The sequence below is a fragment of the Brevibacterium sp. FME37 genome, assembly GCF_014897485.1.
Lineage (GTDB): Bacteria > Actinomycetota > Actinomycetes > Actinomycetales > Brevibacteriaceae > Brevibacterium.
On sequence record NZ_JABUYE010000003.1, the window covers coordinates 1 to 56667 of the forward strand.

Annotated in this window: 57 protein-coding genes (1 of these 57 only partly in view); 22 read left to right on the forward strand and 35 right to left on the reverse strand. The window is 61.9% G+C overall.

The features are described from left to right. Both INT29_RS04115 and INT29_RS04120 read left to right on the forward strand, forming a co-directional pair. Nucleotides 1-304 (forward strand): integrase core domain-containing protein (locus INT29_RS04115; protein ID WP_193070804.1); only part of this gene is annotated, 304 nt, incomplete at its 5' end. Nucleotides 305-482: 178 nt separating this feature from the next. Beyond that, nucleotides 483-929 carry a hypothetical protein gene (locus tag INT29_RS04120; protein WP_193070805.1) on the forward strand — a complete coding sequence of 149 codons (447 nt, stop codon included), beginning with the start codon at nucleotides 483-485 and terminating at the stop codon, nucleotides 927-929. Between the two features lie 113 nt (nucleotides 930-1042). Here INT29_RS04120 and INT29_RS04125 read toward each other — a convergent pair whose 3' ends face one another. Both INT29_RS04125 and INT29_RS04130 read right to left on the reverse strand, forming a co-directional pair. Then, nucleotides 1043-1447 carry a hypothetical protein gene (locus INT29_RS04125; RefSeq protein WP_193070806.1) on the reverse strand — a complete coding sequence of 135 codons (405 nt, stop codon included), beginning with the start codon at nucleotides 1445-1447 and terminating at the stop codon, nucleotides 1043-1045. Next, nucleotides 1444-1914: a hypothetical protein gene (locus INT29_RS04130; RefSeq protein WP_193070807.1), complete on the reverse strand. Its 471-nt coding sequence runs from the start codon at nucleotides 1912-1914 to the stop codon at nucleotides 1444-1446. The genes INT29_RS04125 and INT29_RS04130 overlap by 4 nt, the downstream gene beginning before the upstream one ends. An 86-nt stretch (nucleotides 1915-2000) precedes the next feature. Here INT29_RS04130 and INT29_RS04135 point away from each other — a divergent pair, with 86 nt between their 5' ends. Next, nucleotides 2001-2273, forward strand: a complete 273-nt coding sequence (locus INT29_RS04135) for a DUF3263 domain-containing protein (protein ID WP_193070808.1) — start codon at nucleotides 2001-2003, stop codon at nucleotides 2271-2273. A gap of 429 nt (nucleotides 2274-2702) precedes the next feature. Here the strand turns inward: INT29_RS04135 and INT29_RS04140 are convergent, their stop codons facing one another. Then, the gene (locus INT29_RS04140) at nucleotides 2703-3266 is read right to left on the reverse strand and encodes a dihydrofolate reductase family protein (protein WP_193070809.1); all 564 of its coding nucleotides are present in this window, start codon (nucleotides 3264-3266) and stop codon (nucleotides 2703-2705) included. 136 nt (nucleotides 3267-3402) lie between these two features. Between INT29_RS04140 and INT29_RS04145 the strand changes: the two genes are divergently transcribed. Both INT29_RS04145 and INT29_RS04150 read left to right on the forward strand, forming a co-directional pair. Further along, a complete protein-coding gene (locus INT29_RS04145; RefSeq protein WP_180958906.1) occupies nucleotides 3403-3888 on the forward strand; it encodes a MerR family transcriptional regulator in 486 nt (161 codons plus the stop codon). Further along, entirely contained in the window at nucleotides 3885-4907 is a 1023-nt protein-coding gene (locus tag INT29_RS04150; protein WP_193070810.1) for an aldo/keto reductase, read from the forward strand. The genes INT29_RS04145 and INT29_RS04150 overlap by 4 nt, the downstream gene beginning before the upstream one ends. Before the next feature lie 61 nt (nucleotides 4908-4968). On the opposite strand, the gene INT29_RS04155 is transcribed toward INT29_RS04150, so the two are convergent. Next, entirely contained in the window at nucleotides 4969-5508 is a 540-nt protein-coding gene (locus INT29_RS04155; RefSeq protein ID WP_193070811.1) for an HXXEE domain-containing protein, read from the reverse strand. 54 nt (nucleotides 5509-5562) lie between these two features. Between INT29_RS04155 and INT29_RS04160 the strand changes: the two genes are divergently transcribed. Next, a complete protein-coding gene (locus INT29_RS04160; RefSeq protein WP_193070812.1) occupies nucleotides 5563-6189 on the forward strand; it encodes a TetR/AcrR family transcriptional regulator in 627 nt (208 codons plus the stop codon). 53 nt (nucleotides 6190-6242) lie between these two features. Here INT29_RS04160 and INT29_RS04165 read toward each other — a convergent pair whose 3' ends face one another. Beyond that, entirely contained in the window at nucleotides 6243-7553 is a 1311-nt protein-coding gene (locus INT29_RS04165) for an Nramp family divalent metal transporter (RefSeq protein WP_193070813.1), read from the reverse strand. A gap of 258 nt (nucleotides 7554-7811) precedes the next feature. On the opposite strand from INT29_RS04165, the gene arr reads away from it, so the two are divergent. Together arr and INT29_RS04175 are read left to right on the forward strand one after the other, a co-directional pair. Then, nucleotides 7812-8222 carry an NAD(+)--rifampin ADP-ribosyltransferase gene (arr, locus tag INT29_RS04170; RefSeq protein WP_193070814.1) on the forward strand — a complete coding sequence of 137 codons (411 nt, stop codon included), beginning with the start codon at nucleotides 7812-7814 and terminating at the stop codon, nucleotides 8220-8222. 68 nt (nucleotides 8223-8290) lie between these two features. Then, on the forward strand, nucleotides 8291-9466 hold the full coding sequence (locus INT29_RS04175) for an MFS transporter (protein WP_319020833.1): 1176 nt from the start codon (nucleotides 8291-8293) through the stop codon (nucleotides 9464-9466). Nucleotides 9467-9506: 40 nt separating this feature from the next. Here the strand turns inward: INT29_RS04175 and ltaE are convergent, their stop codons facing one another. From ltaE to INT29_RS04225, 10 genes are all read right to left on the reverse strand, one after another. After that, the gene (gene ltaE / locus INT29_RS04180) at nucleotides 9507-10535 is read right to left on the reverse strand and encodes a low-specificity L-threonine aldolase (RefSeq protein WP_193070815.1); all 1029 of its coding nucleotides are present in this window, start codon (nucleotides 10533-10535) and stop codon (nucleotides 9507-9509) included. Nucleotides 10536-10539: 4 nt separating this feature from the next. Further along, nucleotides 10540-11022, reverse strand: a complete 483-nt coding sequence (locus tag INT29_RS04185; RefSeq protein WP_101570174.1) for a carboxymuconolactone decarboxylase family protein — start codon at nucleotides 11020-11022, stop codon at nucleotides 10540-10542. Nucleotides 11023-11025: 3 nt separating this feature from the next. Then, nucleotides 11026-11394, reverse strand: coding sequence for a GNAT family N-acetyltransferase (locus tag INT29_RS04190; RefSeq protein WP_193070816.1), 369 nt, complete (start codon nucleotides 11392-11394; stop codon nucleotides 11026-11028). Further along, on the reverse strand, nucleotides 11391-12461 hold the full coding sequence (locus tag INT29_RS04195) for a pirin family protein (RefSeq protein ID WP_193070817.1): 1071 nt from the start codon (nucleotides 12459-12461) through the stop codon (nucleotides 11391-11393). Before INT29_RS04195 ends, INT29_RS04190 begins: the two co-directional genes overlap by 4 nt. Before the next feature lie 139 nt (nucleotides 12462-12600). After that, complete coding sequence (locus INT29_RS04200; RefSeq protein ID WP_226841617.1) at nucleotides 12601-12810, reverse strand: MMPL family transporter; 210 nt, start codon at nucleotides 12808-12810, stop codon at nucleotides 12601-12603. Continuing rightward, nucleotides 12807-13874: an IS110 family transposase gene (locus INT29_RS04205; protein WP_193070818.1), complete on the reverse strand. Its 1068-nt coding sequence runs from the start codon at nucleotides 13872-13874 to the stop codon at nucleotides 12807-12809. Before INT29_RS04205 ends, INT29_RS04200 begins: the two co-directional genes overlap by 4 nt. Nucleotides 13875-14188: 314 nt before the next feature. Further along, nucleotides 14189-15101, reverse strand: a protein-coding gene (locus INT29_RS04210; RefSeq protein ID WP_413463154.1) for an IS5 family transposase whose coding sequence is annotated in 2 segments (ribosomal slippage) — nucleotides 14189-14728 and nucleotides 14730-15101 — 912 coding nt in all. Because the reading frame shifts where the segments join, the coding sequence is not laid out codon by codon here. 535 nt (nucleotides 15102-15636) lie between these two features. Further along, nucleotides 15637-16236, reverse strand: coding sequence for a hypothetical protein (locus tag INT29_RS04215; protein WP_193070819.1), 600 nt, complete (start codon nucleotides 16234-16236; stop codon nucleotides 15637-15639). A 262-nt stretch (nucleotides 16237-16498) separates the two neighbouring features. Continuing rightward, nucleotides 16499-18832 (reverse strand): MMPL family transporter, encoded by a 2334-nt coding sequence (locus INT29_RS04220; RefSeq protein ID WP_193070820.1) that lies wholly within the window; start codon nucleotides 18830-18832, stop codon nucleotides 16499-16501. A 58-nt stretch (nucleotides 18833-18890) separates the two neighbouring features. Beyond that, entirely contained in the window at nucleotides 18891-20090 is a 1200-nt protein-coding gene (locus INT29_RS04225; protein ID WP_193070821.1) for a helix-turn-helix domain-containing protein, read from the reverse strand. A gap of 187 nt (nucleotides 20091-20277) precedes the next feature. On the opposite strand from INT29_RS04225, the gene INT29_RS04230 reads away from it, so the two are divergent. Next, on the forward strand, nucleotides 20278-22365 hold the full coding sequence (locus tag INT29_RS04230) for a hydantoinase/oxoprolinase family protein (RefSeq protein ID WP_193070822.1): 2088 nt from the start codon (nucleotides 20278-20280) through the stop codon (nucleotides 22363-22365). A 10-nt stretch (nucleotides 22366-22375) separates the two neighbouring features. Next, nucleotides 22376-24355 (forward strand): hydantoinase B/oxoprolinase family protein, encoded by a 1980-nt coding sequence (locus INT29_RS04235; protein WP_193070823.1) that lies wholly within the window; start codon nucleotides 22376-22378, stop codon nucleotides 24353-24355. A 121-nt stretch (nucleotides 24356-24476) separates the two neighbouring features. On the opposite strand, the gene INT29_RS04240 is transcribed toward INT29_RS04235, so the two are convergent. The 4 genes from INT29_RS04240 to INT29_RS04255 all read right to left on the reverse strand — a co-directional run bounded on the left by INT29_RS04240 (nucleotide 24477) and on the right by INT29_RS04255 (nucleotide 29458). Then, nucleotides 24477-25517 carry a phosphotransferase gene (locus tag INT29_RS04240; protein WP_193070824.1) on the reverse strand — a complete coding sequence of 347 codons (1041 nt, stop codon included), beginning with the start codon at nucleotides 25515-25517 and terminating at the stop codon, nucleotides 24477-24479. Then, nucleotides 25507-26823 carry an aspartate aminotransferase family protein gene (locus INT29_RS04245; protein WP_193070825.1) on the reverse strand — a complete coding sequence of 439 codons (1317 nt, stop codon included), beginning with the start codon at nucleotides 26821-26823 and terminating at the stop codon, nucleotides 25507-25509. The genes INT29_RS04240 and INT29_RS04245 overlap by 11 nt, the downstream gene beginning before the upstream one ends. A 317-nt stretch (nucleotides 26824-27140) precedes the next feature. Next, complete coding sequence (locus INT29_RS04250; RefSeq protein ID WP_193070826.1) at nucleotides 27141-28748, reverse strand: PepSY-associated TM helix domain-containing protein; 1608 nt, start codon at nucleotides 28746-28748, stop codon at nucleotides 27141-27143. Nucleotides 28749-28822: 74 nt separating this feature from the next. Beyond that, nucleotides 28823-29458, reverse strand: coding sequence for a hypothetical protein (locus INT29_RS04255; RefSeq protein WP_193071086.1), 636 nt, complete (start codon nucleotides 29456-29458; stop codon nucleotides 28823-28825). A gap of 80 nt (nucleotides 29459-29538) precedes the next feature. Here INT29_RS04255 and INT29_RS04260 point away from each other — a divergent pair, with 80 nt between their 5' ends. Both INT29_RS04260 and INT29_RS04265 read left to right on the forward strand, forming a co-directional pair. Next, the gene (locus INT29_RS04260; protein ID WP_193070827.1) at nucleotides 29539-29793 is read left to right on the forward strand and encodes a hypothetical protein; all 255 of its coding nucleotides are present in this window, start codon (nucleotides 29539-29541) and stop codon (nucleotides 29791-29793) included. 51 nt (nucleotides 29794-29844) lie between these two features. Beyond that, nucleotides 29845-31143: an Nramp family divalent metal transporter gene (locus INT29_RS04265; protein WP_101570164.1), complete on the forward strand. Its 1299-nt coding sequence runs from the start codon at nucleotides 29845-29847 to the stop codon at nucleotides 31141-31143. Between the two features lie 57 nt (nucleotides 31144-31200). Here INT29_RS04265 and INT29_RS04270 read toward each other — a convergent pair whose 3' ends face one another. Both INT29_RS04270 and INT29_RS04275 read right to left on the reverse strand, forming a co-directional pair. After that, nucleotides 31201-32643, reverse strand: coding sequence for an APC family permease (locus INT29_RS04270; RefSeq protein WP_193070828.1), 1443 nt, complete (start codon nucleotides 32641-32643; stop codon nucleotides 31201-31203). 45 nt (nucleotides 32644-32688) lie between these two features. Further along, entirely contained in the window at nucleotides 32689-33789 is a 1101-nt protein-coding gene (locus INT29_RS04275) for a P1 family peptidase (RefSeq protein WP_193070829.1), read from the reverse strand. 137 nt (nucleotides 33790-33926) lie between these two features. On the opposite strand from INT29_RS04275, the gene INT29_RS04280 reads away from it, so the two are divergent. Further along, nucleotides 33927-34571 carry a TetR/AcrR family transcriptional regulator gene (locus INT29_RS04280; RefSeq protein ID WP_193070830.1) on the forward strand — a complete coding sequence of 215 codons (645 nt, stop codon included), beginning with the start codon at nucleotides 33927-33929 and terminating at the stop codon, nucleotides 34569-34571. Here INT29_RS04280 and INT29_RS04285 read toward each other — a convergent pair. Continuing rightward, entirely contained in the window at nucleotides 34521-35468 is a 948-nt protein-coding gene (locus tag INT29_RS04285; RefSeq protein ID WP_193070831.1) for a ketopantoate reductase family protein, read from the reverse strand. The genes INT29_RS04280 and INT29_RS04285 overlap by 51 nt on opposite strands. A 129-nt stretch (nucleotides 35469-35597) precedes the next feature. Between INT29_RS04285 and INT29_RS04290 the strand changes: the two genes are divergently transcribed. Beyond that, nucleotides 35598-36248, forward strand: coding sequence for a TetR/AcrR family transcriptional regulator (locus INT29_RS04290; RefSeq protein ID WP_101570160.1), 651 nt, complete (start codon nucleotides 35598-35600; stop codon nucleotides 36246-36248). Between the two features lie 92 nt (nucleotides 36249-36340). On the opposite strand, the gene INT29_RS04295 is transcribed toward INT29_RS04290, so the two are convergent. Further along, nucleotides 36341-37192: an aldo/keto reductase gene (locus tag INT29_RS04295; protein ID WP_193070832.1), complete on the reverse strand. Its 852-nt coding sequence runs from the start codon at nucleotides 37190-37192 to the stop codon at nucleotides 36341-36343. Between the two features lie 44 nt (nucleotides 37193-37236). After that, complete coding sequence (locus INT29_RS04300) at nucleotides 37237-38181, reverse strand: phosphoglycerate dehydrogenase (protein WP_193070833.1); 945 nt, start codon at nucleotides 38179-38181, stop codon at nucleotides 37237-37239. A 32-nt stretch (nucleotides 38182-38213) separates the two neighbouring features. Between INT29_RS04300 and INT29_RS04305 the strand changes: the two genes are divergently transcribed. Then, nucleotides 38214-39422, forward strand: a complete 1209-nt coding sequence (locus tag INT29_RS04305) for an SLC13 family permease (RefSeq protein ID WP_319020835.1) — start codon at nucleotides 38214-38216, stop codon at nucleotides 39420-39422. A gap of 65 nt (nucleotides 39423-39487) precedes the next feature. On the opposite strand, the gene INT29_RS04310 is transcribed toward INT29_RS04305, so the two are convergent. Continuing rightward, entirely contained in the window at nucleotides 39488-40879 is a 1392-nt protein-coding gene (locus INT29_RS04310) for an FAD-dependent oxidoreductase (protein ID WP_193070834.1), read from the reverse strand. Nucleotides 40880-40937: 58 nt separating this feature from the next. After that, nucleotides 40938-41705: a GntR family transcriptional regulator gene (locus INT29_RS04315; RefSeq protein ID WP_101570148.1), complete on the reverse strand. Its 768-nt coding sequence runs from the start codon at nucleotides 41703-41705 to the stop codon at nucleotides 40938-40940. A gap of 224 nt (nucleotides 41706-41929) precedes the next feature. On the opposite strand from INT29_RS04315, the gene INT29_RS04320 reads away from it, so the two are divergent. From INT29_RS04320 to INT29_RS04345, 6 genes are all read left to right on the forward strand, one after another. Then, nucleotides 41930-43150 (forward strand): TIGR03364 family FAD-dependent oxidoreductase, encoded by a 1221-nt coding sequence (locus tag INT29_RS04320; protein ID WP_193070835.1) that lies wholly within the window; start codon nucleotides 41930-41932, stop codon nucleotides 43148-43150. Between the two features lie 44 nt (nucleotides 43151-43194). Further along, nucleotides 43195-44211, forward strand: a complete 1017-nt coding sequence (locus tag INT29_RS04325; RefSeq protein WP_226841620.1) for a phosphate/phosphite/phosphonate ABC transporter substrate-binding protein — start codon at nucleotides 43195-43197, stop codon at nucleotides 44209-44211. An 11-nt stretch (nucleotides 44212-44222) separates the two neighbouring features. After that, nucleotides 44223-45119: a phosphonate ABC transporter ATP-binding protein gene (gene phnC / locus INT29_RS04330; protein ID WP_193070836.1), complete on the forward strand. Its 897-nt coding sequence runs from the start codon at nucleotides 44223-44225 to the stop codon at nucleotides 45117-45119. Next, nucleotides 45119-46798 (forward strand): phosphonate ABC transporter, permease protein PhnE, encoded by a 1680-nt coding sequence (phnE, locus tag INT29_RS04335; RefSeq protein WP_193070837.1) that lies wholly within the window; start codon nucleotides 45119-45121, stop codon nucleotides 46796-46798. The genes phnC and phnE overlap by 1 nt, the downstream gene beginning before the upstream one ends. A 113-nt stretch (nucleotides 46799-46911) precedes the next feature. Continuing rightward, nucleotides 46912-47613, forward strand: a complete 702-nt coding sequence (locus INT29_RS04340) for a phosphonatase-like hydrolase (RefSeq protein ID WP_193070838.1) — start codon at nucleotides 46912-46914, stop codon at nucleotides 47611-47613. Next, nucleotides 47610-48728 (forward strand): alcohol dehydrogenase catalytic domain-containing protein, encoded by a 1119-nt coding sequence (locus tag INT29_RS04345; protein ID WP_193070839.1) that lies wholly within the window; start codon nucleotides 47610-47612, stop codon nucleotides 48726-48728. Before INT29_RS04340 ends, INT29_RS04345 begins: the two co-directional genes overlap by 4 nt. A 90-nt stretch (nucleotides 48729-48818) precedes the next feature. Here INT29_RS04345 and INT29_RS04350 read toward each other — a convergent pair whose 3' ends face one another. The 5 genes from INT29_RS04350 to pxpA form a co-directional block, all read right to left on the reverse strand. After that, the gene (locus INT29_RS04350) at nucleotides 48819-49787 is read right to left on the reverse strand and encodes a biotin-dependent carboxyltransferase family protein (RefSeq protein WP_193070840.1); all 969 of its coding nucleotides are present in this window, start codon (nucleotides 49785-49787) and stop codon (nucleotides 48819-48821) included. Continuing rightward, on the reverse strand, nucleotides 49777-50685 hold the full coding sequence (locus INT29_RS04355) for a 5-oxoprolinase subunit B family protein (protein WP_193070841.1): 909 nt from the start codon (nucleotides 50683-50685) through the stop codon (nucleotides 49777-49779). The genes INT29_RS04350 and INT29_RS04355 overlap by 11 nt, the downstream gene beginning before the upstream one ends. Beyond that, complete coding sequence (locus INT29_RS04360; protein WP_193070842.1) at nucleotides 50682-52034, reverse strand: acetyl/propionyl/methylcrotonyl-CoA carboxylase subunit alpha; 1353 nt, start codon at nucleotides 52032-52034, stop codon at nucleotides 50682-50684. Before INT29_RS04360 ends, INT29_RS04355 begins: the two co-directional genes overlap by 4 nt. Nucleotides 52035-52051: 17 nt before the next feature. Beyond that, nucleotides 52052-52291, reverse strand: coding sequence for an acetyl-CoA carboxylase (locus INT29_RS04365; protein WP_101570140.1), 240 nt, complete (start codon nucleotides 52289-52291; stop codon nucleotides 52052-52054). 105 nt (nucleotides 52292-52396) lie between these two features. Then, the gene (pxpA, locus tag INT29_RS04370) at nucleotides 52397-53128 is read right to left on the reverse strand and encodes a 5-oxoprolinase subunit PxpA (protein ID WP_193070843.1); all 732 of its coding nucleotides are present in this window, start codon (nucleotides 53126-53128) and stop codon (nucleotides 52397-52399) included. Nucleotides 53129-53241: 113 nt separating this feature from the next. Here pxpA and INT29_RS04375 point away from each other — a divergent pair, with 113 nt between their 5' ends. Beyond that, on the forward strand, nucleotides 53242-54795 hold the full coding sequence (locus tag INT29_RS04375) for a PucR family transcriptional regulator (RefSeq protein WP_193070844.1): 1554 nt from the start codon (nucleotides 53242-53244) through the stop codon (nucleotides 54793-54795). On the opposite strand, the gene INT29_RS04380 is transcribed toward INT29_RS04375, so the two are convergent. The 4 genes from INT29_RS04380 to INT29_RS04390 all read right to left on the reverse strand — a co-directional run. Further along, nucleotides 54792-55550 carry an HpcH/HpaI aldolase family protein gene (locus INT29_RS04380; protein ID WP_193070845.1) on the reverse strand — a complete coding sequence of 253 codons (759 nt, stop codon included), beginning with the start codon at nucleotides 55548-55550 and terminating at the stop codon, nucleotides 54792-54794. The genes INT29_RS04375 and INT29_RS04380 overlap by 4 nt on opposite strands. A 74-nt stretch (nucleotides 55551-55624) precedes the next feature. Continuing rightward, on the reverse strand, nucleotides 55625-55858 hold the full coding sequence (locus INT29_RS20565; protein ID WP_319020836.1) for a dihydrofolate reductase family protein: 234 nt from the start codon (nucleotides 55856-55858) through the stop codon (nucleotides 55625-55627). After that, nucleotides 55839-56186 carry a hypothetical protein gene (locus tag INT29_RS20570; RefSeq protein WP_319020837.1) on the reverse strand — a complete coding sequence of 116 codons (348 nt, stop codon included), beginning with the start codon at nucleotides 56184-56186 and terminating at the stop codon, nucleotides 55839-55841. Before INT29_RS20570 ends, INT29_RS20565 begins: the two co-directional genes overlap by 20 nt. Before the next feature lie 76 nt (nucleotides 56187-56262). After that, nucleotides 56263-56667, reverse strand: the end of a protein-coding gene (locus tag INT29_RS04390; protein ID WP_193070846.1) for an amidohydrolase. 1248 nt of this gene lie beyond the right edge of the window; the window shows 405 of its 1653 coding nt (coding positions 1249-1653); the start codon falls outside the window, past its right edge; its stop codon occupies nucleotides 56263-56265.

Here is a 56667-nt window from a genome sequence, read left to right on the forward strand (position 1 = left end):
GAAGTACGGGCCAACCTTCCCCGATCGCTTCGCGTCCCTGGGCGACGCGCGGGCCTTCATCAGTGAATTCGTGGATTGGTACAATCACGCTCATCAGCATTCTGGCATCGGGTTCCATACTCCAGCCAACGTCCACTATGGCTTCGCCGATAGCGTCGCCGTGAAACGCTCACAGACCTTGGCTGCCGCGCGGGCCAAACACCCCCAAAGGTTCAGCAAGGCCACCGATCCCAAGATCCTGGCCCTACCCGGACCGGCATGGATCAACCAACCAAAGGAGGGCACCGAAACAGAGGCAGCCTAACCACTGCCTCACTCACCCTGGTACCGCTTGACTTGAAAAATTCCGGAATCCCGAGGATGTAGATCTAGACCGCCATTTCCCGCTTGGGACGTTCTTTGATGTTACTGCGTATCGTAAAGCAACCTCCGGCCTCACTACTGAGCAGGCAGAGCTAATTGATGGAGTGCAGGCGAGCCGAGTGAGTGCCGAACGCTTGTGTGCTGCGCTGGCGGTCACCGGCCTGTGCACATTCATCATCGGATTCGTAGCCGGACTGTCACTGTTCTCGACAATGTGGACCATACTCGGTTTCGGGATCGCTCTGACGCTGGTGGCCGTGGGCCTGATCGTCGCGATTGCTGTTCGAAAGCCTTTGCAAGTCGGAGACCCCAACCCCGTGAACGGCCCGAACGCAGCTCTCTCGATCCTTCTGATGTCTGGACTGGCATGCGCCACAGTCGTGGGGCTCACCATTACTGGTTTCATAGCTCTCTCAGGTGACACAAGTCTGGAAAGCAGTCCTGCCCAAGACGTCGTGACGTGTGTTGGCGCGGGTGCAGCCGCACTAGGAATTGCGTCATTTCTCGGTGCCGTGGCAATAAAGATCAGCATCCATTTCGCCCGTCCACGACAAAGTACGCCTTAACCAACCAGTCGTTCTTCTTGGCTTCACCGAGGCTTGGGCTAAGTCGGTCGCCAACAGCGTCAACCACGTCTTCAGTTGGCGCCGTCGGAAGCATCAGAGCGTCAGGAAGATTCTCATCCTTCGATTATCTGAAAATCACCTTGCAGTCGAAGTTCGCCGATGGTGATGACCTGAAGGTCTCCGACCTCAAGCATCTTCCGCGCGTTCTCTTCCTCGAAGAAGACGTTCTCGACGGCAGCATCCGTCAGGAGCTCGATGGCCTCTCCCCCGTCTGGTGTTGCTCGAACTGTGGCCATGTAGTGATACGCGTAGACCACGTCCCCGGTGGTGATTGCATGCTCGCCTGCGTCATCAACGTCGCGTTCTTCCCAACTGATCGTGTATTCAGGATGCTCTGCTTCAATGCGAAAGCATTCGGCTTCATCACTGACGATTCCGACCAGCGGGTCGATCCTTTCTTCAGCATCGAATGGAGAGATCTGCTCAGCGAAGATCAGATACACAGTCTGACCGCTCATGCTTTCGCCCCCTCGTCAGCGAACACTGTGGTCCGCTTTCGAACGATGCTGGTCCCACAGCCGGTCACAACTGCGACCAAGATACCTGTTCCTGCCAATGCTCCACTGAGTGTCATGTTTCGTTTCGCATCGGCACGGCATTTGACGATTGCCTCCGGCAGCTTCAGTCCGTTTGCTTCGGTGATCCGCATCGCGTTGAGGCTCGACGGGCAGGCCCACATCCCCTCATCATCTGTATAGGTTCCCTGCCCGATTTGAACAAAGAACCCTCCAGCGATCAGACCGACAGACGAGACCCCCAGAAGGGTCAGTGGCAACCATGCGCGCTGTCTCCTGACTATCATGATCAGAAACCAGACCGCGACCGCTGCTCCCGCGACGACCCATCCGAGGTACACCCACTCCACCCAGGGTGCCTCTTCCCAATGGTAGAGATCTACCGATTCGTCGGTAGCCACAATCAACATGCGCGCTGTGCCTCCACCGTTCACCGTGATTCTCCTTCAAAGCCCAGTCGCGACAGTCTCACACTCAATATGCCACACTGGCCCGTATGGTCCCCGGCACCGTGAATGAACTCTCAGCGCACGATCGCATGATCCTCGACCTCGAGAAGACAGAGCACACGTCAACTGCTCGCGACGCGCTGTGTCAGCACATCGAGCTGCCACTTGATGAGTACATTGTCGTGCTCGAGGGGATTGTCGATACGGATGCGGCCTATAGATACGCCCCAGACGTCGTGAATCGAGTTAGGCATCTGAGAGCGGAGAGGTTTGCTTTCGAACGACGGCACGGGCGGTGGAAGAGCCGCGCATTTCAGTGAGTGCGAGGAACATAGAAGCTAGTAGGCTGACCTGAATCGAGTCTGAGCAGAGTTCCTGCGGATTCGCGGTCAGGACTGTGAGCAGAATTTTCCGCTCGGATTGGATGAAGCTTGAGAGAGCTCGCACTCGTCACCAAGTACACAATCGAGGTCTGTGATCAGTAAGAATGAGTGAACTCGCTCGTAGTTCGGTCCTGCTCACCGGCTTGAGCTACCCGCTCCTGGTTGCGGGAATCATCCTTCTCTTGACCGGGGTGACCGTAGCTGGCGCCGTTCTGTTGGCATCAGGCGTCTTTCTGATTGGTGTGAACGAGATCTGCCTTTACATCGCCAGAAGCAACGTGGTGCCACAAGACTCCCACTCGTAGCCCCTTGCATCACCACCAGAGCCTTTCCCTACTCCGGGAGTGACTTCTCGATCAACGTGATCTACTCGGACGTGTGAGGAGTTGGCCCGTCCACGACGCGGTAGGTCGTCTGGACCATCCCGCCATCGAGGACTGTTGTGCGCACGTGCTCGAGGTCCACATCTCCGCCAAGCGAGCCGAACAGTGACGGCCCATCGCCGATGAGCACAGGCACTTGGGAGAGAGTGAGCTCGTCGACAAGTTTGGCAGCAAGGAACCACCGGACGGTCGCCCCACCGTCGACGTAGACGCGGCGGCGACCATCCCGCTGCAGTGCGTCAACGGCCGCCTCGGGCGAGCGGTGCACGATGATTCGAGGGTCAGCATCTGCGGCAAGGGTCGTACTGATCACATGGATCGGGCGACCGAGGTAGGGCCACTCTTGGACGGATGCGATGGCCTCGTAGGTCTTCCGGCCCATCAACACCGCGTCAACCGACTCAACGAACGGTGTGAAACCCGCATCTCCGGCGGCCTCGCCGCGGCTGGTCAGCCACTCCAAGTCCCCGTCCGGCCGCGCAATGCGGCCATCGACACTCAACCCGAGAAAGACGACTGCACGGAGAGGCTTCTGCACTGTGGACACAGGATCAAGTATGTCTGCTGCGAGCGAGAACGATCAAGGAAAATCGGCAACACTCAGGCACTGCGGCCTTGCGTTCACAATCAGTTTCATCCCACCCCTTGACTTAGAGTGCACTCACAGTCGTAGGTTGGCTTCCATGACTCGGCACACCACAAACCTTCAACGCCCTGAAAGTCTCCAGCGAGCGCTTTCGGTCGATGACGATGTGGAGCTCTCGATCTCAGACGTCTGTGCGCTCCTCGACATCAACGCACACACCGCCCGCTACTATGAACGCGCCGGGCTCCTCGAGGTGCCTCGGAACCACTCGGGACACAGAATCTATGATCAGAAGGCCGTCGCTCGCCTCGACTTCCTCGTTCGCATGCGGACCTCCGGGATGGGCATCAGCGAACTCCGTCGATATGTCGACCTGGTCCGCGTCGGAGAGGCGACAACCGGGCAGCGTCTGCAGATCATGCTCGACCAGCGCGAGCGCATCGTCTCCCAACTTCACGAGCTGGAACTGGCCCTCCTCACAACTGACTACAAAATCGCCAAATACGGCGGGGTTCCCGATGACGACCGCGCACCGGCAGATACCTCACCGAGCTCCCACCACCAAGAAGGAGATCCATCATGACCACCACCCACCTCGGCGACCTCAGCGTCTCCCCCATCGGCTTCGGCTGCATGGCTTTGTCCCACGTCTACGGCGGCACCACCGACGACGCAGCACGGGACACATTGAACACCGCAGTCGATGCCGGCATCACCTTCCTCGACACCTCCGACGTCTACGGCGAACCCCGCGAGGGTGCCACCGGCCCGGCCGGCACCAATGAAGAGATGCTCGCACCGTTCCTGGCCAAGCGCCGCGACGAGGTCCAGTTGGCCACGAAGTTCGGCATCACCGCCGGCCGCACCGGAGCCAACGATTCGGACAAACGCACCGATGGACGCCCGGAATACGCACGCTCTGCCTGCGATGCTTCGTTGGCCCGCCTCGGCGTGGAGACGATCGATCTCTACTATCACCACCGCCCGGATCCCGATGTGCCCATCGAAGAGACCGTCGGTGCCATGGCCGAACTCATCGAAGCGGGAAAGATTCGCCACATCGGTCTCTCTGAGGTCACCTCCGAGGAACTGCGGCGGGCCCAGGCCACCCACCCGATCGCCGCACTCCAGTCCGAGTGGAGCCTGTGGTCCCGCGACGTCGAGGACCATGTCGTACCGGCCTGCGCCGAGCTGGGCGTCGGATTCGTGCCCTACAGCCCCCTGGGCCGCGGGTTCCTCACCGGCACACTGACCAAGGAGCAGGTCGCCGGTGACTTCCGCGGCGGCACCACCCGCATGGGCAAGGCGTGGGATGCCAATCAGAAGATCGTCGATATCGTCGCCGAGGTGGCCCGCCGACATAACGCTTCGAACGCTCAGGTGGCGTTGGCTTGGCTTCTCGAGCGTGCCAGCCAGATGGGTGTCTCCGCGGTTCCGATCCCGGGATCGCGCAAACCCGAACGTGCACTTGAGAACCTCGGGGCCGTGGAGGTGTCTCTCGACGCCGATGACATGAGACAGCTCGATTCGATTCAGTCACTGGTCGAGGGCACTCGCAATATCGTGGACAACCCGAGCTGGATCAGCTCCGGGCGGGAGTGAGCCTGGGGTTCTGACAGTCAGTACTGCCGGGTCCGAGGCCGGGAGGTTCTCGAAGAGGTCATCAGAGCGCAGAGATGATTGGTGCAAGGACTGCAGCGACAAGGAGTGCTCCAATCACAATCGCCACGGCAGCGATCACCGTCATCACGGTTATGGACATAGTCCACCGCACGGGCGGCAGCGTTCGCACAATGATCACGCCCAGTGGAAGCAATATGAGAATGCCGCTGAGCGCCCCGGGCATCAGGCTCCATGCCGCCACACTGATGGCGAGGTGGCCAGCAGCGTTGGCGATCAGGGCGTAGGCACCGCACACCAACGCCTCGGCGCTCCATTTCGCCCGGGTCGACACCGCGATCACGGCGACCGTGAGAATCGCCGCAGTGACGATCACGAGCGCGAGACCGAACTGCTCCTGGTCTCCGTGAAGTGACCGCCCCGGCAGCCAGGGGTGTGCAGCTATCCAACCCGTCAGACCCAGCAGCCATTCCTCAGCATTATGCAACGCCAAAGCGACAATAGTCGCCGCCCAGAAGACTGCAAGACGTTTCTGGGTGGGCAGTTCGGGCTTCGTACTTACATCAGTCGCGATGTGCATCATCTCGCTGCTCTCTTACACTCGTATTAACTCCTCTTACGAGTGTAAGATGATCCCATGGAACAAGCAATAGGGGATGGAAAGCGTCTGGTGGCCGAGGCATTGTGGCGCGTTGTTGCCCGGGATGGCATGACGGGAGTCAGCGTGCGGACCGTGGCCGCCGAGGCCGGCGTAAAGGGGGGAACAGTCCAGCACTATTTCCCTACGCGGGCTCAAATGGTGCACGACGCCATGGAGTTACTCGCAGACCGTTTCACGCAGCGGATCACTGCCATGCCGCGGACCGGGCCGACGCACGAGTGGACGCGGGCGATCCTGCTGGAACTGCTCCCTCTCACTGCAGAGCGACAGCGCGAGTTCAAGGTCTGGCTCGCCTTCACTACCCATGCCGACACGAACCCCGCGCTGACAGAGCTCAAGCACATCTTTTCAACCCGACTCGGGGAAATGTACCAGCGACTCATCCGAGCCAGGAAGGCAGCATTCCCCGGCATGGTTGACGATGCTCCCCCGGAGGCCGTTCAGTCTGACTTCCCGGAGACAGCAATCCTGCAGGCTGTCATTGACGGCCTATCGCTTCAACTTGCGGACCTGGATCCTGACGAGGCAGCCCACTTGGGTGCTCGCCTGCTCGATCATTACCTCGCCAAGTCTGATGCTGAGCATCCCAATCGCGCCCAGTAACGAACAGGCGCTGCAATCCTCCTCGTTGCGCATTTCAAGGCGACAGGGGCGTTCTACCCCAGCAGCCCTATCAACGACTCCCGCACCTGCAGCACGGCTAGGAATCCGAACAGCAGGAAGCAGACCGTGAGCAGTACGTTGGACAGCCCCTTGTTCCGCAGTGCTGTCGGCACCGAGGTTCGATTAAGGATGACGAGGAGCGCGATCGCGAGCACCGGGAGGATGAAGGCACTGATCGCGGCGTAGATGAGGACCAGGGTCACGGGCTGGCCCAGACTCATGATTGCCAGGGTGGCGATGGAGAGGTAGACGAGTGCGCCGCGGAACTCGACCGACTTTGCCGACATCTCGTGTTCGGGCTTGTCCTGGTGCGGGTAGCGTCGCAGCACGCGTATGCAGTCGGCGGTGACGTAGGCGATGCCGGAGAATCCGCCGAGCACACTGGTGTAGACGACGGCGAGGAAGCTGATGAGGAAGACGATTCGTCCTAGTTCGCCGATGCGTGAGACCAGGCTGTCGGCGATGGCGAACAGTGAGTCGTTATCAGCGATCGTGAAGCCCTGGCCATATAGGATGAAGGCGCCAACGGCACTCATCGCCACGGCGAAGACGAACACCAGTGCGTAGCTGATGAACAGGTCGATGCGCACGACAGGTTTCCATTCGGCGGCGCGCCAGGACTTCTCGCGGATCCAGTATGAGTAGGCCAGTAGTCCGGTGGCTCCGCCGACCCCGCCGATGAGTGACATGACGGTGATGATCGACCCGTTCGGGAAGGTCGGGGCCACGGTCTCCACAGCCACCGCCTGAGCTTCCTGACCCTGGAACACTGAGATCGCCAGCGCAACGATTCCGAAGAACATGATGATGCCGAAGCCGATCATCGCCTTCTCGACCAAACCATAGCGTCCGATGCCGACGAGGATCGCGGCCGAAAGCAGCACGACGACCGCGGTCGGCCAGAACGGCAGCACCGGGAAGAGCGCCTGCAGAATGTTCGTCGTCACGGCGATGACCCCGGCGCCGAAGAACAGTCCGACAAGCAGCTCTGCGATGAGGAACAGAGTGGGGAACAATCGTCCGCCGAATCGGGTCAGGTGGGACTGCAGTGATCGGTCACCGCTCATCTGCAGGCGAGACACCGCCTCGGAGAGGACGAATTTGAGGAGGATGCCGACAGTGAAGACCCAGATGAGCGCGAGCCCGTACTCCGCTCCGGAGTTCATCGTCGTGATCATGTCCGAAGCACCGACGCTGGCCAGCGCGAGGACGATGCCCGGCCCGACCAGCCGCAGTCTTCCGGCCAATGTTCCCGGCGCCGAGGTGGTGGTGTCGGTTGTCTGCGGAGTCGTTTCGGCGGACATGGGTGGGGTGGGGCTCCTTCACATGAGTTCGTCGACGAAGGTACGTGCGTCGTCCGAATGAGCTTCATTCGCACGAACGCCGTAGACGTTGGCGTCGTTCGCTCAGATGAGTATGGACGAGACCGTCACATGTCGGGATGGAAGTCTCATAACCCGGGAAGGAGCCCTGGCTCAAAGCCGAAGAAGAGGGCCGCTGGGTTCCATTCTAACCTCCACACCTGAGGGCCGTTTCCAGGCTCCGGGCGTATATTCGACGCCATGACTGATGCACTCGAAGACGGTCCGTTCTTCCATGGCACCAAGGCACAGCTGGAGGTCGGTGACCTGCTGAGAGCCGGGTTCAATTCGAACTACCGGCCCGAGGTCGTCATGAACCACATCTATTTCACCGCACTCACCGATGGTGCGGGACTCGCCGCGGAGATCACCGCGCTGGACGGAGAGCCTCATGTCTATGAGGTCGAGCCGACCGGCGACTATGAGAATGACCCCAATGTCACCGACAAGAAGTTCCCGGGAAACCCCACCCGGTCCTATCGCAGCACCGAACCCTTGCGAGTCGTCCGTGAGGTCACCGACTTCAAACGCCTGACCCCGGAAGAGCTTCAGGACTGGCGGGACAAACTGGCGAAACTCCACGCCGACCCCGCTGCGAAGATCATCAACTGAGCGTTTTGAACTGCCCAAATGCCGTCAACCGCCGAAGAAGTTCTCGGCTCGGAGTACAGTAGTCGAGCGTGAGCCCCGACGATGCCCCTCGCGCGCCGACGCGTCCCCCGCTGTCGATTTCGCTGGCCGCATTCGTCTCCAGCTTCGACCGTTTCGCGATCAGTCCGCTCATCGTTCTCGTGGCCCACGACCTCGGCGCGACCCTTGCCGAAGCGCTGACGATCGCCAGCGCCTACTTCCTGGCCTACGGCGTCAGCCAACCCGTATGGGGGATCCTCTCCGACAAGCTCGGGCGGGTTCGCCTGATGAAGTGGACACTCTTCGCCGCGGCCCTCACAGGCGTGGCAGCGACCTTCGCCCCGACGCTGAGCATCCTCGTCATCGCTCGCGCTCTGTCCGGTGCGTTCTACGGAGCCATCGTCCCGACCTCGTTGACCTATGTCGGCGACACCGTCGACGAGGCGAATCGTCAGCCCGCACTCACCGATCTCATGGCCGCCATCGCCGTCGGAACCGCGAGTGCCACAGCGTTGGCCGGGGTCCTCGCACATTTCATCGACTGGCGAGTGGTCTTCGCCATCCCGGCCGTCCTCGCCGTCGGATGCGCCTTCGGTCTGCGCCGACTGCCTGAACCGCCCCGGGAGCAGCCGGGTAGCGTCGTTGCCACCATCCGTGCCGCGATCACCCACCGGTGGGTGCTCATCGTCATCGGCCTGGCCTTCATCGAAGGCGCCGTGGTCCTCGGGGTCCTCACCCTGCTCGCCCCGGCCCTGCAGTCCCAAGGCACCGGCGCGGCGATCGCCGGCCTGGCCACCGCCGCCTACGGTGTCGGCGTCATCATCACCAGTCGCATGGTCAAGGCCCTCAGTTCTCGTCTGTCAATGCCGCGGCTCATCGCAATCGGCGGCAGTGCGACGGTGCTCGCCTTCGGACTCCTCGCCGCGCACCTGTCGATCACCATGGTCATCATCGCCGCACTCCTGCTCGGCGCGACCTGGTCCTTCCAGCACTCATCCCTGCAGACCTGGGCGACCGGTGTTCTGCCGCAGGCCCGCGGGACCGTCGTCTCATTCTTCGCAGGCACCCTCTTCGCCGGAAGCGCAGTCGGTGCCGCGTTCGGCGGTGGACTCGGCGACAAGAATCAATGGACGCTGCTGTTCGCGATCACGTGCGCCGTCGGCCTCGTGCTCACCGTATCCATCGTGGTCAGCCGCCGCATCTACGCGGGTCCGCGCAAGAGCTGAGCTGCGCTGAGTTGAACTGAGTTGAGCTGAGCCGACGAACCTACCGCCCGAAGTACTCCGTGCAGGCCCGGCGGACTGACTCGATCGCCTCGTCGTCGATGTCGAGGTGCGTGACCCAGAGCAGCTTGCCGTGTGCACCGCCGGTGATGATGCCGCGTTCGCTCAGGAACTCGGAGAACGCGGACATGTCGACACCGTCCGGGGACAGAAAGACCATGTTGGTCCGTGCTGCACCGGCGCCGAGCTCCGGGAAGTCTGCGAAGACCTCTGCCAGGCGGGTCGCACGGTCGTGGTCCTCACGCAGACGCTGGACGTTGTTCTCAAGCGCGTAGATGCCTGCGGCGGCGAGCACACCGGTCTGGCGCATGCCCCCGCCGAGCGTCTTGCGGATGCGCTTGGCCCGACCCACCAGCTCCTTGGTCCCGACCAGCAGCGCACCCACTGGGGCGCCGAGGCCCTTGGACAGACACAGTGAGATCGAGTCGAATCGACCCGTCAGTTCCGAGGCTTCGCGGCCGGTGGCCACGGCAGCATTCATGATCCGTGCCCCATCGAGATGAGTGGCCAGACCACGGCTGCGCGCCAATTCGGTCGCCTCCTTCACGTAGTCCTCGGGAAGGAGGCGACCGTTGAAGGTGTTCTCCAGCGTCAGCAGCCGGGTGATCGGATTGTGGAAGTCATCGGGTTTGATCGCCGAGGTGATTGCATCCAATTCGATGCTGCCGTCGGGTTCGTTGGGCAATGGCTGCGGTTGGATCGACCCCAGGACCGCCGCTCCCCCTCCCTCATCGCGGTAGGCGTGCGCGGTCTGGCCGACGATGAATTCGTCGCCGCGTCCGCAGTGAGCCATGATCCCGGCGAGGTTGGCCTGCGTGGCCGATGGGAAGAACAGCCCCGCTTCCTTCCCGAGGAGCTCGGCGGTCATGACCTCGAGCCGGTTGGTCGTCGGATCTTCGTCGTAGACCGCGTCGCCCACCTCGGCGTCGGCCATGGCCTTGCGCATTCCCGCGCTGGGTTTGGTCACGGTGTCGGAGCGGAAATCAACCCGCGGACCATCTGTTGCGTTCATGTGCTCAGTTCTCCGCGGTTCGGGGGCGGGCGACGGGGTGGTTGCTGGCGATCGAGATGCGGTTGAACGAGTTGATGAGGATCACGGTCCATTCGACTGCGGAAATCTGTTCCGCCGAGAGGAACTCACCGGCTTCGGTGGCGATCGCGTCGCGATCGGCCGTCTTGTCGATGATGGTCAGCGTCTCCGCCAACAGCAGTGCGGCCTTTTCCTGATCGTCGAAGATCTCTGCCTCACGCCAGGTCGGCAGCAGGTCGAGCTTGATCTCCTCGACCCCTGCTTTCCGGGCTGCCGGAGCGTGGATGCTCAGGCAGGTGCGGCATCCGTTGATCTGGGAGACTCGCGTGTTGACCAGCTCGAGGAGTCCATCGCTCAAGCCTGCTGCTCGGGCGACCTTCCGCGAGGCGGTCGCGGCCTGGACCATGGACTTGTAGACCTCGGGGTGGATCTTGTCGATGTAGGGACGATTGACGTTGGCTCGTGACACTCTTCAGGCCTCCCGTTGGACGAGGTCGATGTCGGCGCCGGTGGCCTTGCGGAATTTTCCGCCCTCCGCCAGGTAGTCATCACCGGTGTCACCCAGCTTCTTCACGAAAAGCGGGCACACGGGCACCACTGTCACGCCCTGCTCACAACTGCCGGCCAAAGACTCGGCGACCAGTACCTTGGAGAGTCCACGGCCGCCGAACGCCTCATCGACCTCGGTGTGGTGGAAGATCCGCTCTCCTTCAGGCCCGGTGATGAAGAAGGCGCGGCCGGCGTCGGTTCGGGAGGCATCCCTGATGACATAGGCACCGCGGGCTTCGTCGAGTTCGACGGTGACGGCCTCGCCGGTCTTGTCCTTGAGTTCTTCGCTCATTGCTGATTCTCCTTATTCTCGGATTCGGTGTGAACGTGCGGGGGCGGATTCTTCCGCGCTTTGATGCGAACCTCGGGCAGCCTCGGCGCGGGCAGCCTGGACATGCCATCGGCGTTGCGACCGGGGCCGCCCTTTCCGACGTAGCCGTCGACGGCACCGAAGCGGTCACCTTCTGCCTGCCATTCCTCGCGGTACTGCGCGATCTCCTCATGGGTGCGGCCGATGAAGTTCCACCACATGAGGATCTCTTCGTCGAAGGGTTCACCGCCGATGAGGACGATGCGTGCGTCGGTATCGGCACTGTTGCTGACGCGCATTTCGGACAGTCCCACACCGGTGTAGCCGAGGGCGTTTGCCGGCACGGGGACGTCTTCGACGGTGATGACCCCGGAGTCGACGAGGACTCCGTGTTCGAAGGCCGGGTTGATCGGCAGGTCGATGGTGGCACCGGGACGCAGCCGCACCTCGGCGCCCATGAGCGGGGAATAGGTGTTCACGGGTGAGCGGGTTCCCCACAGTTCGCCGAGGAAGACGAGGAATTCGCCGCCGTCGAACGGTGTCAGTTCGGGGGCATGGTGTTCGAAGTCCCTGGACTCCTGGTGGCGCACCGAATCGGGAAGCGCCAGCCAAAGTTGGACGCCGTGCAGTGCCGTGGTGTCCTCGGCTGAGACTTCGGAGTGGCAGATGCCGCGGCCAGAGGTCATGAGATTGACCTCGCCGGGCAGGACCATGCCTGTGCTGCCGCCGGAATCGATGTGCTCGATGGCGCCGGCGAAGAGCCAGCTCACCGTCTGCAGGCCGGTGTGCGGGTGTGGGGCGACGTCCATGCCGCCGGAGGTCGAGACGTCGTCGGGACCGTAGTGGTCGACGAAGCACCACGGGCCGATGAGTGAGCGTTGGCGCTGTGGCAGAGTCCGACGCACGGTCATGGCACGCGGACCGCCCAAGGGAACATCGCGGGCGGTGAGGATCTCGACCGGAGCTCTGCCCTGCTGTGCGCACTCGGGGCCGGGCAGCCCACCGGGGCCGCAGACGACCTCTTCGGGTTTCGTCTCCACATTGCTCATATCGATCCCACCTTCGCATTCACAATCAGACACCCGCCGGCGCGGCGCATCCCAGCTCAGACACCGTCAGTCTTACACATTGTGCGGTGAAATCCAGTGGGGGCTGGATGGCGGAACCAGAGCCTTCGCCAGCCGAGCCTCAGTCCCGCGGAATCCGCTTCCGCCACGGCCACCACACGCTGCGGCCGATGTCGTGGACGAGGGCCGGAACGACGAGGGAGCGCACCAGGATCGCATCGAGGAGGACGCGGAAGGTGACGATCAACGCTAGCTGGAACAAGAACATCACCGGGATGACGGCGAGCAGTCCGGACGAGCTTGAGACTAGGGATCCTTCTATGTTTGTCAAGCGGCGCTGAGTCGTGTCTCGTTGGCGTTGAGTATCCGGTAGATCTGGCGCGCGAGATAGCGTTTTAGACAGCGGCGAATCTCCTTGGTAGTACGACCTTCGGCTTGCCGCTTCTCGACGTAGGCCCGGGTTTCGGGGTGATGCGTCATGCGGGTGAGGACAGCGATGTGCAGGGCCCTGTTGAGACGTCGATCTCCACCACGGTTGAGCCGGTGGCGGACGGTGTTACCCGAGGACGCTGGGATGGGGTTGACGCCGGCCAGAGCGGCGAATGCCGCTTCAGAACGTACGCGACCGTGATGGGACCACGCAGTCAGGCAGATGGCCGCGGTCACGGTTCCGATGCCGGTCTTCTCCAGCAGTGGCGCTGCCTGCGAAGCACGGACGAGCTCATCCATCCGCGTACTGTTGGACGCGATCTGCTCGTCGAGTTCAGCGACTCGTTTGGCCAGCCGAATGACCTCGGTCCTGGCGGTTGCAATGCCGAGGTCTTCGTCGCGAGACCGCCACCGGGCAACTGTCGCGATCTGAACGCGGGTCAAGGGTCGGCGGGCTTCAAGGCCCAGGTCAACGACGCGCACGAGCGCGATCAGCGCGTTAACGGTCGCGGTCCGCTCGGCAGTCATGTGATCACGAGCCGCGATGAGGACCCGCAAAGCCGACCGCACTCCTTCGGCGCGGCGCGGTTGCCGTAGCTGGGCGGTGTCCAGAGGAAGTACCGCAGTGGCGATGCGGTGAGCGTCCAGGGAATCCGATTTTCCCAGGCTTCGGTTGGCTCGTGCGTTCATCCGAGCGGCTTCCACAACGGTGTATCCGGCCCTGCCGAGCGCAGCAGCCAGACCGGCTCCGTAGGAGGCAACGCCTTCGATGACCCACAGCGCAGCCAGATCACCACCGGTGCGACGACCAGCCCAGGAGATCGCCCGAGCCATTCCAGCAATCGTGGTGGGAAATTGGGCAGTATCGACGGCTTCGCCACTGGCAGTCAGGACCGCCAGAACGTGATTACGGGCGTGGGTGTCGACGCCGATGACGAATGGGTGAACATGAGCGACGATAGACATAGCGGTACGGGTCCTTCCTACACAGGAACAGTGGTCTGGCCGCTGGCGGCCGGCACCGGTCTGGGTAGGAGTCACTTCGGGGCAGTACTGTGATGAGTCACGCTCACAATGTGAGCGGACAGCCTTCTGATCAAGTCACCGGAGTGGGCCAGGACGGTGCCGGCAGCCTCACCCCGGACGGACAGATCCCTAGCAGGCCACCCTCAAAGAAGGGGCTGAGCATGTCTTGAGTCACGACCGGAGTGAAGCGACCAACTCCTATCCTCGTCAGCCGGTCCCAGACCAGCCACCCCAAGACTCACAGCATGTCTCCTTTAATGGCGGAGCCATGTCAGGATCGCGCTGATCACGACTGCCGCTCGATAGGTGATGGCGAGCTTGTCGTATCTCGTCGCTAGCCCTCGCCATTGCTTGACGTAGGCAAACGAACGCTCGACGACATTGCGGTTCCGATACGCAGCGGCATCGAACGCCGGCGGCCGCCCACCCTTGCTGCCGCGCTTCTTTCGAGTCGCGATCTGGTCTTTCTTCTCCGGGATCACTGTGCGGATTCCACGCGAACGCAGGTATTCGCGGTTGCCTCTGGACCCATAAGCACGATCCGCCAGAACGGAGTCCGGGCATGTGCGAGCACGCCCACCACCAGCCCGGGGCACTCGAATATCAGCCAGGACCTGCGGCAGAATTACCCCGTCGTGACGTTGCCCGCCGGTGACCACCACCGCCAAAGGTCGACCCTTACCGTCGACGGCATGGTGGATCTTCGTCGTCAGCCCACCACGAGAGCGACCGATGCCGTGCCCGGCCGGCTCACACTCCGAATCGGGAGAATTCTTGTAATTCGACGTAGCCCCCTGTGTCTTGGTCAGGGCGTGTCGTGTTCGTTGCATGCTGGTGGGCACGGTTGATGGTGCCATCGACGGAGACGTTCCAATCGATGTCACCGGCAGCATCGGCATCAGAAAGCACGTGGGCCAGCACCCGGTCCCAGGTGCCGTCGGCGGCGTAGCGGCGGTGGCGTTTCCATACTGTCTGCCAGGGGCCGAAGTGCTCGCGTGGCAAGTCGCGCCAGGCGATGCCGGCCCGGTATCGGTAGACGATTCCTTCGACGATTCGACGGTTGTTCTCAAACGGTCGGGCTCTTTTGCCGACGTTCGAGGGCAACAGTGGTTCGATTTTCTCCCACTGCTCATCAGTGAATACTCGGTGTCGTTGCTTTGTCGTCACCAACCCACCGTGTCAGTCCTGGAATCGTCAATAAAGGAGACACGCCCTAGCTCGCCCAGCAGTTATCCACTTGTTTCGAACACGGATGCGGAAACAGCTACATACAATCTTAGGGTAGCGAATAGTGAGGCCCAGCCGGTTCTGATTTCGTCCAGCTGGCCTGAAGGCGGGAAGTATCCTGCGGATCAGGAAGAACCAACCACTGTCTCGTGGCCAACCTTGGACCAGAGCACGCTCAAAGACTCTTTCATCAGCTTGGATCTCGAGGGCCCAGCACGCCCTTTTGAAGTTTCGGCTGCTGTGTACTCTTCAGTGGATGAATCCGGAATCCCAGTTGGCGAGCCGTCCGTGGAGACTTGCACTATTGGGGGTGCACAGCTCTCCGACTGTGATGTAGCTCCGAATCCCGCAAACCCAAGTAGTTCTGTGGTGAGGCTGCTGGTAGTCGGGAGCGACTCCCAATACGTTTCCGTGCAAGCAACGTGGGTCGTTGAAACCGATGAGGGCCCGCAAGATATCATCCAGGCGTGGGCCTTCAATCTATTTCACTAAATACTAAAATCGGCCATTCCGGATGATCTCTTTCTTTTGCGTAAGAAAGAAGCTCCATGCCTTCATACTGAGCAGCATCTTTAGGCCACCTTGAACTCGAGTCCCCTGCAATCTTTCCGGGTTCGAGAATGCGAAGGACCCCTTCTGCGCTTTGAATATACAAATAGCCGTCATCTAGTACGTAATATTTTGAGTTCACTGAATTATTCTGCCCTACCTCAGATGCACCTACCCAATATGCTTCGATTCGGCTAGAAAACAAACCCACCCTATTGGCTATTTGCCGCACTTCAGGGTCAGAGAAATCCAGGCCGATTTGCCGCGTAATCCCACTGGCCACTCCTTCACCTTTGATTAGAAGCACGACTTCTTGCGGTGCTTCGAGGCTGTCGACTGACAAGCTATAGGAGTCAACCTGGACACCTGGGCCGGCGCCAGGGTAGACGATGGGCTCGCTGCCTTCGGCTAACTGGAGTGCGGCGCCGACCCATCCGATCCGACCGGACGGGAGAAAAGCAATATCGCAGTCGTAAAGCTCAGACGAGGAGGACATCTTGACTTTAGTAGTCTTGTAAATCGTCATGAGGATTCCTAGAGATTTTTCGCAGAGTAGAATACTGGCTTATTCTACCAGCAATACTTCACCCCACGACTGCGCGCTCTCCCAAGAAGGCCGGATCGGATTATATTTCATGAGTCCCAACCTGCGGACGGAATTAATGACGCATCATCGTAAAACTTAACGCTTCGTCGTAAATAAGTGTATGCGTCGAGAATTTTTAGACGCCAATGTCACTTGCCTCTACCCCAAAATTGAGGAATCCTCTATACAAGATGTGGTTTCCTCAGTCCAGCGGAATCCGCTTCTGCCACGGCCACCAGACGCTGCGGCCGATGTCGTGGACGAGGGCCGGAACGACGAGGGAGCGCACCAGGATCGCATCGAGGAGGACGCCGTAGGTGACGATGAACGCTAGCTGGAACAAGAACATCACCGGGATGACGGCGAGCGCGGCGAAGGTCGTCGCGAGCACGATACCTGCCGAGGTGATGACTCCACCCGTAGCCACGAGACCGGACAGCACACCCTTGCGGGTGCCCACATGCAGCGACTCTTCCCGCACGCGGGACATAAGGAAGATGTTGTAATCGATGCCCAACGCAACGAGGAAGACGAACGCGTAGAGCGGCACCGACGGGTCCGCACCGGGGAAGCCGATGAGGTGGTTGAACACCAGGGCAGAGACTCCCAACGCCGTGCCGAAGGACAGCACCGTCAGTGCCACGAGCAACAACGGCGCGACCAGCGAGCGCAGCAGCAGGATCAGAACAATGGTGATAACTACGAGGATGAGCGGAATCGCCAAGGTCCGGTCCGCCTCGGCGGTGGTGTTCGTGTCGAGGTCAACCGCAGTCTCCCCGCCGACCAGGGCATCGGGGTCGGCATCATGGACGGCGTCGCGGATGGACGTGACCATACCCTCAGCCGCGAGGGAGTCGGCAGCGTCGGAGAGTGTCGCCTCGAGGAGGACCTGCCCGTCGACCTTCGTGGGTGTCGGCGGTGTTGCCGGTGGCGTCGACTGTGCGTCGGGCCCGTCCTGACCCTGAGGCGCCTGACCCTTGGGCGCCTGGCCCTGAGGAGCTTGAAGCTGTCCGTCCTTGTCGATGGCGACGGTTCCACTTGGGGAATCGTTGGCCACGACAGTCATCGATTCGACTCCGCCGAGGTTGCCGACCATCTTCGCCACATCCTCAAGCTGGTCTTTCGCCACGACGATCTGCGTGGGCGAACCGGAGCCGCCGGGGAAATGCTCGGACAGAACCGCTTGGCCGTCGCGGGCCTCGGATTCGCCGAGGACGAAGTCACTTTGTGCGATGCCCGAGGCCTTGAACTGGGGGAACGCGATCAGCGGGAGTGCGAGAAGGACGATGAGACCAATCCAGATAACGCGCGGACGCTTAGCGACCACCTCGGCGATACGATTCCACAATCCCTTCTTCGCCGGTGCACTCGTGGATATGCGCACCTGCGGGCGGAAGGGCCAGAACACGCCCCGGCCGATGACCATCAGCGCTGCGGGCAGGAAGGTCAGTGCCGCGAGCATGGCCATGACGATGCCGATCGCGGCGACCGGGCCCAGCGCGCGGGTCGAGGCGAGGTCGGTCAGGAGCAGGACGAGGAGGCTGGCGATGACCGTGCCGCCCGAGGCCGCGATCGGCTCGAGCACCCCCTTGAACGCAGCCAATCCCGCTCTGACTCGGTCGCGTTCGATCAGCAGAGCATCTCGGAAGCGGGCGACGACGAGCAGGGAGTAGTCCGTCGTCGCACCCACGACGAGGATGAACAGAATGCCCTGGACCTGGCCGTTGATGAGGAGGATCCCTGCATCGGCAAGGTGCCAGACGACGAAGATCGAGGCCGAGAGTGCTGCCACCGAGGTGAAGAGGACGATGACGGGCAGCAGGGGCGAGCGGTAGACGATGAGGAGGATGACGAAGACCGCGATGAGCGCGACGAGCAGGAGTATCCCGTCAATCCCGGCGAACGCCGAGGTGAGGTCCGCGGAGAATCCGCCCGGTCCGGTGACGTACACATTTGTCGAGGTAGTGGAGTTGCCACTGCCATCGGAGGTTGCACTGTCGGCGGCGGTTGGGAAGGTCTTCGCGATGATGGAGCGGATCTGTTCCACGTCGTCGGCGGTGGTGCCTGTGGCCACCGGGAGGATGAGTTCGAGAGCGTCGCCGTCCTCGGAGGGGATGACGGGTGAGGCGTCTGCGGCCAGCAAGCCCTTATCGTCAAGCGCTTTGGCCAGGTCTTTGAGGTCAGCCGTGCTGTCCTTGCTCACCCCGTCCTTGTTCTCGAGCACGACGATGGCCGGAACATAGTCCAGGTCGCTGAACTCGTCGATGAGCCCTTGGGCCTTGGTGGACTCGGCCGACTCGGGGAGGAAGCTCGACCGATCATTCGTGGCCACCTCGGAGATCTTGCCGAAGTAGGGGCCGCCGACTCCCGCGATACCTACCCACGCGACCATGAGGACGGCAAAGAGTGCGATGAGGGAGCGGCGGGCGGGGATCGTCGGGTTGCGCGGCTTGGGTGACCCAGTGGACTCGTCGGGGACTGAGGAATCGGGCTTGGTCGGCTCCGGAGGGGTGCTGGTGAGCAGGTGGCGGGGCATGTTCCCAGAGTACGCCGGTAGTCGGTGCCACGGCATCGTCTGTAAGCAGTCTCCCTGATCAGCGATGCGAACGGCGGTTCGCTTCGCTCGCTCCGAGCTTCTCGCATTCCAGCGCAATCACAAGGTCTGCTGCGACGTGTGGGTCAGTGAGACGACCGCCAAGCTCATGTTCAAGCAGCCCCAGTCGGTAGCGAACGGTGTTCGGATGGATCTGCAGTCGACTCGCCACCTCAGCCACATTTGCTTGACAGTCGACATACGCGGTCAGCGTCTCCCAAGCGTTCGGGCCCGTCGAGACTCTCTGAATGAACCGCCTCACCACCTGCTGGTCAAACCGCGAACTCATTCTGGCCGCGGCCCATTCGTTCGGACGCATCTCATCAACAAGGACCACACGTCCAGAGTCGGCTGCCGCTAATGCAACATCAGCCGCCCTCAACATCTCCGGCACCTGGCTCAATGCAGTAAACGGTTCGGAGACGCCAGAGCCGATCACGTCAGCACCCGCAAAATGCTCGGCAATGTCGAACTCGGAGACACATAGGGCTGTCCGCTCTATCACCGCGGACATCTGCCCAGAATCGCTGATGACGATTCCGCGTTCAGGCTTCTTCCCATGTTTGGATCCACGAGAGCCCGCCGAAATTCTCGCGCGAATGATACGCACGGGCTCGTACGAGTCGAACCCGAAGTTCTCCAGGACGCGCCACACTCCTGGCTCACGGCCGGGAGAAACCCCCGCTTCCAGGTCACGGACAAGTCGTGCAGACTCTTCGCGTCGCGTGCTCATGGAAAACGTCTCAAAACCTTCGAATGCCCGTAGTAGCTTGGCGCTCGTATCGAGAATGAGCCCCAGTTCATCGGTGCCGTCATCATTGCGAGGGCTCCCCTTGGGCAGAGGAACTACGTCAAGATGCGCGATGTCGCCATCCTCTGGCTCTCCGAGAACTGCAAGGACGAATACGTAGTCGCGTTGCCGAATGCGCACGGTCTTCGATCTCGCGGCCCATCGGCCAATAGTCGTCTCCGCAATACCATGTGTTCGATCATCGTGTGCCGCCTCGGCTCCACGCACCCAGTTGGCAATGAGGTGGCTTGGCGCTGACCCAACGGATCGAGTGACCTCACCCAGCTCGTTGACGACGAGTCCGGATCCGCGGCAGATCTGCGCAGCTCGGATGAGCATGGACCCCAATGGGTCGGCTGAGCTCAGTGCGGAGAGAAGGTTCTCGAATACCCATTCGCGCGACAGCCCCATCACGCCTCCTTGTGTTCAGCAACTTCACATTGACGCTGGCAGCCAACCTATTGAGGAGATCACCAGCACCGCTGCAACTGTTTTGGAATTTGTACAAACCTAACGCAGATCTTCTTGACTTGCTCCATTGACCCAGCGCCTGCGACCAACCGAGTATGTACTTCAGATCACAATCAAAGGAGATCACGTGGCCAATCTGCGAGTCGCCGTCGACGTCGGCGGCACCTTCACCGATATCTGCATTTTCGACGAATCCACCCAGTCCATGCGGGTGACGAAAGTTCCATCCACCCCGGACAATCCGATGGACGCAGTCCTCAACGGGGTCAAGAGAGCGAACGTCGACCTCAGCGACGTGGAGTTGTTCTCACATGGGACCACCGTTGCCACCAACGCCCTCATCACTCGTAAATTTCCCAAATCGGCGATGGTGACCACGAAAGGCTTTCGCGACGTCATCGAAATCCGCGACGGAACGAAAGACGATCTCTGGGATGCCTACTCCGATGTATCCGGCCCCTATATCCGACGCCGCGATCGGTTCGAAGTCACCGAACGCATCGACTTCGCCGGCAATGTCGTCACCGCTCTGGATGAGGATGAGGCACGTAAGCTGGGCCGTCTGCTGAAGAAGCGAGGCGTCGGCACTGTAGCCATCTGCTTCATCAACTCCTACGCCAATGTTGTCCACGAAGCCAGGATGCGCGAGATTCTCACCGAGGAACTTCCCGGAGCCAGCATTTCCACCTCAGCGGAGATCCTGCCCGAGATCTTCGAACACAGCCGGTTCAACACCACAGTCGCCAACGCCGTTCTCGGCCCGCTGGTTTCAGGGTATGTCGAAGCACTCGATGAGAGCCTCACCGACGACGGCTATGCCGGCGAGCTTCTCCTGCTCCACTCAGGTGGCGGATCGATGACTTCCGCCATGGTCAAGCGGTTCCCGGTCAGGCTGGCCGCCTCCGGCATCGCAGCCGGAGCCATCGCCGCCCAACACGTGGCCGAACAGTGCGGCTACGACAATGCTGTCGGACTCGACATGGGCGGAACCTCGACCGATATCTCGCTCGTCGCCGACGGGGAACTGCGAGTGACCAATGACTGGGAGGTCGAATACGGTCATCCGATCGTCTTCCCCAGCATCGAGGTCCTCACCATCGGCGCCGGAGGCGGATCCCTGGCTCACATCGACATTGCGGGATCCTTGCGCAACGGACCGCAGTCGGCCGGAGCCGCCCCCGGACCAGCCTGCTATCGCCGAGGCGGTGCCGAGCCGACGAACACCGACGCGAACCTATGGATGGGACGCTTGGGCACTGACCTTGCCGATGGCGAGATGACATTGGACCGAGCAAGCTCGAAGGAAGCGATCGAGTCGAAGATCGCAGATCCCCTCCACCTCGACATCGACGCTGCGGCCGATTCGATCATCAAGGTCGCCAACGCAAATATGGCCGACGCTGTCCGTCTGGTCTCCATCCGCCGCGGTCTTGATCCCCGCGATTTCGCGCTCATCGCGTTCGGCGGGGCCGGAGCACTGCATGGTGCGGACGTGGCGAAGGAATTGAACATTCCAACGGTCGTCGTCCCTCCAAGCCCAGGCGTCACCTCGGCGCTGGGATGCCTCCTCGTCGACATTCAACATGATCTCTCACAAATGTTCACCGGTTCTGCAGACGCGGTCGACGCAGAGACCGTCGAACAGCACTTCAAAGAACTCGAGCGCGAAGGACGGGAGCGACTTCGCCATGAGAAGGTCGCCGAATCCGACGGCGTCTTCGAACGCGGAATCTCCATGCGCTACCAAGGCCAATGGCGTTCCCTGCAGGTCAAGATGGGCGACGGGCCCAGTGCCCTGCGTGAAGCAGTGCAGCTCTTCCATGAGGAACACGAGAAGCAGTACGCATTCCGGCAGGACGAAACACCCGTCGAGATCTACCAGCTTCATCTCAAAGCTCTGGGCAAGACTCCGAAACCGAGCTTCAAACCATCGCCTGACAACATCAAAGAGCCCGGAGAATCAATCGAGGTTCGTGACGTGTACTTCGAAGGGAAATGGCACTCCACGCCCGTCTACCAACGGGAGAATCTGCCTTCCGGGGCAGCGTTCATCGGTCCAGCGATCCTCAACCAGATCGACGCGACGACAGTCATCCCGCCAGATTCCTCCGCCGTCATCGACGAATGGTTCAATATTCGCATCACTCTGGCCACAGAATCGGCAGAGCCGGCGATGGCATCAAACTCGAACGACTCCACCCCGACTGAGAAGTGAGGAGAGAACAATGACTACGATCTCCACTGCAAGCAACCAACCGTCCACACTCGACCCAGTAACGTTCGAAGTGCTCAAGAATGCTTTCGCCACCAGCGTTGACCTCATGAGCGAACAGATCCTGCGTACCTGCTACTCCTTCGTCATCTACTCTCGTGACTTCTCCTCCGCACTCTGTGACAAATACGGCAACACTGTGATGCAGGGCAGTGCGGACATCGCGGTCCACGTCGGGACACTTCATTTCCAATGCAAAGCGGTATTGGAAGAGTTCGGCAATGACATCAATCCCGGTGACGTCTTCCTCATCAACGATCCCTATCGCGGCGGCACGCACTTCAATGATGTCAGCTTCATTCGGCCAATCTTCTCCGAGGACGAGATCATCGGCTATGCGCAGAACAAGGGGCATTGGGCAGACATCGGTGGATCCGTTCCCGGTTCGTTCGATGTCTCCGCCAGTGAGCACTTCGGCGAAGGTCTGCGAATCACACCGTTGCGAGTGTGGCACAAGGGGCGGTTCCTCCACGACGTGGCGCAGCTGCTCGTGTCGAACACACGCGCTCCCGATCAGGCGCTCGGCGATCTCAACGCCCAGGCCGAGGCGACCGCAGTGTGCGAGCGCGAGGTCCTCCGGCTCGTCGACAAATATTCGAAGAATACCGTGCTCGACGCGATGCAGGAGACGCAGGACTACGTGTGCCGGACAGTCGTTGCCAGTCTGGGCGACCTCCCGCAGGGTGAGTGGGAGACCGTGGATTACTTGGACGGAGATCCGGCTAAGGGAGAGGGGCTGGCTCCAATCAGGGTCAAGCTCACACTGGATGGCAAGGGTATCCATTACGATCTCACCGGTTCTGCTGAGGCCGTCTCCACCTTCCTCAATTCTGGCTACGGCACTACGTACTCCGCGATCTATGCCGGCACGAAGACCTTCTTCCCCGAGGTACCCCTCAACTCTGGCTTCTATGAGGCGGTGACGGCAGACATCGGCGAGGAAGGCACCGTGGTCAACGCCGGCTGGCCACACGCAGTGACCGGGTTCTGTTCGGGGCCGTATGAAAAAGTCATGAACGCGATCTTCGAACTCTGGTCGCACATCATGCCGGAACGAGCCATGGCCTGTGCCTTCAATCTCGAGTATCTGCTCGTCGGTGGCCATGACAGCCGAGTGAAGTCGAACCCGTACTTCATGTGGTACGACTGGATGGCAGGCGGCTGGGGCGGCCGGTCGACGAAGGACGGATCGTCCGCAACCTCACCGGTCTTCGGCACGGGTCTCGCTGTGCAGCCAGTCGAGGGACAGGAACGGCTCACTCCTGTGATCACCACACAGCACTCGATCAACACCGATTCGGGTGGGCCGGGCAGATTCCGTGGAGGCTGCGGCGTCAACAAGGGCGGCATCCTCACCGACGCTGCTGGTGCCGTGATGAGCTATTGCTGTGACCGCGGACGTTCCACGACCTGGGGCATCAACGGCGGACTCCCTTCTATCCCGCACGGCGTCTGGCTGAACCCGTCGTCTGAGGATTCTAAGTATCTGGGCGCCACGTTCTCAAACGTCTCCATCTCCCCTGGCGATACGTTCGAGAGGCCCAGCGCTGGTGGTGGCGGCTTCGGCGATCCGCTCGAGCGCCCGAGCGCCGAGGTACTCGAGGACGTCATCGACGGCTACGTCTCCATTGATCGCGCCGCGAAGGACTACGGCGTCGTCATCGAAGAGATCGATGCCGAACTCGACGAATACGAGATCGATGAGACAGCTTCGACGAAAATGCGTGCACAGATTCGTTCCGAACGTGCATCGTGGATCGATTCCGATCCCGCCGAGGTGGCCCGTCGTTATCGCGACAGTGAAATCACGGTCCATGACGTCGTCCGGAAGTACGGAGTCGTTCTTGACTGGGGTACCGGTGAATTGCTGCCGAAGTCGACAGGTCAGTTCCGGGAGAGCATGCGGTCTCGTTCAGCTTCGTACTGGGGCTGAGTCACGAACCACAGAATCACATCGCGTCCCGCGACACTGCATGGTGTCGCGGGACGCCTATTTGGCGTCCTATCGGTTCATTCTGTGGACACAAATTCTGCATGCTGATCTTCGTCCCGACTCACACGGCCGGAGCACCTTTCTCGGCGAGATGTTCGATGAGCGGCCAGGTGAACTTGGATCGGTTCAGCGCATACTCGTTGTCCGCGGATTCGAGCGCTCGCGACTGCCAATGCGCCCAGTTCATGCATAAGCGCATCAGAGATAGTTCACCGACGAGTTCAAGCTCAGGAGCCGTCGGCTCGATGATCGAACGGTATCCGTCAATGACAGCACCAAACGCTCGCTCCGGATCGTTTTGTCGCAGCATTGCATACGCTGCAGAGACTGCTAGATCTGAAATCCGTGGAGCATGAACTGCATCGTTGAAGTCGATGACCCCGGCCACCTCGGTGCCAGTCCTGTCGAGTACGACATTGGCATCGTGAAGGTCGTGATGGACGACGGCCCAGGGCAGGTCATCTAATCGAGGTAAGATTTCTTGCTCGAATCGATCTGCGATTGCCCGAATGGTGCGAATCTGCGACTCGGCTGCAACTCCCGGCTGCGATTTCTGAGAGTCTTCGAGTGCGGCCAATGAGTGCCTGACTTCTTGGGGGCCCCGGTGGAGCATCCACTCGTGCTGAGCAATCTGCGGCGGCATTCGCACCGTTGAGAGAGCTCGGGTCAGCCGCGCTGAGGCTTCGCCGAGCGAGCGAAGAAGAGAGAGGTCGATGTCTCCCGAGGTATCTCTCTCGTTCATCAGATTCCCGGAGATCCAGGTGACCACACGGACGAGGAACCGGTCAGTTCGCACATGTTTCCGGCCGTCCGACGTCAGCATCACGGTTGGCGTTCGAAAGTTCACCTCACTGCTTCTGGTCGCAGCATCGAGCACGGTCTCCTGCCATCGGACCGCCTCGGCGCCGAGGTCGGGAGCACTCACCTTTGCCAGCAATAGTCCGTGTTCCGGATCGTCAAAGCGGATGTTGCTGTCGTACTCGCCCTTGTACAGTTTCGGATTGCGCACACGGAATCCATAGTTGCGTTCGACCGCAGCGAACACTTCGGCGATGTCGGCACCTCCTGCGGGACGCCCCAACTCGCCCGCCTCACTCACCATCACGGCTATCTGCAGCGGACGATTTCGAATTCTCCAAATCTTCGAGCCGGGACAGTGCCCGGCCGAAGGCGAGCGCCAATTCCTTCAGCTGATCGTCGGTGATGACCAGCGGAGGACGAATCTTGAGAATGGTTCCGGCGCTTCCCGTGGAGCTCACGAGAACTCTTTCTGCATAGAGCAATTCAACCATGGCCTGTGCTCGACGTGCCGCTGCAGCTGTCGAGACTGCGTTCGGCTCAGTCACGGGCCTGAGTTCGAAGTCGACTCCGACCATGAGTCCATTCTGGCGAACCGTCGCTGGTACCGACGAGCGGGCTATCGCGTCGACAAGGCAATCTTTAAGCACCGCGCCACCCTCATTCGCTCTCGTAGTCAGAGCCCCGGATTCGAGTTCGGCGAGGACCACTTCAGCGGCGGCGATCGGAACCGCGGTCCCCGCAAACGTATTGAAATAGCGCTGCTCGGCACCAAAGCTGTCGAAGATTTCGTGTGATCCGAGCACAGCAGATACAGGGATCCCATTTCCCATCGGCTTGCCCAGGGCGACGAGGTCAGGGACGACGTCGAGACGTTCAAACCCCCAGTTCGCGCCCGTCCGCCCGAATCCGGACTGCACTTCGTCGGCAATGTAGAAACCGCCGAGTTCATGTACGGTTCTCACCGTCTGCTCGAGAGATCTGGGCTCGAGGATTCCATCACTGGTCACAGCCGAATCCAGAATGAAGGCTCCGAACGGATGCCCACGGCCAGCCAAATGACCCGCCGCGTCCCGGATTGTGGCTGCGAGTAACTCGTCGAAATCAGGGGCATCCCAGGCAGGAAGCTCCACACCTTCAACATGGTCACCTGTGGCCGAACCCGCCAGACTCGGCGAAACTGTCGCCACCGCCGCGGTCGTACCGTGATAGGCATGGCGGGTGACGATCACTCCATCACGACCCGTCGCATGTGCTGCCAGACGCAGCGCGAGGTCATTTGCCTCGGAGCCGCTGCAGGCGAAGACGACCGATTCGAGAGAGTCCGGGAATGTCGCGACGAGGCGTTGCGCATAGTCGACGATCCCCTTGTCCACGTAGCGCGTGTGGACATTTGCTCGTCCCAGCTGTGCCTCGACTGCGAGTCTCACCTGGGGCGCAGAATGTCCGAGAACAGGAACATTGTTGTAGGCGTCGAGGTAGTTGTTTCCATTGACATCGGTGATGATGCACCCCGAGGCGGACTCGACGATGAGTGGAGTCGAATAGAAGGTCCGATAGGTCCCGCCCAGAACGCATCCCCGCGCCTGAGCCAAAGTCTGATCTGCCATGGCACCTCTTCATCGTCGAATTCGCGGAAACCACTCTGGCTCTCGCCCTAACCTCCGCCAGCTCCACTCTAAATGGGCTCGGGCCGAGGCAGAAGTGTTTCCCAGATCGCGGAAGGAAGAGGGTGCTGCTCCCATCTACCGAGCTACCTCATTGGCAACGCGATTGCCCACGCCGATCCCCTGGTTACTGCGGTGCTGCGCAATCTCCAGACGCGGAGGGCCGCCGTTGCGGCGAAAGAGAATGCCACTCGGTCAACGTTTTGCGCTTCGGAAGGCAGTGGGTTCGTCAGGCCACCTGACGAACCCACTGCCTTTCACTACTCCACTCGTCCAATCGAGCGCAGGCGTCGCTTCTTCGACCGCAGCGCCAGCAGCCCATCAACAACGAGGAACCCGATCAGGCTGATCCCCACCATCGGCAGGAACCACCCGATTCCCACGGCCGCGACCGCCACTGCAACAAACGCCCACCAGGGAGCCGCCGCCAGCGCACCTCGAACCGGTGCCCGTCCGAACCTCCTGGTCGGATCATGCTTCGGTCGCCGCTGCCACCACATCACGTAACCCCATACGACCATCGAAGCGATCCCAACTGCGAGCACAACGAGCACGATCTGGTTGGCCAGGCCGAACATGGACCCCATGTGCAGGTCGATGCCCCACCGGGCAAGTTTCGAGACCAGCCCATAGTCGGAGAAGTCGACACGGTCGGTGATCTCCATGGTCTCGGCGTCGATTGCCACAGCGTCGATCTCGGTAGGAAAGCTGCGTTGGATCTCTTGGACCACCCACGCCGAGTCCTCATCGGCGGGCGGCAAGATCTCGACGAGTCCGGTGTTGACGTTGACGTCCTGCGCCATCGCCAGCATCATGTCGAAGTCCGCCGGATCGGGCCCGGAAGCCTCGGCCTCATCGGCCTGCCCTGTGTGCCCGGCATGGCCCTCATGCCCCGAGCCACCGGCGTGGCCTTCGTGCTCGGCGTGGCTGTCCCTTCCGCCTCCGTTCCCCGTACCCGCGGCAGACTCCCCGCCGAGCTCCGTGGAAACCGCAGGCGTCGACCAGTCCAGCGCCGCGCGCAGCTTCGTTACGTTATCCCCACCCAATTGCGACCAGGTGATCCCGGTTGCGGACAGGAACAGCATCCCGATCGCGGCCCACACTCCGACCGAGGCGTGCCAGGAGAAGGTGCGTCGAAGGCCCTTGTGTTTCCGCGACGGCCGCAGCAGTGACGATGCCTTCCGCGCCCGACGAGCACGGAGCACCCACAGACACAATCCCGCGACGGCGATGATGCCCAGCCAGGACGCGGCGAGTTCACTGTAGTACCGCCCGAAGTCGCCGAGGTGAAGGCTGCGATGCAGCTGATCGACCCAGGTTCTCAACGGCAGGGATCCCGAGGTCCCGTACACGGTCAGGTCACCCTTCACCTCGGCGGTGGCGGGATCGATGAAGATCGCCCGGGACTCGCTCTCGCCCAGGTTCGGGTCATCGAACATCACCCGGGTCGTCGTCCCGGGCTCCGGTGCCGGGCGCACCGCACTGATAGTCTCCCCTCCCCCGGTGTAGGCCGTCGCGGCCGTGACCTGATCGGCCAACGGCAGGGCGGGATCGCTCGCCGAGGCGGTGAGTTCATCGGCGTAGACGAGCTGTTCGATCTCAGGGCTGATCGCATACAGGGCGCCGCTGAGTGCGGCGATGAGGATGAAGGGGCCGACGAAGATGCCGGCATAGAAGTGCAGCCGGCGCAGAAGCTGGGTGAACCACCTGGACCCTGGTGCCCTGCTCACGTCAGGGACGCTGGGGCTGTCGGGATGCCGGCCTTCAGAACTGCTGGAGTGCCGACTGCCGGCACTGTCGAGTTTGGGGCTGCTTGGTTTGGGGCTGCCGCCCGAGGCTTCGGGCAGGGGCGAAGAAGGAATGGTCATGGTGAAGCTTTCTGTGAAGAATGGTCAGCAAAGCCCACACCAGCGTCGATTCGCTGATGCGGGGGTGATGAGTGTCAGAAAGCTGGTTGTGGTGGTCCGCGCCGAAGGACCGGTGAACGGAGGACCCCCAGGGTACGGGGAACCACCTCGGCGATGGCAGGTTGAGATAGCGGGCCATCGGGAATGCTGCGGATGACGGCGAGGACCGGCACGAGCGCGCGGATGACCAGGCGGGCGAACTCGGCCAGTGCGGCCGGCAGCTGCTCGGCCCAGTAGATCATCGCGATGGTGAGCATGGCCGCGACAAGGTGGGCCAGGAGCATCGGCAGTGAGGCGTGGGAGTGCATCGCCTGACTCGGGGCCACGGAGTCAGCCATCGGACCCGGCATCAGTCCGCCGGCTCCCCCATGGTGCATACCGTGCCGTTCGATGGCGTTGACCGCCCCCGGCGCCGAGGCGGTGGGGGCGAACACCGAGAACAGAAGGTGGAACAGAGCCTGGCTGGCTGAGACCGAAACACAGAGTCGCCACAGCGAGAGTCGCCGTCCGGCGAGGAGAACACAGACGAGGATCGAGAGCACCAGCGGAACGATGAGCCCCATGATGGTGGGCAGTGAGCCGCCGCCGATGACGTGGGAGGTCAGAGCCACGAAGGTCGCGAATGACGCGGCCGCACTGCCTCTCAGGGCACGCCGCTGTCGGGCCTCCATCTTCACACGACTATTCTCACACGATTGCCTCACCCTGAGGGCCTCTGGACCAGGCAGTGAACCATTGGTGCAGCACTTGTATGGATACCACCCCCGCAGAAATCACAAGAAGTCGATGCTCACCCCGGTCATCCTCAGCCTCCTCGCCGACCATCAAGAGACTCCAGGACTCGGGACTTCTGGCCAGCGCAGACACAAGCGCCCCGCGGACCGGGGCCAAGCGCAAGAAACTCTCGCTGACGACACTCGGCGAAGCATTCCTGGCAGGGGCCTCCGAGAGCGTCGTCGACCTGTCGAACCCGACGATTGGGAGCAACAACCCCGGCCCCATGTAAGGTAGTGGACACGAGATCGTGACCGTGATCACTACTCCGAGGATGACTCTCATGGACGAAGAGCAGACCCCGAACGACCGCCCGGACGGCCCCAGCGCCGAGGGCAACACAACCGATGAAGCGCCGCCCAAGTGGAGGCTCCTGGGGCCTGGCCTCATCGTCGCAGCCACCGGAATCGGCGCAGGCGACCTGGTCGCCACCCTCGTCGCCGGTTCCAAATTCGGATATGCCCTGCTCTGGGCGGTCATCGCGGGCGTGGTCATCAAGATCTTCCTCGTCGAGGGTGCCGGACGGTGGTCGCTGGCGACAGGACATTCGATCTTCGAAGGCTGGCGCAGACTCGGCGTATGGACGTCGATCTACTTCGGCCCCTACATCCTGGTCTGGGGGTTCGTCTACGGCGCAACGGCGATGTCCGCGTCTGCATTGCCGATCTACACCGTGTTCCCGCAGATCCCCTTCATCGTCTACGCGATCTTCTCCGGGCTCGTCGGCGCCGCCCTCGTCTGGGTGGGCAGATACCACACGCTCGAAAAGCTCGTCGCCTTCTTCGTCGGTCTGATGTTCGTCACGGTGGTGGGCTCCGCCGCATTCGCTGCGCCGAATCTCCTGGAAGCAGTCAAAGGACTCGTTCCTCTCATTCCCAAGGGCGGCCTCATCAATACTCTGAGCATCGCCGGCGGGGTCGGCGGTACGATCACGCTCGCCGCCTACGGCTACTGGCTCAAGGAGAAGGGCTGGTACCAGCCGAAGTGGATGCGCGTCATGCGCATCGACAACACTGTCGCCTACGTGCTCTCCGGCGTTTTCGTCGTCTCGATGCTCATCATCGGCGCCGAGCTCCTGTACTCGGCGAACATCGCCATCGACGCCGGAGACGAAGGCCTCGTCCAGCTCTCCGACGTCCTCACCGATCGCTACGGCGGATTCGTCGGCAACCTCTTCCTCCTCGGATTCTGGGCGGCCTCGTTCTCCTCCGTCCTCGGCGTGTGGAACGGTGTATCGATCATGTTCGCCGACTTCTGGGGTCGGCTGCGGAAGAAGGATGAAGACCACCCTGATCGCGCCTCGGGCGGAAAGTACTACAAGTTCTACGTCCTCTGGCTCACCTTCCCACCGATGCTGCTGCTCCTGCTCGGAAAACCAGTGAGCATCATCATCGCCTACGGCGTGCTCGGATCGTTCTTCATGCCCTTCCTCGCCATCACCCTCTTACTGCTCCTCAACGGTCGGCACATGCCGAAGGGGTGGCGCAACGGCTGGGTGCTCAACATCATCCTCGGACTCATCGCCGCGATGTTCCTCGCCCTCGGCGTCAACGAGCTCATCGGAGCGTTCTCACCGAGCTGAGCCGGCCGAGGCCGGCCGCCGGCCCGGCGGCTCGGCAGTCCGACGGCCCGGCGGAACTCAGCTCACATTCGACGGCGCTTCGGCTGCACCTAGGCGATCCCTTCCGATGAACCACCCCACAATGAGTGCGGCGAATGGAACCGCAGCGAGACCGGCGCTCAATTGGGCGCTGCCGCCGGTGACAAGAGTGAAGTTCGACAGAACGAGGCCCATGCCGGCCAGAAGCCCCACGGAGGCAAATATCGGAATGAGAATCGTCCGCCACCTTCGACCGGCGCGGGCCGCAGGGTTGCGGACAAAGAAGACGATCACGGCGATCGAAGTCGACAACATGAGAACAGTCATCCCAACGGTCGCGACTCCAGCCATCGAACCGAAGACACCCACCAGCGGATCCACACCGAAGATGGCGAAGATTGCAACGAGGATGATGGCCGTCCCTGTCTGAACAAGGGAGGACACCGATGGGGAGTGATGTTTCGGATGCACCCTGGCGAGAGGTTTGGGCAGGACCCTCATTCCTGCCAACACGAACTGGTAGCGGGCGATCACGTTGTGGAAGGAGAGGACGCAGGCGAAGAGACTGGTGAGAAGCAGAACGTTGACAAGGTCCCGACCGACATGGCCCAACTGATCATTCGTTGTATCGAGCAGCATGTTCGCTTCACCATCGAGGGTCCGCTGCGCCACCTCGGCGATAGTGTCAGGGCCGATGGCCACGACGAATGCCCAGCAGGTGAAGGCATAGAACCCGCCGATGATGAGCACGGCGATGTAGGTGGCACGAGGAACAGTGCGCTCCGGTGACCGCGCCTCATTGCGGAAGACAGCCGTGGATTCGAAACCGATGAAACCGGTGAGGGCGAAGAGGATGGCAACGCCGATGGCGCCGTCGAGGAACGTGTCTGGGGCAAACGACTCGACCGTGATCCCGGCCGGGCCGGGGTTGATGAGAATGGCGAAGTCCAAGACGAGGACGATCCCGATCTCCGCCACGAGCGCAACACCGAGGACCTTTGCGCTGAGATCGATATGACGATATCCGAGGAATGCGACGATCGCCAGGGTGAACAGGGCATAGAGGGGCCACGGGATGGACGGTCCGCCGTAGAAGCGCACGGTGTCATCGATCGCCCATCCGATGTACCCGTAGATGCCGGCCTGGATTGCCGTGTAGGCGACAAGGGCCACGACAGCGATGCCCATTCCCGCCCGTTTGCCGAGTCCGAGCGTCACATAGGAGAAGAAGGCCCCGGCCTCACGAACATGAGGGGTCATCGTGACGAATCCGACCGAGAAGAGGAGCAGGATCAAGGCCGCAATGAGGAATCCGACGGGAGCACCCGCCCCGTTGCCGAGTCCGATCCCCAGCGGCATATTGCCACCGATGACCGTCAGTGGTGCTGCCGCGGCGACAACCATGAAGACGATGCCCATGGTTCCCAGTCGACCCGTCAGCTGTGCCGGTTGATGGGTGTTCTTCGAATCGGTGCTTCCCATGGCAACCTCCTAGATGCTCAATGGTTGATTCGATTCAGCATTCGGTCAGTTGGCCATGGCTGTCTTCAGCAGGTCATGGTCGATGGCATGTGCTGTGATTCCGGTCGGCCCAGTGACGGTTTCAGCGGACACGAGGCAGTTGAGAATGGCCTCCTCTGTCGCTTCGATCACGAGGTCGAAGAAGCTGGTCATGAGCTGCGGAGCGATCATCGACAGCTCGACCGTTGCCCGCTCGACCTGCGGGTTCTCGTCCCACAGATAAGGCGGGATGCCACGATTTCCAGTCGAGAATGCGAGCATCAGGTCACCGCTGTACTGCTCACCGGTCCCGCCCATTCGGCCGACCCCAAGCGCGGCGCGCTGGGCCAGTCGGGTGCATTGATGCGGGAGCAGGGGCGCATCGGTGGCAACGATGACGACGATCGATCCCGATCCACGTTCGAAACTGGTCGGGGCGTCCGGAGTTGGGGCCACTTCGGCGCCGATGCGTCGCCCGACCGGAACACCCTCAACGCTCAGTCGCTCTCGCCTGCCGTGGTTCGCCTGCACGAACACCCCCACCGTGTAGCTGCTGGCGGCGGTGTCGAGGACGCGGGACGACGTTCCCGATCCACCCTTGAATTCGTGGCAGATCATCCCGGTGCCGCCGCCCATATTGCCTTCCGCCGGCAACTCGGATGAGGCGGTACGCAGTGCGTCGAACACGTGCTCCTCACGAACATGATGACCATTGATGTCATTGAGCAACCCGTCATAGGTCTCCGCTACGACAGGCAGGCACCAGTACGGTCCCGGACCTCGGTGTGCCACCTGCTCCTTGACCAGCGCATCGCGAACCAGTCCGACGCTGTGAGTGTTGGTCAGGGCGATCGGCGACGTCAATTCTCCGGCCTCCCTGATCCATTCGAGTCCGGTCATCTCACCGCTGCCGTTGAGCCGATGAGCTCCGGCGAAGACGGGCTCCGTCCAGATGTCCTCGTGAGGGATGATCGTCGTCACTCCGGTGTTCACGGTCGCCTTCTCCCCATCGGAGGGGGCTCCCCCGAGGGTGGCATAACCGAGCTTGACCCCGGGCACATCGGTGATTGCATTGAGCGTGCCGGTCCGATGGGTGCCGACCACAATGCCGAGATCACGAGCTCTCACAATTATCCTCCAGTTATTTTCCTATTGTGAAAATAATGGCTGAATGTGGCGTGGAGCACAACCCCTCGACCGGAATTTCATTGCGCAGTCGGTAACCTGGAGACTCAGCAGCCGAACGAGGAGAGCGGGGAGGCACAATGGCGCGGCCTATCACTCAAGCGCAACGTCGGGAGGATATCCTCCGGGCAGCGATCTCACTCGTCGGGGAGACGGATCTTGCACAGCTGAGCCTCGCCCAGGTGGCAGACAGGCTCGGCGTGACCTCCAATGCGATCAGGTACTACTACTCCGACATCGAGAGTCTCACCGCCGAACTCGCGGCGCGTTCAAACGTCCGCTTCTACGAAGACCGCCTCACGCTCATCGACACGATCGCCGAACACGAGAAGAAGCTGGTAGCCGTGATCGAGGCCGGATTGCCAACAGGCCCCGAGGACGCTGAATGGCGAGTCATCTGGATGGCAATTCTCGATGCGGGCTTCGATCTCAAGAACCGATCCGATGTTCAAGCCATCTACCATCGCCAAGTCGGTCTCTACGAGTCCCTCCTTGCGGCGGGCGCTCGCGCGGGCGACTTCGACCTGCAGCAGGAAGCACGAGACATTGCGATGACCCTGATGTCGATGGAGGACTATCTGGGCTATCGCATCGCCGCTCGGGATCCGCTCATATCCCGAACGACGGCGCTGCACCTCATGAAGGACTTCGTCAGGGTCTCTGTCAGACCGCAGTCACTTGAACACTGGCTCCAGAGCGGTCAAACGCGGCACCGAGGCTCCTAGCCGCCTGGCGTCTCTGAGAACGTCGCGGGGATAGATGCTCGTCATGTCGTAGCTGCCGTGCCCGCTGTCGATCACCTGCTCCATGAGATAGCTGAAGTCATTGTTCCCGCCGAGCACCTTCTGTAAGCCGAAGGCGATGAGTCCGGCCGGCAGTCGGCGCATGGCGGTTGCTCCCAGCCGCGGAGTCCCACCCTTCGCTTCGAGGACGGCGATCATCTCGCGAATCTGGAGCACCGACTCCTTGATGGCCGACCGCGATCGTGCGTATTGACTGAAGCCGCCCATGCGGAGGATTCCGACCATGATGGCGGCGTCGAGGATGAAGTGGAACCACAGCCAACTCCTGAAGTCCGCGACATCTGAGATCGAGAAGCCAGCGCCGGCGAAGAGCCTCCGCACCGCCTTGTGTCGCTCCGAGGGTACGTCGGAATCGATGAGGCCAAGGAAGACACTCTTGACCATGCCGCCGCGCAGAGTGCTGCCGTAGTACCCGCCACCGGCTCCAGGGAATCCCCACACGATCTGGTCCCGCGGAATGCCGGCTACCGCCTGTGTGGGCTCGACCCAGATGTTGTTGAAGACGAGTAGGGTCGCATCCCCGAGGCGCGGGGCGAGGAACTCAACCGCGCCGGCCAGCTGGTCGTGATTGACGCTGAGGATGACGAGGTCGTAATCGTTGTCAGCGCTGAGCTCCTCGCGCATCGTAATGGCCCAGCGTTGCCTGACCTGCCGATTGACCCGTCGCTGTCGCCCATCTCTGATCTCGAGGTCAACGTAGGGACCGAAGTCGGCCGATCGGCCGGGACGGACATAGAAGTCAACATCGTGGCCAGCCCTCTCCAGCGCCCAGCCGTACTGCGTCGCGATCACTCCGCGCCCGAACATGAGAATCTTCATCTGCATCCCTCTCTTCTCCGGCAGTGCGCCGGACAGTGACTCAACCTCCCTGAAACGGAAGGTGCTTTTCACTTAGACTAAGCAGGAAAGCGGAAGAGACATTCCGTATTTCTGGAAGTGAGAGAAGATATGGCCGAACCCACTCAGATCGACCGCTCAAGGCTGCGCTCGGATGCCGCCCGCAACCGCGATCGCATCATCACCGCCGCCCACGAGCTCTTTACGGAGCGCGGTATCGACGTGCCTATGACAGCGATCGCTCGTCGCGCAGAGGTTGGAGCGGCGACACTGTTCCGTCGTTTCGGCGACCGTCAGGCACTCATCGCTGAGGTCTTCGCCACTCAGTTCGACCGCTGCGAATCCGTCCTCGAAGAAGCGATCGCCGACCCCGATCCTTGGCATGGCTTCTGCACCCTCATCGAGGTGGTCTGCCGAATGCAGATCGAGGACCGCGGTTTCACTCAGGCGTTCCTCTCCGCGGCCGCCGACGGAGTCGACATCGCAGGTAAGCGCACGGAAGCTGAGGCGGGATTTGCACAGATCGTCCGTCGCGCTCAGAACTGCGGACAGCTCCGCCCCGACTTCGCTCCCAGCGACATCACGATGATTCTGCTCGCCAATGGCGGCCTCAGCCAAGCACCGGAAGAGCACGCCCCCGATCTCTCACGACGGCTCGTCGCCTACCTGCTGCGCATCTTCGCCACCGATGCCGCGCGCCCCCAGTCTCCTCTGCCGCGACCGAGCACCATGGGTCTGCACGAGGTCCTCCCCTCCGCGTGACCAGTCGGCGGTTACTCGGCAGGGACGGACACAGGTCGGCAGGGACGGGCACAGGTCGGCAGGAACCACGGCCGCCGGTCAGCTCTGAGGTCTCACATCTCTTCGTGAGTCAGCGGATCCCGGTCCTTCATCCGACCGCGCTCGAGAGCGGAGATCGCGTCCACCTCGGCGGGAGTGAGGGTGAAGCCGAAGATATCGGCGTTGAGCCTCTGCCGATCAGGGGTGGCCGACTTCGGGATCGGCAGGCTGCCGACCTCGAGGTGCCAGCGCAGGACCACCTGAGCCGGCTCGACCCCATGAGCCTGAGCCGCCTCGGCGATGGGGGCCTCGTCGAACAGGCCCTGGTCGCGGTACAGCGGTGACCAGGATTCTGTTTGGACGCCGATGGATTCGTGGAAGGCGATGAGCTTGCTCTGCGGGAAGTAGGGGTGGAGTTCGATCTGGTTGACCGCCGGAGTCACCCCGGTCTCCGCGATGAGCTGTTCGAGCATGGGCTCGGTGAAGTTCGAGACTCCGATCGAGGTCACCAGGCCGCGTTCGCGCAGTTCGATGAGTCCGCGCCAGGTCTCGACGTATTTGCCTACGCTGGGGTTGGGCCAGTGGATGAGATGAAGGTCGATGCGCTCGAGTTCGAGCCTGGCCAGAGATTCCTCGGTGCTGGCGATCGTTTCGTCGAAGCCGTGGTGACGCCCCGGAACCTTGCTCGTGATGAAGAGCTCGTCCCGACCGACCTTGGAATCGATGACGGCCCGACCGACTTCGCGCTCATTCTCGTAGTTAACTGCAGTGTCGAGGAGTCGGTATCCGTTGTCGATGCCGGCGATCATCGCGCCGATCCCCTCGGCGTCGCGCATGGCGTATGTGCCGAGGCCGATCTGGGGGATGGTCGCCCCGTCGTTGAGTTCAAGGGTCGGAATCGCTGAGCTGTGCTCTGAAGTGGACATGCCCCAACCCTATGACCGCCGAGGTGGTTCGGGCCAGAGGGTGATCAGACCACGAGTCCGTTCGGAGCCTTCCCGTCGAGAACGTCGATGACGGCCTGAGCTGCCGCGACCCCGGCGCGTTCCCTGGATTCCAGCGTCTGCCCGGCGAGGTGGGAGGTGATGACGACGTTGCTCATTGTTCGCAGCGGGTTGTCCTCGACAATGGGTTCGCGTTGCAGAACGTCGAGTCCAGCGCCGGCGATCTCGCCGTCATTGAGTGCTTGGACGAGGGCAGCTTCGTCGACGAGGGAGCCGCGGGCCGTGTTGACGAGGATCGCGGAGTTCTTCATCGCAGCGAAGCTCGCCGCATCGATGATCGGATCGCCCTTACCGGCTCGGCTGTGAAGAGTCAGGTAGTCGGCGAAGCTGACCATGGTGTCGAAATCGGCGAATTCGATGCCCGACGACTGTTGGGAATCGGGGTGGGCGGTGGAGACGAAGACACGCATCCCCAGCGCAACACCGAGTGCGGCGATCGCCCGCCCACTGGGACCGTAGCCGATGACGCCGAGCGTCTTGCCCCGCAGCTCGGTCCCCGCCTCGCGGGGCCATCCGCCGTCGGCCACACCAGGCAGCACGATGTTGAGCCGGCGAGCGCAGGCGAGCATGAGAGCGAGCGCCATCTCGGCAACAGAGTGGTGGTTGACCCCTGGTGTGTTGCACACGCGGATGCCGATCTCGGCCGCCGCATCGGTGTCGACGTTGTCGTAGCCGACACCTGCCCGGGCGATGACCTTCAACGTTGGGGCGGCCGCGAGCATGTCGCGGGTGACCGGCTCACTCGCAGCAATTGCACCGACGGCCCCCTCGAACAGGGCCAGCTTCTCTTCCTCCGTGCGAGTTCCACCCGCTGGCGAGTAGACCGGTTCGAGGCCGCGTTCGCGCAACATCGTGTCAACGGTGTCGCCGGGGTGAAGATAGTCGGTGGTGATGACGATGCGATTGCTCATGTGTTCGAGGATATCCGGCGTACTGTTCAGACGTGAACGAAACTGTCTCCGCTCAGGCGCGATCCAGATGGATCGCAGTCGGCTCGTGGATTCTGCTCGGCACTGCCGTCCTCGTCGCCGCTAGTGGACTGCTGCCGTTCGACGATTTGATCGATCTTGCGGTCACGACCGGGCCGGTGCTCGTCTTCGTCATCGCCATGACCATCGTGGCCGAGCTGGCCAGTGCCGCTGGGGTCTTCACCGTCATCGCCGAGCAGTTGGCGGTGTGGGGACGTAGGAGAGTCGCTCTCCTCTGGGCCTTCGTGCTCATCATGGTCACTCTGACTACTGCCTTCCTGTCGTTGGACACCACAGCTGTGCTCGTGACCCCCATCATCGTGCTGCTGGCACGTCACGTCGGCCTCTCTCCCCTGCCCTTCGCTCTGGCCGCCGTGTGGCTGGCCAATACCGCATCCCTCTTCTTCCCGGTGTCCAATCTGACGAACCTGTTGGCTGCCGATGTCTTCGGCGAAACCCCGTTCGAGTTCCTGTCAGCACTGTGGGCACCGGCGCTGACCGGAGTGGTCATCACGACCGGAGCGGTGTCGATCATCCACAGGCGATCGTTGGCTGGCCGGTTCGAGCTGACGGATCGCACTCGGCTACCGGACCGTCAGCTGTTCATCGTCAGCCTCATCGTCGTGTGCCTGCTGCTGCCGGCACTGGTCTCGGGCCTGCCGGTGTCGATCGTTGCGGGGGTCGCGGCAGTCCTCCTACTGGGTGCATTCGCCGTCCGGAATCGCCGATTCTCTCAGGAGAGCCGGACACCTCTGAATCTCGGGCTCGTACCGTGGCGGACCATCGCGTTCGCGGCCAGCCTCTTCATTCTCGTCAGAGCAGCAGAGGCGCATGGTCTCGCCTCGAGCCTGACCGCGGCGTCAGGCACGGGCGATGGCTTCGAGGACCTGCTGCAGCTCGCTGCGGTCGGGGCTCTGGGTGCCAACGCGGTGAACAATCTGCCGGCCTACCTGGCCTTCTCGTCGATCGCCGAGAGCCCCCTGCGCATGGGAGCTCTGCTTATCGGCGTCAACCTCGCGCCGCTGGTCTCGCCGTGGGCGTCGCTGGCGACGCTCTTGTGGCATCAGCGGCTGACGAAGATGGGCGTGAGAATCTCCTGGGCGAGATTCGCTCTCCTCGGCCTCGGCCTCACCGTGGTCATGGTGCCCACAACGACATTCGCGTTGTGGCTCAGCAACCGGTGAAGCTCAGCGGACTTTCCTCACTGCGGAAACACCTCGGCGACTATCTGCGATTTACCGCAGTCACCTCACTTCAGGCCGCCGAGCACCTCGTTGAGTGCCTCCGTCGCCGAAGGGTGGGTGTAGATCGTGTCGCGCAGCTCGGTGGCGGTGACGTCGTGGCGCATCGCCAGGGCCACGGTGTTGATGACCTCTTGTGAGTGCACGTGTACGAGTGCGGCACCGAGGATGAGGTCCGTCTTCGCATCGACGACGAACTTGACGATGCCGCGGGGGTCGCCCTCGATCTTCGCACGGGGTGCTGCTGCGATATCGGCCTGGAGCTTCGCGCCGACCTTGATCTCATAGCCCTGTTCGCGCGCATCCTTCTCACTCAATCCAACGCGGGCCACGGGTGGGGTGAGGAACATCGTGTACGGCACGGAACCGCGGTCCTTCGTCGATCGCTTCCCCTCACCGAGCAGCTGGTCGGCCAGGATGCGGTTGTCATCGAGGGAGATGTAGGTGAACATCGGCCCGCCGTTGACATCGCCGAACGCGTACACGCCCTCGGCTGAGGTACGCAGGTGCTCGTCGACGGTGATGAAGCCGCGCTTGTTCGTCTCGATACCGGCCTTGTCGAGGCCCAGGTCCGCGGTGGCGGGCTTGCGACCGACGGCCAGGAGGACCGCCTCGGCGTCGATGGTCTTCGTCTCTCCATCGATCTCGTAGCTGACGGTCGCGGCGTCGGCTCCGTCGCTGACTGCGGTCACCGAAGCATTGTTGATGATGGTGATCCCATCATCGGCCAGCGCCGAGGCGACTACCTCGGCAACGTCGTCATCCTCGCTGGCCAGTGGGCGGGGCCCGTGGTCGAGAACGGTGACCGCGGAGCCGAAGTGGGTGAACATCGAGCCGAACTCGAGGCCGATATAGCCACCGCCGACGATGACGAGGCGCTCGGGGAACGGGGTCACGTGCTGCAGTGACTCGGAGTCGTGGATGCGACCGCCCAGCTTGGCACCGTCGATCGGTGGGATGTTCGCGACCGAGCCGGTGTTGACGACGACGGTGTCGGCGGTGATCGTCATCGTGTCATCGCCGCCCGTCACGAGGACTTCGCGTTCGCCGGTGAACTCGGCGCGGCCGGAGACCAGGAGGACCGAGTCGAGGTCGGCGAGCATGGAGGAGTTCTTCTTCCGCATCGCACCGGTCAGGGTGTCGCGGCGTTTGACGGCCCTGGCGAAGTAGTCGGCCGTGTCGTCGGAGTCGCGCTTGTTCTCTGCGTCATGGACGAGGATCTTCGTGGGGATGCAGGCGATGTTGATGCAGGATCCGCCGATCATGGCATCGGATTGTTCGACGACGGCGACGCGCTTTCCGGCTCGAGCCATGGTGCCGGCCAGGGTCTTGCCGCCTTTGCCCCATCCGATGACGAGGAGGTCTACGTGTTCGTGCTGATCAACTGTGTTCTCGACCATGATCGGTTCCTTCCAGCAGATGATTCGGTCTGGCCAGACTACTCCGGCCAGGTAAAGCTCAAAACTCGCCGAGGTGACTCGATGTCAGGGCCATCGAGCTGGGATTGCCGCGGGTGGAGTTCATCGTGAAGCTGGCCTTCCACGGGAGGTAACGGTCATCCGAGGACTCGATCAGGTCGCCGGTGCTCGTGAATGCGCGACGTCGAACCCGCAGCAGCGGCGTGCCGACCGGGACCTCGAGCAGAGCGGCGTCGTCCTCATTGGCTCCGATCGCATCGATGGTCCGCGACGTTCGGCTGATGTCGACACCCTGGTCGATGAGCTCCTGGTAGATCGAGCCGGAGTCGGTGTCGAAGGCGAGCACATGACGCCCGACTTCCAGTGGATAGTTCAATCGCTCGACCATGGTGGGCACATCGTCCATGAGGCGGAGCCTGAAGACTGAGACGACCGGGTCTCCGTCTGAGATCCTCAGGCTCGCGGCCAGTGACTTCTCGGCGGGCCTGCGGGTGACCCACTGGGTGCGCTGACCTGGAACGATATCAGCATTGTGGCACCACTGGGAGAAGGAGATGATGTCGTCGAAGGACTGGGTGGGCACATTGTCGAGGACGACCGTCCGACGCCCTCTCCCGGAGGAGATCAGCCCCTCGGTCCGCAGGGTCGACATGGCCTGCCGGACGGGGCCGCGGGAGGTGGTGAATTTGCGGGTCAGCTCCGCCTCTGAGGGCAGCTCGTCGCCGGGCTGGAAATACCCTTCGCGAATGGCTGTTCGCAGGTAGTGGGCGATCTCGTCGTATTGCTGTCGCGTGCGTTGCTGTGTCATCTGTACAGGTCTCGTCTGCGTCGGGGATGAGGACAAGTGCTTCCAACTGTATTGCTGTGCCTGCAATGCTGTGCTGCTCGGGCGGCGGCATCTCCTACTTCCTATCCGTCTCGGATGAACCGGGAATGCCGCCCGCAGGGAACAACGCCAACTTCAGGTGAACAATCACCGAACTTGTACATACATGTGCTCAGCGTACGGCAACAAGCGGACAGGATGGGGACATGCCGAAAACTGATCTCATCATCGTCGGCTCAGGAATCCTGGGCCTGGCCACCGCATTCCTCGCACACCGACAGGGCCGTACCGTCCGCATCATCGACCGCTCTGCGCGACCTGTCGGCTCCTCCATCCAGAACTTCGGTCACGCCTGCTTCACCGGGCAGGCCGATGAAATCCAACCCTTAGCCATGGCATCTCGTGCCGGCTGGCAGGAAGCTGCCGCAGCAACCGGGATCTGGGCCGCCGAAACCGGCACATTCGCCCCCGCCATGACCGAGCCCGAGCTTCGCATCCTGCAGGAATTCGCCGCCCACCGAGGCTCGGATCAGGTGCAGATGCTCGATGCCGGGGAGGTCGCCGACGCCATCGGCAATCCTGATCTTCGCGCCATCGGCGGGGCCCACCTGCCCCTGGACATGCGCGTGAACCCGCGTGAGGCCGCACCTGCGCTCGCGACGTGGCTGGCCCGCGAGTGCGTCGAGTTCGATTGGAGCACCACCGTCACCGAGGTGGCCGGAGGCACCGTGTCCACCAACCGCGGGGACTTCCACGCCGATCAGGTCGTCGCATGCCCCGGCCTTGGCCTGTCCGCCCTGTTTCCCGCCATCGCCGACGCCCATGAGGTGCGGATCTGCACCCTGGTCATGTCGCTCATCGACCGCCCGCAGCACCTGCCCTCTGGGTTCGCAATGTTCACAGGCACCTCGATGGCCCGCTACGACGGCTTCGCCGCGATGCCGGGAGCCGCCGCCCTGCGTGAGGATCTCGCCCAGCGTGAGCCGGAACTCGTCGACGCGATCGCCAATCTCATGGTCACCGACATACCGGGCGGACTGCTCATCGGGGACTCGCACGCGTATGACTTAAGCCCCGAGCCCTTCATCGACGAAGGCATCGCGAACCTCCTGCTGGACAGGGCCACCACCCTCCTGGGCATCGAGGAACCTGTCGTTCTCCAGCGCTGGCTCGGGCAGTACACGAACAGCACCAACACCAACCTCATCCTTGAGCGCCCCGACGACCAGACAACGGTCGCCGCGGTCACCTCGGGGGTGGGAATGACCCTGTCATTCGGCATCGCAGGACGCATCCTCAACGACCTCCCACTCGACAGTGGTGCCGGAACTGGAGCGTCCGCAGAACCCGAACCTCTCGCTGAGACGACAGCCACATTCACGACGAGCACCCCAACCGCCGATGAAGTTGTCATGTCCGCCCGATGAACAGGCACGAATTGTATAGACATGTCGTTTCGGGTTGTCGAAGAATGAAACCAAACGATCACCCCGACCACTCGAAAGGCAAGCCGCCCATGGCTCTGTTCCCACGCTTCGGCTCCCGTCCGATCCGATCTCGCACTGCTCGTGCCCGCACCGTCCGGTCTCTCACGGCCGCAGCACTCGCACTTCCCCTGCTCGCCGCCTGCGGCTCGGCCGACGGCGATGACGACACCATCACCTTCGCCGCAGTCCCGGCCGAGTCCTCCTCCACTCTGGAATCATCCTTCGACGATGTCACAGCTCTGTTGGAAGAGGAGACCGGCAAGAAGGTTGAGTTCGAGAACGCCTCCGATTACGCAGCGGTGATCGAAGGGATGCGAGCCGGCCAGATCGATGCGGCCTCATTCGGCCCCTTCGCCTATGTCATCGCCAAAGACTCCGGCATCGACATGGACGCTGCCGCGGCTCCGGCTCACGACGCCGACAAGGCCCCGGCCTACACCTCGCTTGCCTATGCCAAGAAGGGCTCGGGCATCAAAGGTCTGAGCGACCTCAAGGGCAAGAACGTCTGCTTCGTCGACAAGGCCTCCACCTCGGGCTACCTCGTGCCGATGAAGGGAATCATGGACGAGGGCCTCGACATGAACAAGGACATGAAGCAGACGCTGACCGGTGGCCATGACGCCTCGCTGCTGTCTCTGGACTCCGGGGAATGCGATGCGGCCTTCGCCCACGACACCATGCTGAAAACACTTGAAGACTCCGACCAGGTGAAGGCGGGCAGCCTGGAGGCCGTGTGGGAATCCGACCCCATCACCGAGGACCCCATTGCAGTCAACAACGAATCCCTAGATCCCGAGCTGGCCAAGCAGATCACCACTGTTCTGCGCGAAAAGGCCAACATCCCAGCGATGATCGACGCCGGCGTCTGCTCCTCCGAAGATGACTGCGTCCTGCCCGAAGAGATCGAATACGGCTACGCCGAGGTCGACGACTCCGACTTCGATTCCATCCGCGACATCTGCGACGCCACCAAGGCAGACGCCTGCAAGAGCATCGGCTAGGAGAAGCACCCATGAGCATCCATCGACACACCACCAGCACCAAGACCGCTGAGCTCCAGCGAGAGATCGACGATATCTACTCGGTCCAGCTCGACCACGTGACCAAGGATTTCGGCGGTGGAGTCCTCGGACTCGATGACGTCAATATCGGGTTCCGCACCGGCAGGGTCACCGTTCTGCTCGGCCTGTCGGGATCGGGTAAGTCGACGTTGCTGCGCCACATCAACGGTCTGCACACCCCCACCTCGGGCACGGTGCGTGTCCTGGGCCAGGACGTGGGCTCAGTCGGGAAACGAGGGCTGCGGGAGCTGCGCCGCAACATCGGCGTGATCTTCCAATCCTTCAACCTCGTCGGTCCGATGTCTGTGCTGGAGAACGTCTGCGCAGGACAGCTCGGCTCGTTGAAGGGACCGCGCATCTCGCTGATGATGTACCCGAAGTCCGTGCGCCGGGAAGCCATCGAAAAGCTCGACCGCGTCGGCCTGGCCGATCGCGCCTACCAGCGTGCGGACACTCTGTCGGGAGGTCAGCAGCAGCGCGTGGCCATCGCCAGGGCGCTCATGCAGCACCCCACGGTGCTGCTGGCCGATGAGCCTGTGGCCTCTCTCGATCCGGTCTCCGCACTCGACGTGATCAACCTGCTGCGCCAGATCGCCGAGGAGGACGATCTCACGGTCATCGCCTCACTTCACCAGGTTCAGCTCGCCATCGACTTCGCCGATCGGATCATCGGGCTGCGCAGCGGTCAGGCGGTTCTCGACCGCACAACCCAGGGCCTGAGCGCCGAGGAAGCGTCGACGATCTATTCGAGCGTCTCCGGCATGGACATCGCCGAGGCTGGGCCCGGTTCCGCGACGACCGCCACCGGTGTTGTGCGCACCCCGATGTCGAGTGGTGTCACCCGCTGATGTCCACCCTCATCGAGGCCCCATCCGAGGTTCGCGAGGCGCCGGCACGTCCACGTCCGGCCGGGTCGCGCATCGCCGCCACGATCGTGATGATCGCCTTGGTCATCTGCGGCGTATGGTCCGTCGGCGCACTGGGCATCGATATCGGCACGATCGTCGATTCCGTCGACAATGCGGCAGACTTCTTCGCCCGCATGTTCCCTCTCGACTTCCCACCGTTGGCAGAGACCCTGTCGTTGGTGTTCGAGACCTTGGCGATCGTCTTCCTCGCGACTCTGCTTTCGGCTGCCCTGTCCATCCCGGTGGCCCTGGCCGCTGCCCGAGCCACTCGCTGGGGAGTCACCTCGCAGTGGATCGCTCGTGGGCTGACGGTGCTGGCACGTGCAGTACCTGACCTGGTGCTCGCGATCATCTTCCTGCGCATGTTCGGCCTCGGAGCCACTGCCGGCATCATCGCCATGGGCATCCATTCGGTGGGCATGATCGCCAAGCTCTACGCCGATGCTATCGAGGAACTCGACGACGGCCCACGCGAATCCGTGGAATCCCTCGGCGGCAGCCGTGCTCAGCAGATCATGGCGGCCATCCCCCAGACGCTGATGCCCCAGCTCATCGCGACGGCGCTGCACCGCTTCGACATCAATCTGCGCACTTCTGTGCTGCTGGGTTACGTCGGTGTCGGAGGCATCGGTCTGGCGATCGCTGATTCCCTGCGCACGCTGGACTATCAGCGGGGCATGGCTCTCGCGGTGCTCGTCCTGCTCCTGTGCATCGGCATCGAACTCCTCTCCGGCGCTATCCGCGCTGCGCTGATGAAGTCAGCCGGGCAGAGGATCACCGGCGGCACGTGGGTCGATCGCCTGCTCAACCACGGCCGCGAGCCCGGGGTCAACGATCTCCACCTGACACCTCCGTGGAGTTCGGCCCGCCTCAAACGCTTCCTCTCTGTCGTACTGATCGCGGTCTTCACCGTTACGGCCCTGTGGCGCGTGGATGTGTCCTGGTCGGCGCTCATGCAGGGGCTTCTCGACCTACCGAAGACCTTGGCGCTGTTCTTCCCACCTTCGTCCGGCGAGTCCATGTCCAACCTCTTCGAACAGCTGCTGGTCACCGTTCAGATCTCGCTCGCGGCCACTCTCATCGGCGCCGTTCTGGCCTTGCCTATCGGCATCCTCGCCGCCCGCAATGTCGTGGCGAATGCCTATGTGCACCAGACTTTTCGCGTGGTCATCGTGATCGTGCGCGGCATTCCCGAGCTGATCCTCGCGATCATCTTCGTCGTCATCTCCGGCCTGGGTGAGGTTGCAGGAACGCTGGCTCTGTCGATCGGCGCGATCGGCCTGCTCTCGAAGCTCATCGCCGATTCCCTGGAAGAGACCGACACCCAGGTGCAGGAAGCGATGCGGGCCACCGGTGCCAGTGACGCCCAGGTGTTCTTCTCCGCCACGCTGCGCCAGGCGGCCCCGGCCTTCGTTGCCCACACGATGTATCTGCTGGACAACAACATCCGCTCGGCCACGCTGCTCGGAGTCGTCGGTGCCGGAGGCATCGGATTCCTGCTGCTCAACGCCTCACGGGTCAACCAGTTCGACGTCGTCACCATGGTGCTCATCCTCATGGTCGCTGTCGTCCTCGCAGTCGAAGCATTGTCGATGTGGCTGCGCAGGGTCATTCGCTGACGTCCAGGCCATTTCACACAACCGATTGCATACCCCTATTCCACACACTTCGGCCTCACACACCCTGTTCCTGATAACCCACACACTGTGTTCCAGATAGAAGGAGAAACATCATGATTGAACTCGCCATCTTCGACATGGCCAGCACCACCATCGACGACCGAGACGAGGTCTACCGTGTTCTGCGGGAGGCCACGGAACGTGAAGGTGCGGACTACTCGGACGAGGTGTTCCAGAAGTGGATGGGCACGGAGAAGAAGTGGGCGATCGAAAATCTTCTCCGCCTCGGCGGGGTCGAAGTCGATGCCGAGCTTCATGAGCGGGCCTGGGAATGGTTCCGGCAGGAGCTGCGCCGCACCTATACCGACAATCCGCCGAAGCCGCTGCCCGGGATCGAAGAGGCGCTGACGACCCTGCGCGAGCAGGGCATCAAGGTTGGACTGACGACTGGGTTCGCTCGGGAGATCGCCGATCTCATCTTCGCATCCATAGGATGGAAGCAAAGCGAGACCTTCGACGCTTCGTCCTGTGGTGATGAGGTCGAGGCCGGGCGGCCAGCACCTCACATGATCGAGACCGTCATGGAGGAACTCGGTGTCGAGGACACGGCGGCCGTCGTCAGCGTCGGCGACACCTCGGCGGACGTGCAGTCGGCCCTGCGCGCCGGTGTGGCCTCGGTGGGTGTGCTCACCGGACACCTGAGCAGGGACGATTTCGAGGCCGAGGGTGCGCACCTGGTGCTCGAGTCCGTTGCGGTGCTCCCCGATGCTCTGGCCGACCTGCCGATTGCAGCCTCAGTTCCGGTGAACCAGTGACGGCGCAGGTTCAGACGCGGGTTCAGCCACAGTCTCAGGATGAGGCTTCCCCGGCCGATACCTCGGCGGGTACGAAGGCCTCGGCGGATGCTGAGGGCCCCGCGGAGACGGCCCAGGCCGTCGTCTGGCTCGGTGGGGATCAGTTCGAGACTCAGTCCTTCGTCCTCCAGGAACTGGCCGAGGGTGAGAGCCTCATCCGGCTGACCACCGCTACCGTCTGCGGCTCGGATAGGCACACCGTGCGCGGGCGTCGCCCCGGAGCATACCCCTCGGTGCTCGGACACGAGGGTGTCGGCGTGGTCGAGGATTCGCGGGGTGGGATCGCGCTCGGACAGCGCGTGGTCTTCTCGGTCACCTCGGTCTGTGGGAAGTGCGAGAACTGCAGGCGCGGACTCAGCGCAAAATGTCAGTCGGTGGCCAAGGTCGGTCACGAATCCACCGACAGCGGCTGGGCCTTGTCCGGCACCTACGCCTCACACATCCACCTTCCTGCCGGCGTGGCAATCGTCCCGGTGCCGGATTCGGTGCCCGACGCCGTAGCCGCCACGGCAGGGTGCGCCGTCGCGACCGTCATGGCGATGTTGGAGGCCGCGGGAGATCTGAAGGGAAAGCGTGTGTTCGTCAACGGTCTGGGAATGCTGGGGCTCACCGCGGTAGCTGCCTCCCAGTCCCGCGGCGCCGCCGAGGTGCTCGCCTTCGACCCGACACCGCGGCGCCAGGACCTTGCTCTCTTCGCCGGAGCGAGCACGATCGTGGAAGAGGAGATGCCTGCGGATGTCGATGTTGCTCTCGAGCTCTCCGGCACCACCTCGGGCGTAGAGACCTGTGTTGCCAGCCTGGGAATCGGCGGTACCGCAGTTCTCGCCGGAAGCGTGAGCCCGGGGCCGAACATCGAGATCAGCCCCGAACAGCTCGTGCGAGGTTGGCGCACCATCACCGGTGTACACAACTTCGAACCCCACCACCTGCAGGAAGCCGTCGACTTCCTGGCTGCTGACGGCGGGAACATGCCGTGGGAGAACATCCTCGGCGGCCCGATCGAGCTGTCGGACCTGCCGCAGGAATTCGCCGAGCCGAGTCCGGGGTTGCGAACCGTGGTGAAGATCGGGCAGTGAACTCATGTGACCTGTCGAACCAGAGGAAGTCCGAGTTCGACAGGTCACATGAGTATTCACATTCAGAATCCAGCGACGAGAGCGACTCGTCTAGGCCCAGAGGCTTGCCAGCGCCTCCTTGTACACCTTGCGAGCCGCAAGTGCCTCATCCATGGTCACCTCGACGAAACGGGTGACCGTCCCGGGAGTCGCCCGAGCGACCACATCCATATCCGCGCTGATGACGGTGCCGACCATGGCATATCCGCCTCCTGACACCGCATCTCGGTGCAGAATGATCGGCTGCGTACCACCAGGAATCTGAATCGAACCGACGGAATAGCCGGCGTCGACGATGTTGGACGGATCTGAACCAGCACCGAAGGGCTGCTCTCGCTCCCGCCATTCGACTCCGGGGCCCTTGTACCGAAGCCCTGCCCGATCCGCCACAGGCGTGAGTGACCACTCTTCCTCGACCAGATTCCTCTTGCCCTTGTCGGTCAGCCGAAAATCATACAGTCCCATGAGCACTCGCAGCTCCTGCTGTTTCGAGAACTCCGGACGTGCCTCGACGGGCACCGATTTCTGCGGCACCGCATTCAAGTCTGCGGTGGCTGGTCCGACAGGCAGAACATCACCGGCTTCGAGCTTTCGACCGTCGAAACCACCCAGTCTGCCCAGCGGGTAGGTCGAGCGCGATCCGAGCACAACCGGCACATCGATTCCACCGTGAACCGCAATGTAGAACCGTGCGCCCTGCGTCATCATGCCGAATTCGACTGTTCCACCAGAAGGAACGGTCAGAGTCTCCCACATGGGAGCCGACTCACCATTGATCGTGATGCTCACCTCGGCGCCTGTCACAGCGATCACAGATTCCGCATCGAAGCTGAGGTTCGATCCCATGTACGTACATTCGAGGACGGCCTCATCGACGGTGTTGGCCACGAGCATATTCGCGGCCTGCGAAGAGTAGGCGTCCAAGCAACCGCCTTGCGGAAGCCCCACGTTGTAGTAGCCGAAGCGCCCCTGATCTTGGACCGTTGTGGACAACCCTGGTGTGAGAACTTCAATCGACATTGAGCGCCTCCATGAGCACGTTGTTGTAGGCAGATCCCTCGTCCAGAGCTCGCTTCAGATCGAAGGTCACCGGAGTCTGCTTGAAGGAGAAGGTACCCTGCTCCACCTGTTCCTGAATCTCGTAGTATTCGGCCTCTTCGATCGACCTGAATTTCACGATGTCTCCTGGCTTGAAGAAGATCATAAAGTCAGCAAAGTCCGGTCCCTGCTGCTGCGGATCGAAGATGGGCGCTGCGGCAACTCCGAACATCTGGTATCCACCTGCACCGCGTACCGAATAGAGCGCGCAGAAGCATCCACCGTGCCCGATCGTGAGTTTGGGAGTATCGGTGCGAGGTGTCAGGTATTTCGGAACCTGGAGTTGGTGCTCGCGGTCCACAAGTTGGTACATGAATGGCAGTCCGGCGACGAATCCGACCATCGTGACCAACCATGGTGAAGAATGGTGGGCCTCAATGAATGCTTCTGCACTTTCGAGCTCGTTCACTGCCGCTGCATAGTCGAGGTCGGTGCCGCTGGGATCTTGGTGGTAGCCCTCGCGGAATCTCTCGACGACTTCGGCCGTGAACGGATCCGAATACCAGACAGGGACTTCGACGATCCGAGTCTCCAGGGTTGTCGTGTCGGAGTGAACGACACCTTCCTCGATGTCGCGGATGATCGTCTCCAGTGAGTTCGGAGCGATGACATCGGGATCAAATCGAACGAGCAGCGAGGCGTTCGCCGGGCACAGCTCGATGATTCCGTCGAGTTTCTTCTCCGCAAGCCCTCTGCCGATGAGCATGGCCCGAAAGTTTGCCTCGAGGCTCATCTCTTCCGAGATTTCGACGAAGAGGAACTCATCCCCGCCGAAGGTGTACCTCGCCTCTGGAAGCGTGGTGGTGGACTTCGTTGTCATAGCTTCTCCATTTCCAGATCTGTGTTTTCAATGAATGCGGAATAGTGCTCGACGCTGGCGAACTCGCTGCGTTCGATCAACAGCCGAAGCAATGGAACCGTCGTCTTCACTCCGGTGATCTCCAATTCCGAGAGTGCGCTGCTCATCTTCTCGATTGCCGATGCCCTATCTGAGGCGTGAACGATGAGCTTCGCGAGCATTGAATCGTAGAAGGGTGCTACGACTCCGCCTTGCGCGAATCCCGTGTCTACACGGATTCCATCACCGGTCGGCCAGTGCAGTCCGGTGATTGTGCCTGGCGAGGGCAAGAAGTTGTTCGCCGGGTCCTCGGCGTTGACACGAACTTCGATCGCGTGGCCGTCGAAGGAGACATCGTCCTGGGTCAGTGACAGTCCCTTTCCGTCAGCGATGCGGAGTTGCTCGGCGACGATATCGATGCCGGTGATGAACTCGGTGACCGGGTGTTCAACCTGCAGCCGCGTGTTCATCTCGATGAACGCAGCGGTCTCCTGTGCTGGGTCGTAGAGAAACTCCACAGTCCCAGCGCCCTTATAGCCTGTGCGCCGGGCCAGTTCGACCGACGAGCTATGGATCACCTCGCGCACATGTTCCGGAATGCTCGGTGCTGGGGTTTCTTCGATGACCTTCTGCTGTCGCCTCTGCATCGAACAGTCGCGATCGCCGAGGTGGATGTAGGTGTTTCCATCACCGAGGATCTGTACTTCGACGTGACGAGCGTGGGTGACGAATCGTTCCATGTACAGTGCGTCGTCACCGAATGCTGCGCCGGCTTCTGCCCGAGCGATGTCGATGGTTTCGAGAAGCTCGTCCGCTGACTCGACAAGTCGGATTCCGCGCCCTCCACCGCCGGCAGAGGCTTTGACGACGAGGGGAAAGCCGATGTCTTCCGCCAGCGCACGAGTGTCGCCGTCCGGGTCCAAGACACCTTCCGACCCTTTCAGAGTCGGCACACCAGCAGCTACTGCTGCGTTCCTTGCCTGGGCCTTGTTTCCCATCAGTCTGATCGATTCGGGGTCCGGGCCCACCCAGGTGATTCCAGCGTCGATGACCATCTGGGCGAATTCAGCGTTTTCGGAGAGGAATCCGAATCCCGGGTGAAGTGCGTCCGCTTTGGACTCGACGGCGGCCTTGAGCACTGCGTCCTTGTTGAGGTAGGACGCGGTGGCTGGTGCAGGTCCGACGAGAGTTGTCTTGTCTGCCAGCTCGGTGGCTAGCGATTGGGTGTCAGCCTCGCTGACTGCCAGGACGGTTTCCACACCCAAGGCCCGGGCGGTTTTGATGATGCGTGCTGCGATTTCGCCGCGATTGGCGATGAATAGCCTGTGCATTTTCATGTCCTCCTGACTCAGGCTTCGTCAATGACTGCGATGACATCGCCAGGGTTGACCATGCCTTCGTTGTCCACCTTGAACTCACGGACTGTGCCAGCGACGTCTGCTTTGACCTCACTGAACTGCTTCATGATCTCAACGATGCCGACGGTCTGACCGACCTCGACTGCGTCACCGACAGAGACGAAATCGTCTTTCCCCGGAGCCGGCTTGCGGTAGAAGATTCCGGGAAGCGTGGAAATGATGTCTGCCATTATTCATCCTTTGATTGATTGGCACTGACCCAGGTGGTCCTCGGACAGTGGTCGAGCTTGGCACTCAGGTGTGCCGCCGGTAGTCGCTGAGTGAGGCGGTTGAAGTCACTTGCCCGATTCAGCCGAGTTGATCGCCGCACGAACGGCGCGCACCACCTCGGCGGCGTTTGCGGGGTCGGAGTGAACGCACACACTGTCGAATTCGATCGGAAGCGTGTTGCCATCGTTGGCTACGATCGTCCCTGTCGTCAGAGCGGACGTGATGCGGTCAGCAGCAGCGCTGGGTTCAGCGGGTTTGGGTGATCGCTCGATGACCAATTTCCCCTCACCGTCGTAGCCGAGATCGACGTAGATCTCACCGACGAATGGCACTCCGACCTCATCACACACCTGTTTGTGAAGAGTGTTGGCCAGGCCGAAGATCGGCACGCCGTGGACCTTCGCGACACGTGCAACCGCAGCCATGAGGTCCGCCTCCCTGGAGATCATTCCGTACAGGGCACCGTGCGGCTTGATGTGGCTGAGCGCAAGTCCGTACCGTGTCAGGAACGCGCTGAGGGCACCGACCTGGTAGGTCACGATGTCCTCTACCTCTGCTGCGCTCATCGACATCTCTCGCCGACCGAAGCCCGCCAAATCCGGCAGCCCGGGATGGGCGCCGACCATGACATTATTGGCTGCAGCCAGTTCGACGGTGCGGTTCATGATATGAGGATCCGCGGCGTGGAATCCGCACGCCACGTTTGCCACGTCGATGAGCTCCATCAGCTGAGCGTCATTGCCGAATTCATGCAGCCCGAGGCCCTCGCCCAAATCTGCATTGATTGTGATTGTCATTATGCACCTCCGACTCTCAGCCTAGGGAAGTCCGGAGTGATGGGCCTCACCAGATGGATGAAATATCGGCATCTTCGTTGTGCATTTTGCACTATTTCTCGTAAGTTGTCGCTATGCGCATCCTCGACCTCATCACAGATCCTCAGCTCCGATTGGAGTTGGCGACACCCAGCCATCACATCGAGCTCGAGTCTCCGATCATCTCAGCTGTGGCGACAGAGTCCATTGATCCTGCCGCATATCTGAGTCCGGGAACTCTGATCCTCACGACCGGAATGGCACTGAATTTCGATGATCCGAGGATCTGGGACGCATACATCGAAAGGTTGGTTTCCGCGGGCGTTCCTGCCCTGGCATTCGGGGTGGGCAAACCGCACATCTCAGTCCCTCATGGACTGCTGGCGGCTGCCCGCGACCACAAACTGCCGATTCTCATCGTGCCGGGGGATGTTCCCTTCCTGCAGCTGCAGAACCTGGTGGTCAGAGCACTGGCAGAGGAAGAATTCCAGGCTTCTCACCAGGCATGGAGCATCGCTGAGGAATGCACCGATCTCGCCACCCAAGGGGCATCATTCGGTAAGCTCCTCGACCACGTCGCAGAGCGCACCAGCGTTGCACTCAGGGTTGTCGACGATGCTCAAGCAGTCTTCGCTCTGGGCGGACATGACGTCACGGACGATGCTTGGGCTCTCGGACAGGGCACGTTCTCACTGCCTCTCAGCGTAGGAGACGGGGACCGGTGGGAACTGGAATGCCTGCCGAATGACAGAACTCTGCAAGGACAGAACCGTGGTGGCAGCGGCCGCCGAGCGAACACTCACATCAGCCGGCTGCGGACGGTGCTGTCTCCTGCCGCCGCCGTCCTGGGAATGACACTGTCGCACAATCTGAGTTCAGGCCTGTGGGCCTCCGGTGATTCAGCAGGTCTGCTGACTGCCCTGCAGCGCACTGACGAACAGGCAGACGGAGCGATCAAGCAGGCACTGCATGACCACGGCATCGATTCGACCGTGGGACTGCGTCTCATCAGCATCCGTGCCAGCTCCCCCATCCGGCTCCACATGCTGGCCTGGAGGCTCACCGAACTGGTGGAAACCACTGCGACAGCGATTCCCATGGATCTGACGAACTCCGTTCTAGTCCTCATCGCACCACGCACCGGACTCCGCTCGGAGACGGTCCGTCCGGAGACGGGTGACGGGGCCAGTCAGGAACCGTACCTCGACCAAATCCCACAGACGGTCAATGCAGAGGCCGGCGACAGCATGTACATCAGCGAACCGCTGGAACACATTTCGGAGCTGAGTCTCTTCACGGCCATCTATTCGGCGAGGCGCAATCGCCCTGCAGCAGACCAAGGTGTTCGTTTCACAGGGCCGCCCGAACTCTCAGATGTCGTCGCACTCATCCCCATGTCCTATTCCTCGGCCATCTCCGCAGCAGTGCTCAGGCCTGTCCTCACTGCCCCGGACTCGCAAGCTCTGCTCGAATCCTTGGCAGCCTTCATCGAGACAACGTCGGTGGCGCAGGCCGCGGCCGTGCTGAGGATCCACCGAAACACTGCCCGTTACCGTCGTGCTGAGCTCGAGAACAAGTTGGGTATTGATCTCTCCAACGGACGAGATCGCAGCATGTGCGCTCTCGCCTTAGCGCCCCTCAATCCCTAGCCCCGAGCCGTCTCCAGATCCTCGCGGAAAGCACGTCCAGCGGCACCGATATCTCCCGCCGAGGTGATGAAGCGGAACCCTTGTTCTTTGCGAGTTTTGGCTTCCGCACCATCACCGCAGTGGATGCCAGGTATGACGCCGGCTGCGTCAGCTGCCGTGCGGATCCGGGCGACCGCCTCGGCGTGGGCATCATTTGGCTGACCAGGAAGTGCGTCGACTGCGAATGCGAGATCAGCAGGTCCGACGTAGACGCCGTCGATTCCGGGAACTTCGCAGATTTTCTCGACGTTCGCCAGACCTTCCTTGTTCTCGATCATCACGAAGAGCAGAGGGCGCTCGTCACGGGTGTCCTGGACCGCGTTGTGCATGAGTTCAGCGGTCGGACCCCAGGAGCGGTCGCCGCCGCGGCTAGGGTAGTCGAGTGCGGAAACGGCAGCTTCGGCCTCGGCGACCGTGGACACGAGCGGCACGATGACGGCTTCGACGCCGGCGTCGGCGAGCATGCCGATCTCGGTGAAGCGGTTCGCCGCAACCCGGGCAGTGACCAGGGCGGATCCGCTGGCACGGATGGCATCTGTGAGCCGCAGAACGTCAGTCGGGCGGGTGAAACCGTGCTGCATATCGAGGCACACGTAGTCATACCCTGCGGCCGAGCCGATCTTCGCGAGCTCCTGGCTCGTCGACATCATCCATAGTCCGTTATAGATCTCTCCGGCGGCCAAGCGAGCGCGGTGGGTTTCCAGTGCTTCAGTCATATGTGCATCGAATCACATCGGCACTTCCAGACGCCATAGGTGCCCGGCATCCGGATGGGACCTCCATCGGCGCCCTACTGATCGTCTTGCAGTGCTCCGACCACACGGTGTCGCGAGATGGCGAATGGTCCGCTGCGGCCCACTTCGATGAGTTCGAGGTCGAGTCGGCGCGGCAGCAGGTGCCGTCCTGCACCCAAGGTCACTGGTGCGGTCCAGGTGATGATCTCGTCGAGGAATCCTTCGTCGGCGAATTGACCGGCGAGGTCCCCGCCGCCCATCACCCACAGGTCATGATCCCCTGTCGCCATGCACATCTGAACGTAGTGATCGGCGATTGCCCCCCCCCTTGGCGAAGCGGATGTCCGGATTCTCGTCGCTCAACTCAGAATCCTTCGCGGGCAGGGGCAGTTCCCTATGCGTCATCACCCATGCAGGCATGGAGTACGGCCATGGTCCGTCCAGGTTGCGCAGCAGCCATTCGTAGGTCGTGGCACCCATGACGATCGCACCGATTCCGGCGAAGAACGCCTCGTCAGGTTCCTCATTCGGCTGCCGCAGCAGCCATTCCAAGGAGTCACTCGGGTCGGCGATGTATCCGTCAAGAGTCGTTGCTGTGTAGTAGACGGTGCGAGGCATGAAGTCTCCCCGCTGCAGGTCGTGGTCGGATGGTGCCCCTTCGCTATCATCCTATTGACCCGCGACCTTGGGCGCCTCACTCCACTTGATGAGTTACGATCCCCTCGGACACAGTCAGCAGAACCTGTCCCTGCCCCAGCTCTTCCGGTGGGGCTTCGAGCGGGTCAACGTCGAGGACCGTGAACGTCGCGGGAGCACCGACGGCAAGGAATCCGCCCTCCTCACCGATCGCAGCAAACGGCTCGGTCGTGTAGCCAGCCAGCACCTCGGCGGGGGTGAGCCCCTGCTCCGGCAACACGGGAGTAGCCTCAACGTCCTCAACCGGGCGTCGCAGCTGGGCATCGGCCATGATCGGCAGCACCTCGAAAGGCGCGACCGGATAGTCCGATCCCAGGGCCAGCACTCCCCCGGCATCGATGACATCACGAGTGCACCAGGCGCGGGCCGCGCGCACCTCACCGAGGCGACGCGACCAATCATC

Coding starts and splice junctions, on each gene's coding strand:
- INT29_RS04125 (WP_193070806.1), bottom strand. CDS start 1,447: ATGAGCGGTCAGACTGTGTATCTGATCTTCGCTGAGCAGATCTCTCCA.
- INT29_RS04130 (WP_193070807.1), bottom strand. CDS start 1,914: ATGTTGATTGTGGCTACCGACGAATCGGTAGATCTCTACCATTGGGAA.
- INT29_RS04135 (WP_193070808.1), top strand. CDS start 2,001: ATGGTCCCCGGCACCGTGAATGAACTCTCAGCGCACGATCGCATGATC.
- INT29_RS04145 (WP_180958906.1), top strand. CDS start 3,403: ATGACTCGGCACACCACAAACCTTCAACGCCCTGAAAGTCTCCAGCGA.
- INT29_RS04150 (WP_193070810.1), top strand. CDS start 3,885: ATGACCACCACCCACCTCGGCGACCTCAGCGTCTCCCCCATCGGCTTC.
- INT29_RS04155 (WP_193070811.1), bottom strand. CDS start 5,508: ATGATGCACATCGCGACTGATGTAAGTACGAAGCCCGAACTGCCCACC.
- INT29_RS04160 (WP_193070812.1), top strand. CDS start 5,563: ATGGAACAAGCAATAGGGGATGGAAAGCGTCTGGTGGCCGAGGCATTG.
- INT29_RS04165 (WP_193070813.1), bottom strand. CDS start 7,553: ATGTCCGCCGAAACGACTCCGCAGACAACCGACACCACCACCTCGGCG.
- arr (WP_193070814.1), top strand. CDS start 7,812: ATGACTGATGCACTCGAAGACGGTCCGTTCTTCCATGGCACCAAGGCA.
- ltaE (WP_193070815.1), bottom strand. CDS start 10,535: ATGAACGCAACAGATGGTCCGCGGGTTGATTTCCGCTCCGACACCGTG.
- INT29_RS04190 (WP_193070816.1), bottom strand. CDS start 11,394: ATGAGCGAAGAACTCAAGGACAAGACCGGCGAGGCCGTCACCGTCGAA.
- INT29_RS04195 (WP_193070817.1), bottom strand. CDS start 12,461: ATGAGCAATGTGGAGACGAAACCCGAAGAGGTCGTCTGCGGCCCCGGT.
- INT29_RS04205 (WP_193070818.1), bottom strand. CDS start 13,874: ATGTCTATCGTCGCTCATGTTCACCCATTCGTCATCGGCGTCGACACC.
- INT29_RS04215 (WP_193070819.1), bottom strand. CDS start 16,236: ATGACGATTTACAAGACTACTAAAGTCAAGATGTCCTCCTCGTCTGAG.
- INT29_RS04220 (WP_193070820.1), bottom strand. CDS start 18,832: ATGCCCCGCCACCTGCTCACCAGCACCCCTCCGGAGCCGACCAAGCCC.
- INT29_RS04225 (WP_193070821.1), bottom strand. CDS start 20,090: ATGGGGCTGTCGCGCGAATGGGTATTCGAGAACCTTCTCTCCGCACTG.
- INT29_RS04235 (WP_193070823.1), top strand. CDS start 22,376: ATGACTACGATCTCCACTGCAAGCAACCAACCGTCCACACTCGACCCA.
- INT29_RS04240 (WP_193070824.1), bottom strand. CDS start 25,517: ATGGTGAGTGAGGCGGGCGAGTTGGGGCGTCCCGCAGGAGGTGCCGAC.
- INT29_RS04245 (WP_193070825.1), bottom strand. CDS start 26,823: ATGGCAGATCAGACTTTGGCTCAGGCGCGGGGATGCGTTCTGGGCGGG.
- INT29_RS04250 (WP_193070826.1), bottom strand. CDS start 28,748: ATGACCATTCCTTCTTCGCCCCTGCCCGAAGCCTCGGGCGGCAGCCCC.
- INT29_RS04255 (WP_193071086.1), bottom strand. CDS start 29,458: ATGGAGGCCCGACAGCGGCGTGCCCTGAGAGGCAGTGCGGCCGCGTCA.
- INT29_RS04260 (WP_193070827.1), top strand. CDS start 29,539: ATGGATACCACCCCCGCAGAAATCACAAGAAGTCGATGCTCACCCCGG.
- INT29_RS04265 (WP_101570164.1), top strand. CDS start 29,845: ATGGACGAAGAGCAGACCCCGAACGACCGCCCGGACGGCCCCAGCGCC.
- INT29_RS04270 (WP_193070828.1), bottom strand. CDS start 32,643: ATGGGAAGCACCGATTCGAAGAACACCCATCAACCGGCACAGCTGACG.
- INT29_RS04280 (WP_193070830.1), top strand. CDS start 33,927: ATGGCGCGGCCTATCACTCAAGCGCAACGTCGGGAGGATATCCTCCGG.
- INT29_RS04285 (WP_193070831.1), bottom strand. CDS start 35,468: ATGAAGATTCTCATGTTCGGGCGCGGAGTGATCGCGACGCAGTACGGC.
- INT29_RS04290 (WP_101570160.1), top strand. CDS start 35,598: ATGGCCGAACCCACTCAGATCGACCGCTCAAGGCTGCGCTCGGATGCC.
- INT29_RS04295 (WP_193070832.1), bottom strand. CDS start 37,192: ATGTCCACTTCAGAGCACAGCTCAGCGATTCCGACCCTTGAACTCAAC.
- INT29_RS04300 (WP_193070833.1), bottom strand. CDS start 38,181: ATGAGCAATCGCATCGTCATCACCACCGACTATCTTCACCCCGGCGAC.
- INT29_RS04310 (WP_193070834.1), bottom strand. CDS start 40,879: ATGGTCGAGAACACAGTTGATCAGCACGAACACGTAGACCTCCTCGTC.
- INT29_RS04315 (WP_101570148.1), bottom strand. CDS start 41,705: ATGACACAGCAACGCACGCGACAGCAATACGACGAGATCGCCCACTAC.
- INT29_RS04320 (WP_193070835.1), top strand. CDS start 41,930: ATGCCGAAAACTGATCTCATCATCGTCGGCTCAGGAATCCTGGGCCTG.
- INT29_RS04325 (WP_226841620.1), top strand. CDS start 43,195: ATGAAACCAAACGATCACCCCGACCACTCGAAAGGCAAGCCGCCCATG.
- phnC (WP_193070836.1), top strand. CDS start 44,223: ATGAGCATCCATCGACACACCACCAGCACCAAGACCGCTGAGCTCCAG.
- phnE (WP_193070837.1), top strand. CDS start 45,119: ATGTCCACCCTCATCGAGGCCCCATCCGAGGTTCGCGAGGCGCCGGCA.
- INT29_RS04340 (WP_193070838.1), top strand. CDS start 46,912: ATGATTGAACTCGCCATCTTCGACATGGCCAGCACCACCATCGACGAC.
- INT29_RS04350 (WP_193070840.1), bottom strand. CDS start 49,787: ATGTCGATTGAAGTTCTCACACCAGGGTTGTCCACAACGGTCCAAGAT.
- INT29_RS04355 (WP_193070841.1), bottom strand. CDS start 50,685: ATGACAACGAAGTCCACCACCACGCTTCCAGAGGCGAGGTACACCTTC.
- INT29_RS04360 (WP_193070842.1), bottom strand. CDS start 52,034: ATGCACAGGCTATTCATCGCCAATCGCGGCGAAATCGCAGCACGCATC.
- INT29_RS04365 (WP_101570140.1), bottom strand. CDS start 52,291: ATGGCAGACATCATTTCCACGCTTCCCGGAATCTTCTACCGCAAGCCG.
- pxpA (WP_193070843.1), bottom strand. CDS start 53,128: ATGACAATCACAATCAATGCAGATTTGGGCGAGGGCCTCGGGCTGCAT.
- INT29_RS04375 (WP_193070844.1), top strand. CDS start 53,242: ATGCGCATCCTCGACCTCATCACAGATCCTCAGCTCCGATTGGAGTTG.
- INT29_RS04380 (WP_193070845.1), bottom strand. CDS start 55,550: ATGACTGAAGCACTGGAAACCCACCGCGCTCGCTTGGCCGCCGGAGAG.
- INT29_RS20565 (WP_319020836.1), bottom strand. CDS start 55,858: ATGGCGACAGGGGATCATGACCTGTGGGTGATGGGCGGCGGGGACCTC.
- INT29_RS20570 (WP_319020837.1), bottom strand. CDS start 56,186: ATGCCTCGCACCGTCTACTACACAGCAACGACTCTTGACGGATACATC.